This window comes from Microbacterium sp. (assembly GCF_047607465.1).
Lineage (GTDB): Bacteria > Actinomycetota > Actinomycetes > Actinomycetales > Microbacteriaceae > Microbacterium.
The window spans coordinates 56,927-111,142 of record NZ_JASGCY010000061.1 but is presented as its reverse complement, the minus strand read 5'-3'; the positions used below and the strand labels follow the sequence as shown (position 1 = coordinate 111,142).

The window sequence follows — 54,216 nt, the reverse complement described above, 5'->3', positions numbered from 1 at the left end:
TCGTTGCCGGCGCCGTCCGCCCGGGTGCCCGCCCGGCGGGTGTCCGCCCACCCCCCCCCGCGGAGCCCCACGGCTCACGGCTCATTGCGCCCGCATGAACGCCTCGGCCGCGCGCACCTGCTCGGCGGAGGGACGGATGCCGGTGTACAGCACGAACTGCTCGAGCGCCTGCCGGGTGGCGACCTCGGCCCCGGTGATGACCGTCTTCCCGGCCGCCCGGCCAGCCTTGACGAGGGGCGTCTCGGCAGGCAGGGCCACGACGTCGAAGACGACGGATGCCGCAGCGATCTGCCCGGCGTCGAAGGGGAGCGCGTGCTCGTCGGGTCCCTGCGCCATGCCGATGGGGGTGACGTTGACGATGACGTCAGCGGTGAGGCCACCCGGCTCCGCCACCCAGGTGAAGCCGTAGAGCCCGGCGAGCTCTCGTCCGCGCTGCTCGTTGCGGGCGGCGATCGTCACAGCGGTGAAGCCCGCGTCGCGGAACGCCGCCGCCGTGGCCTTGGCCATGCCGCCCGACCCCCGAAGCAGCACGGTGGCGGCGGGGTCGAGCCCGTTCTTCTCGATCAGCTGCGCGATCGCCGAGTAGTCGGTGTTGTACGCGGTGAGCACGCCGTCGTCGTTGACGATCGTGTTGACCGAGTCGATGGCGGTCGCCGAGGCGTCCATGCGATCGACGAGCGCGATGACGTCCTCCTTGTAGGGCATTGAGATCGCGCACCCGCGGATGCGGAGGCCGCGCACGCCGGCGATGGCCTGGCCGAGGTCTGCGGGCGCGAAGGCCTTGTAGATCCAGTTGAGATCGAGCTGCTCGTAGAGGTGGTTGTGGAATCGGGTGCCATTGTTGCTCGGTCGTGCCGACAGCGAGATGCACAGCGTCATGTCCTTGTTCAGCAGGGTCATGGCACCAGGTTAACGGCGAGGCGGGCGGCCGGGCGTCGGAGAACCTTCCCGACATTTTTCGGAAATGTCCCCCAAATGGGGGACAAGGAGCTCCTCGACCGGCTATGCTGGTACCTGACGCACCCTCCGGTCGTCTTCGGCCCTCATCGCTCCCCCCGCGGTGAGGGCCACACCATTTTCCGGGGTGCCTGTATGACGCCGAATGACCGATCATGCAACATTTCTGTTACGGGCTGATCTCCGCTCTTCCCCTCCGTCCCTGCTCCACTAGCGTTAGCCATGTCGGTGCATCCTGCGTCGGCTTCTTTTCCAGCAGAACAGGCAGTACATGAGCACCCAGGGCACGGTCAAGTGGTTCAACTCGGAGAAGGGCTTCGGCTTCATCTCCCCTGACGACGGCGGCGCTGACGTCTTCGCGCACTACTCCGCCATCCAGTCATCCGGCTACCGCTCGCTCGACGAGAACCAGCGCGTCGAGTTCGATGTGGCACAGGGCCCCAAGGGCCTGCAGGCCGAGAACATCCGCCCGCTCTGAGAGCGGACTGACCAGAACTCCCTGTCGGGGAGGGCGCTCAGCGCCCCCTGGCAGGGAGTTCTGTGCGTCAGCGCAGCAGCAGCGCGCGCAACTCGTCGGCGGATGCCGCGCGGAATGCGGCGTCGTCGCCCTCGTGCGCGTCGCTGAAGCCCCATCCGACGAAGATCACGGGGACCCCGTTGGCGTTGCCGCCTTCGACGTCGTGGTGCCGGTCGCCCACGAGCACCGGGCGCGAGGTGTCGACGCCGTGCTCGCGGAGCCTGCGCAGCGCCTCGGCGACGATGTCGGTCTTCGATGCGAGGGTCGACTCGTCAGGGGTCGCGCCGACGGTCGTGGCGAAGTACGGTCTGAGCCGGAAGTGGTCGACGAGGGCGTCGACCTGGTTCTCGGGCTTCGAGCTCGCCGTCGCCTGGGGGATGCCGGCTTCGTGCAGATCGCGGATGATCTCTGGCACGCCGGGGTAGGTGCGCACATCCCTCGTGTAGCCGTCGGCCTTGCCAAGGGTGCGGTAGAAGGCGACCGCGTCTGCGGACTCCTCGGGGGTCATGCCTGCCTGCACCTGGAAGGACTCGAACATCGGCGGGCCGATCCAGTGCACCAGATCGTCGCGCGTCGGGGCGGGGTGGCCGAAGTGGGTGAGGGCGATGGTCAGGCGACGCAGGATGCCGACGGAGGCATCGACGATCGTGCCGTCGACGTCCCAGAGAACGCAGGTGTAGGGCGAAGAAGGCATGCCTCCAGCCTATGGGCTGTGGGTCGCGCCGATTTTGCCACGATCGTGTATCAGTCCTGTCGAACACTGGCCCGCACGGCATACCATCCGCTAGGGTCGGGCACAGTTGACGCAGAGGGGATCTCCTCGCGCGTTGCGCGCCCTGTCCTGGGCCGACCTTCCTACCCGAGGAAGAGGGGGGACACGTCAGAGGCGTCGATTCAGAAAGGTACACCTCGTATGTCCATGCACCCAGGGCGCCCTGTGTTGCGCGCCGCTGCTGTCGCTGCCACAGCCGTTCTCCTCGCGCTGTCGGGAGCTGCGGTTGCCGCTGCCGCCCCGTCCAACACCATCGACGCAAACGAGCCGCGCTCGCTCACGATCCACAAGCACGAGCAGTCGAGCACGAACCCCGCCGGTTCAGCCGGCGACGGTGGCGAAGTGACTATTCCGGCTGGTAACCCGCCCATTGCTGGCGTTGTGTTCGAGATCAGCCGCATCGCGTCGACGGGCGGTACACCGCTCGATCTCGCCACGAACGCCGGGTGGACGACGCTGCAGAGCCTGAGCAGCGGCTTCACGCCCACCAGCTCGGCTAACAACTACGGCCTCGGCGCCGGCGTGACCTTCGACACCACCCGCTCGGGCACGACCGATGCCAACGGTGAGATCGTCTTCTCGTCGACCGACGCGGCAGGGCTGCCGGTCGGTGCATACCTGGTACGCGAGGTGTCGGGTCCCGCCGGCATCAGCCCGGCTGTGCCGTTCATCGTCACAGTGCCGATCACGGATGCCGCAACGAGCGACGTGTGGAAGTACGACGTGCACGTCTACCCCAAGAACTCGGTCGTCGAGCAGCCGACGAAGGCCGTTGTCGATGCGGACACGCACGCCGTCGGTGAGGACGTCACCTGGACGGTCACGACGGACATCCCGGATGCCGTCGGAACCGACCCGACCATCAACCCGATCGTCGGCTACCACGTCGTCGATGTGTTCGACCCCCGTCTGACGTTCGTTCCGGCGCAGACCGTCGTCTCGACCGTGTGCCCAGCGGCTATCGCCACCGATCCGGACGTCGTCACACCGATCGCTGCGGGACTGTACACCGTGGCTCAGGCGGCGGTTGCCGCTGGCAACCAGGTGACGGTCGACTTCACCGCTGCTGGAGATGACTTCCTCGAGCAGAACCGCGCATGCCAGCTGACCTTCGCCTTCGTTACGACGGTGAACACCACGGCCACCGACCTCGACGCGAATGCGAACGCAGGCATCATCTCGAACACCGCGACGCTCTTCACGGGCGACGCAGCAGTCGGTTTCGAGACCAATGCGGTCGAGGTGCGTTTCGGTACCTACCGGATCAACAAGCTCGACGAAAGCGGCGACCCGCTCGCCGGCGCGCAGTTCAGTGTGTTCCTCACCGAGGCCGACGCGCGCGCAGGCACGAACCCGGTTGAGGTTGACGGAGAGACCGTGTTCACGAGCGACGCGACCGGTGTCGTGAGCATCACCGGTCTGCGTTACAGCGGCTTCGTCAATGGCGCATCCGTCACGGAGCCTGCTGCGGGCGACGCTGCGAACGGCTTCCAGCGCTACTGGATCGCCGAGGTCGTCGCCCCCGACGGCTATGAGCTGCTCGCGGCGCCGCAGTCGTTCCTCGTCGACAGCCAGGATGGCGGCACAGGCACGGACATCACGAACGTGGTCAAGAACGCCGGCTTCGTGTTGCCGTTCACCGGTGGCACCGGGAGCATCGTGCTCGTCGTCATCGGTTCGCTTCTTGTGGTCGGTGGGGTAATTGCTCTCATCGTGCGCGCTCGCCGCGCACAGGCCAAGGCCTGAGCTGACGTCGCTGGGATACCGCCGTCAGGGCGGTGTCCCAGCGACGAGCCCGGGAGGGAGAACCGCGTGCGCAGCACGATGAAGCGCCGGTTCACAGCAGCCACGATCGGTGCTGTGGCCGGCTTTGTCGCGCTCACACTCGCGTCCGCTCCCTTGGCCGCTTCGGCAGCAACGGCCGCTCTGCCAGCGCCAGCGCCGGTTCATGTGCAGGACGCCGCGCCGTTTGGTGCGATGAAAGCCATCGCCGGCCCTCGCATCAAGACGCTCGCCGTAGCAACGTCGGGCTCCGGCCGCTATCTCAGCTCGATCGACTGGGTCGACTGGGGCACCGACGCAGACCAGACCCTCTCCAGCGGAGCGACCTCCGTCTCGACCCAGATGATCGACGGAATGGCGCTGGTTCGCACCTGCACACTGACGAGCCCCGTGAGTCTGAAGACATACCGTCCTGGTACGTGGCGCGGCGATGGTCTTCCTGAGCTGTATGGACCGGCCGCTTCGCGGCTCATCGGATTGCGTACTTCAGGCACGGTCACCTCTGCCGACGCCAGTGGAACGGTGACGTGCAGTGTCACGTTTAACGGTACGGCGGTCGCGATGCAGGGCCTCGTCGTTGCTGACGCTGAAGAGCTGTCGTCGGACGATTGGTATCAGGTCAGTGGGAAGACGGCTGCAGGCGTTGTGACACCGATGCGTCTGATCGACCGGTACAACGATCCCGATTGTGTCGCCCCTTACGACTGGGCGTACGTGCCATCGACCGGGACGGTGCGTGTGAGCCTGGAGGGGACGGGGGTGTGCAATACCGTGAGCTTGACGACCAAGGGAGAGAGCGCTGTCCTGCTCGCCCAGGGGGCGAGCTCCGTCACCTTCTCCATGGAGAACGGCAATCTGAACGCTCTCGCCGTTGGGGTGTTGTTGAACATCGACTTCGGCGACGCGCCGGCGAGCTACGGCCAGGCAGGGGCTATCTTCACCCCGACCTGGAGCGGAGGCACCTTCAGCAGTCTCGTCGGCGCGGTCGTGCGCAACACAGCAGTGGCGACTCAAACCGCTCCCACGCTCAGGCTTGGTTCGCGCGTGGACGCCGACGGAAACCCTGTGCACAACGCGACCGCGACCGCAGACGACACCACGGTGAACGGGGCGACCGGAACGCCAAGCGATGAAGACGCCGTGACGATCAGCGGGGTCAAGACGGTTGCGCGCGGCTCGACCTTCTCGCAGGCGGTGACGTGCACGGGAACAGGTGCGGTGTCGGGGTGGATCGATTGGAACGCGAATGGGGTCTTCGATAACACAGCGGAGCGTGCTACAGGCACGTGCACGAACGGGGCGGGAGTCACACTGACCTGGGGAGTCCCCTGGGATGCTCCGGATGCTCTGCCGACGTTCATGCGATTGCGTATCGCCTCCACTGCGGCACAGATCACGTCGCCGACTGGTCTGTCAACAACGGGCGAGGTCGAAGATCACGCGATCACTTTCACCGTCACCGGTCGGCCACCACTGCAGGTGTGCTCCACCGACGATGCGTCAGCGAACGCGGGACAATGGCGTTTCGGCAGCGGCGCTGGCATCGACTTCTCCGGCGCAACCGCGACCGCTGTCGTCGGGCTTCCGTCACCGACACCGAGCTCGGCGCTCGGCGCCTTCACGGTCAATGACGAGAATGGCGAACTGGTGTTCTGGGTGAGCGGACAGGGCGGTAACGTCTACAACCGCACAGGCGGTGTGATCACCTCCGTCGGCACCGGCGCCGCCGGCACGCAGCACGTCGCGGCGCTGCCAGCAGGCCGTGACACGGGGCTTTTCTATATCATCAGCAGCAATAGCTCGGGGCTTCGCTGGACCCTCATCGACGTGATGGCGAATGGCGGCACAGGCGCCGTCGTCAGCGGACCCACCTCTTTCGGAACGACCGCCGGCGGTGCCATCTATACCGTCCCAAACCACGACGGCACCGGGTGGTGGGCGGTCGTCCCCGACGCGTCAGGCGACGTCATCCGCTCCTATCGATTCACGGCGAGCACATCGGGTCCGCAGCAGACCGCCACTTCGCTCTCCGGAACCGGATCGGGGTTGAGCTCGGTGCAATACAGTGCGATCACCTTCAGCTCCGATCTGACTCAGGCGGCGACGATCCAGAGCTTCGGCACCGCCAATCAGGTGCGCCTGCTGAGTTTCGATGCCCAGAACGGCACATTCGCTCTCATCGGATCTCCTGTGTCGTACACCGGCTTCCGCGGATACAGTGTCGCGTTCTCGCCCAGCGGGGACTATCTGTACACGACGGAGATCCAGGGCACTTCCACCACCGGCATGTTGCGCCGGTATCCGGTGACAGACACCGGTCTCGGCACCGTTCAGAATTACGGCACACTGAGTGCATCTTCCGGTGCGATCCAGCGTGGCCCCGACGGGCGCATGTACATCGCCCGCAACGGGCAGACCACGATGCACGTCGTGACGACCCCAGACGCTGCGACGATAGCGGGAATCGGATTCGTCTCGGACGGATTCACGCTGGCTTCTGGAACGACCAGCGGGTGGATGCCGCCGCTCACTCTCACCGACTGCATCACGCTCCCCAAGGCCGAGTTGCAGATCACCAAGGCGAGCAGCGCGGATGCCGTTGCGTTCGGATCCGCCGTCGGCTACACCATCACCGTGACCAATACTGGCACCGCGACCGATTCAGCGGTGAAGGTGCTCGATGACCTTGCCGACGTGCTTGACGATGCGAGCTTTGTGACCACGCCGCCGCCGACGGCGGTCTTCAGCGGCGTTGCCGGTGCGACAACTCCAGCCGCCCCGGTGTTCAACGCCGCCGCGAAGACACTGTCGTGGAACGGGGCCCTGCGGGCTGGCGAGACCGTCACGATCAGCTACGCAGTCACCACCGTCAGCGCGCCGACCACCGGCGTGCACACCGGAAGCAATCGTCTCGAGAACACCGTGTGCCTGCGGGATGCCGCAGGCGCCATCAAGCTGGATGCCGCCGGAGCACAGCTGTGCGCTGAGACGCTGACGCGCCTTCCGGGGTGGTGGGATCTTGCGAAAACGGCATACGCCGTCACCGGTGCCGCTGCAGACGGTACCGGAGGCACCGCCGCCAGCACGCCGCTGACCACAGGAGCGACCGTCATGCCGGGCACCGTCATCGAGTACCGGGTGACGACGCAGGTGCGTGCCGGCTCGGTGGTGCGCCCTGTGGTTACCGACGATCTTTCCGGTGTGCTCGGGGAGGCCGCCCCGGTCGGCAACGTCACGGTGCACTATGCGTTGCCCGGAGGGGCGACCACCCCCGATGAGAACCTCGGCACTCTTTCGGCTGTGCTCGTTGGCGACATGCTGAACGTCACGCATCCCGCTGACCCGGCCAACCCGCTCAGTGTCAGCGGCATCCCCTCCGGCACGACGATCACACTCGCGTACCGTGTTCGCGTTGACGACACGCATTCCGTCGAACTGCGCAATGAAGTCACCGGCATCGCTGTTGACGAAGACGGCGACCCGTTGCCGCCGCAGACCTGCGCCGGAGACGATGACGAACCTGCTGCGCAGTGTTCAACCACCCAGTTCGTCGCAGCCGTGCTGCTCCTGCACAAGGTCGGCGACGGAGTCGGCGGTGCGCAGCCTCTTGACGGGTCGGCGTTCGCTGTGCACCAGGATGCCGGTGGTGTGCCAGCATCCGTCGCTGATCCGGCGCTGCCGGTGACGCCGACTGGCGCGGTCGGTGCTTTCACCATCGTCGGCCTTGTGGCCGGGCAGACGTATTGGCTGTTCGAGACGGTGGCTCCGGAGGGGCACGAGCTGCTCGCTGAGCCGGTGGCATTCCAGGTCGACGCGACTGGGCATGTGATCTTGGCGGATGCTGCGGCCAACCCGCAGGTCGAAACCGAGTTCGATGACGTGGAACGCGTTGCAACCGTCTGGGTCCGCGACGCGAAGAGCATCCCGCTGCCCATGGCCGGAGGCAGCGGCGATGTGCCCTACCGCTTGGCTGCGGCCGCCCTCGTCGTGTGTGCGCTGTTCGGTGCTGCGGCGATCGCCTGCGCTCGCCGCAGGGCTGCGGTGAGCGGCGGGCCGAGCGGCCGGTGCTGAGCCGTGCCCGTCAGAGTGCGCAAGGAGCGGACCACCTCGGCACGGCCGAGCGCGTGGCCCAACATCGTCGTCGGCGCGATCGCCGCAGCCGGATTGGTTGTCGGGAGCTACCCGACGATCGCGCAGTGGTTCTCGCAGCTGGAGAGATCGGAGGTGATCACCGGCTATGTGGCTGAGACCCGCGCTATTGACGGCGAGCACCGCCAACGCATTCTCGAGGAAGCGCACGCCTATAACGACGCGATCCCGGAGATCCTGCTCACTGACCCGTACACGCTGAAGGATGCTTCGGAGGGCAAAGGCGGCGCGTGGGAGCTGTATCAGCAGCAGTTGCGCGCACCGCGCGGCGAGGTCATGGCCCGAATCACCATTCCTGACATCGACGTCGATCTGCCGATCCTGCACGGCACCGACGATCTGACCCTGTCGCGAGGAGTCGGCCACCTGTTCGGGTCTTCACTGCCGGTCGGCGGTGAAGGCACGCACAGCGTGCTCACCGCGCATACCGCATTCGTCGACGCGATGATGTTCGACCGGCTCACCGAGGTGCAGGTCGGGGACGTTTTCTTCATCGACGTCTTCGATGAACGACTCGCGTACCAGGTCGATCAGACCCAGGCTGTGCTGCCGGAGGAGATCGACGACCTCCAGCTCGTGCCTGGCGAAGACTATGTGACGCTCATCACCTGCACGCCTCCAGCGGTCAACACGCACCGGTTGCTCGTGCGTGGCGCACGCATTCCACTGAGCGAGGCCGATCACGGCAGCGACACGATCACCAGCGGAATCTCCCACCCCGGGTTCCCGTGGTGGGCGGTGTGGGTTGGCGCTGGGCTGCTGCTGATCAGCGGCGGGGTTGTTTGGGCATCCCGCCCTGAGTTGTTGGCTCGTCGGGTGCCTCGTCGGGTGCGTCAGAAAAGGCGCGGAACTCCCGACTCGACGCCTTTCATATCCTCGTAGTCGAGCACGAGGCAGCGGATGCCGCGGTCCTCGGCGAGCACGCGAGCCTGCGGTTTGATCTCCTGCGCGGCGAAGACACCCTGCACCGGGGCGAGGTGCGGGTCTCGGCCGAGCAGTTCGAGGTAGCGGGTGAGCTGCTCGACGCCGTCGATGTCGCCGCGGCGCTTGACCTCGACGGCGATCGCGACGCCGTCGGCATCGCGCACCATCAGGTCGACCGGGCCGATCGCCGTGGGGTACTCGCGTCGAACCAGGGTCGCACCCTCGCTGATCAGGCCGACCTGCTCGGCGAGCAGGCGCTGCAGGTCGGCCTCGACGCCGTCTTTCTGCAACCCGGGGTCGACGCCCAGATCGTGGTTCGAGTCGTGGATGATCTCGTAGATCTGCACGCGCAGGGCGTCGCCGGTCTTCTTGTGCGTGACGCGCCACACCTCGACGACGCCAGCGCTCGCCTCCTCATCGCCGGGTTCCTCCGGCGCGAACGAGCAGGGCGGGCTCATCCAGTTCAGCGGCTTGTAGCTGCCGCCGTCGGAGTGCACGAGCAGGCTGCCGTCGCCCTTGTGCACGAGCAGGCGCGTGGCGAGGGGGAGATGGGCATTCAGTCGACCTGTGTAGTCGACCGAGCAGCGGGCGATGACGAGACGCACCCGATGAGCCTACTTTGTCGCGGACGCCATCTCGTCCTCGCGCAGGGGACGAGCCGATCCCGAGAAGAGCCCAGACAGGGCGGCGAGCACAACGAGAATGTACATCGTGTTCAGCAGGCCGATGTGCGCGCTGACGAACCCGAGGACCGGAGGGCCGCTGAGGAAGGCGATGTATCCGATGGTCGCGGCGGCGCTGACGCGGGCCGCAGCCTTTGCCGGGTCGTCGGCCGCCGCTGACATTCCCAGCGGGAACCCGAGGGAGGCCCCGATCCCCCAGAGGGCGGCGCCGGCGAAGATGAGGGGCGTATTCGGGGCGAGGATGAACAGCAGGATGCCGGCGGCAGTGGTGAGGGCGAGGATCCGTAGCACGATGACGCGTCCGAACCGGTCGACCAGCGGCCCGCCGAACAGGCGCACCACCGTCATAGCGACGGAGAAGGTCGCCAGGGCTGCAGCTCCCGTCGCCGGCCCCGCGCCGTGGTCCTCGGACACGCCGAGGGCCAGCCAGTCGTTGGCGCCGCCCTCGGCGAAGGACATGCCGAGCATGACGATGCCCAGCGCGTAGGTGCGGGGCTCCCGCCAGGCCTCGAGCGCCGTGTGCATGCGCTCGCGCCAGTGCGGCTTCTCGGCCGGCGCCGGGTCGAATGCCGACGCGCGCACGGGCACGTTGAGGAAGCAGACGACGGCGAGAGCGGCGAGCACGGCGGCGGCCACGAGCGCGTGCAGCGACACGTCAGCGCCCAGGTGCGCGGCCAGGGCGCCTGCGGCGGCGCCGAGCACGGTGCCGAAGCTGAAGAACGCGTGGAAGACGGGAAGGATCGTCTTGCCCATCTGCTGCTCGACGGCGGTGGCCTCGACGTTCATCATGACGTCGAGCGAGCCGTTGCCGAAACCGAAGAGCACGAGGCCGAGGATCACGAGCGGGAACGACTCGAGCAGGTTCGTGCCGAGGCCGATCAGCGCGAGGCCGATGGCGAAGGTGAGCATCGTGGCCAGCATCCCGATGCGCGCACCGGTGCGCGCCATCACCGCGGGGCTGGTCGAGATGCCCAGGATCGAGGCGATCCCCATGCTCAGCAGGAGCAGTCCCATCTGCGCGTTGTCGATGCCCAGCGCGACCTTGATGTCTGGTACGCGCGATGCCCAGGTGGCGATGGCGAGGCCGCTCGCGAGGAAGATCGCGAAGATCGCGGCGCGCCAGCGCACGAACTGGGAGCGGGTGAGGGCGGTGTCCATGCGTCCTAGCCTATCGAATCGATTCGATCGGCGAGAAGGCCGGGCGGCTATCCTCGGAGTATGACCAGCGCCGACTCACCACGCCGAGCGACGATCGCCGATGTCGCCCGTGCCGCAGGAGTGGCCACCTCGACAGCATCCGTCGTCTTCAGCGGCAGGGCCAAGGCCTCGGCCGCCACACGCGCGAAGGTGCTCGCCGCAGCCGCCGAGCTCGGCTATGCAGGCCCCGATCCCCGGGCGGCGTCCCTGCGTCGCGGACGCAGCGGCATCGTCGCCGTCGTCCTGGAGGGGCACCTGCGCACGGCCTTCCTCGACCCGGTGACCACCGCCACCATGGACGGGCTCACCGACGGTCTCGCCGACCTCAGTGCCGGCATCCTCCTCATGCGCGACGAGCCGGGGGCGAGCGACCGCTCGGCCCTCGTGAACGCGCCCGTCGACGCCGTCGTGCTGATCGGATCCTCTGGACGCACGCGCGAGTCGCTCGAGATCCTCCGCAGCCGAGGCCTGCCGATCGTTGTCATCGAAGGCGACGCGGGGGAGGGGATTCCGCGCATCACCCTCGACAATGCCGCAGCCGCCGCCGATGTCGCCCGCTATGTGCATGGGCTCGGCCATCGCGACGTCGCCATCGTGACCCTGCCGCTCGACCCCGCGCGCGAGCGGCTGCCCGTCACTGCGGAGCGGCTCGCGAACGCGACCGTCGACGTCACCGTCGACCGCCTCGAAGGCGTGCGCACGGTCTACCCCGACGCACCAGCGATCTCGGCCGCGGGGAGCCTCATCGATGAGGGGCTGATCGCCGGGCGGACGCTGCTCGCCGATCCGGCCACGCGCCCGACCGCCGTGCTCGCCCAGAGCGATCTGCTCGCCGTCGGGGTGATCCGTGCGGCCGAGGAGCTCAGACTGCGCGTTCCCGAAGATCTCTCGGTGGCCGGCTTCGACGGCATCGCCGTCGACGGCCTCGACGGTGCCGTGCTCACCACGAGCGTGCAGCCCGCCGTCGAGAAGGGGCGCGCCGCCGGCGAGCAGGTGGCACGGATGCTGCGGGGAGAGCCCGGTCTCAGCCAGCACCTGACCTGCGCCTTCCGCGCCGGGACGACCACGGCGTGAGCGGTCAGCGCGCGAGGATCGTGTAGCGGCCGCAGGTCGCGATGGTCGTCGGCTGCTCGGGCAGGTCCCATGGCACGGTCTGCGCGTCCTCGATGAGGAACGAGGGCGTTGGACCCGTGAAGTCCGTGCGGTTCACCAGCCAGGCGTAGTCGTCCAGGCGATGATCGACCTGCACGAGCTGCGCCGGGTCGTCGAGATGGGCCTTCGGCAGCCGCACCGTCCAGAACTGGCCGGCGCCGGTGCGCCCTGAGGCGTTCACCCAGTCGACGACGCAGTCGAGGTCGGCGTCGGGCCGATGGGCAGCATCCGACAGGCGCGGGCTGCCGAAGGCGCAGGCGACGGCGATCGCCGCGGCCGCGATCCAGACGAGCGGTTTCGGCGCCCGGACGGGTCGGGGAGCCGCGACGAGCGCGAGCAGGGGGGCGAGCACGACCGGCTGCAGGTAGCGCGCGGCATGCGTGCCGAGGGCGACGGCGCCGACGGTCACGAGCAGGGGCACGATCCACGACGCCGCGGCCAGGAAGCGCTCGCCGTCGCTGTCGGCGCGGAGGGTGCGCACGACGCCGACGGCGAGGAGGCCGAGCACCGTGGCCGCAGCGATGAGCCCGGGCGGGTCGGACAGCCGCGCTGCGAGCAGCTCGTCGTAGTAGCCGAGCGACTGGATCCACCGCTCGGGCTGCGCGTAGCCCGCGCCGCTGTTCGTTATCCATGCCGAAAGGGGAATACGTGCGAGGAACCCCAGTGCGGTGCCGCCGGCGAGGACGGCGGCGGCAGCGAGCATCCGTCCTCGCCGTCGCGTGCGGAGCAGGAGCACCGCGAGCACCACGACCACGGGCGCCGTCGTCCACGCGGCGAACAACGGGTTCGACATGGTCGCGACGAGGGCGATGGGCGCGACCGCTGCGAGGGTCCACGCGCTCGCGCCGTCGAGACCGCGGCGGATGAGCCCGCAGACCGCGATCATCGAGATGACGGTCGATGAATAGTAGGTCGTCGTCAGCAGGAGCGAGGCGAGCTCCAGGGCATCACGCGATGCGGAGGTCTCGGTCACCGCGAGCAGGCCGAACGCCGCGAGGGCGGTGAGGGTCCAGGAGACCGGGGCGGCGTGCGGGCTGCGCCGACCGGCTGTGAGCCGCAGCGCCCCGTAGAGCGCGATGACGTTCAGGACGGCGTTCACGGCGAGGAGGCCGTTCACGTCGAACGGGAGGGTGACCGAGAGAAGGGCGTACAGTGCGGTCTCGGGCACGAACAGCACGCTCGACATCGCCCAGTCGAGACGTTCGCCGGAGAGGATCGAGCGCGAGAGCATCGCCACCACCAGCGAATCGCCATCGCGGAACAGCAGCTCGGAGCGCGCCGAGGCGGCCACCTGGGCGGACACCGCGACGGCGAGGCCGGCGGCTCCGAGCCAGCCCAGCAGTTCACGTCCACCAGCGCGTCGCATCCATCCACTGTCGCACGACGGTCGCAATCCTCCCGGTAAGCTTGTGAGGTACTCGCCCGCCAGCGCCGCAAGGCTGCCGAGCCCCGAGGGAGCCGTGATCATGCTGATCCTCCTCGGTGCGTTCCTCCTCTTCTCCGTGGCGATGCCGGTGCTCGTGCGCTGGATGGGCGCTCGCGCGTTCTACATCGCGGCGCTCGTTCCCGCAGCGGCCTTCGTTCATGCGCTCGTGCTGACGCCGCGCGTCCTCGACGCCGACCCTGCGCCCTTCGAGACCTACACGTGGCTGCCGCAGCTCGGGCTGAACCTCTCCATGCACATGGACGTGCTCGGGTGGGTGCTCACCCTCATCGTCACCGGCGTCGGCGCGCTCGTGCTCTTCTACTGCCGCTGGTACTTCCATGACGACGCGGCTGGTCTCGGGCAGTTCGCCGGCATCCTCCTCGGTTTCGCCGGGGCGATGTACGGCCTCGTGCTCACCGACGACCTCGTCATGCTCGTCATGTTCTGGGAAGTCACGAGCATCCTCTCCTACCTGCTCATCGGGCACTACCGCCGCCGCGCCGCCAGCCGTCGTTCCGCGCTGCAGGCGCTGCTGGTGACCACCCTCGGCGGGCTCGTGATGTTCGTCGGCGTCGTGCTGCTCGTCGTCGACGCCGGCACCTCCAGCATCCGCGAGATCATCGCACTGGGGCCGACGGGCCCCGTCGTCGACGCGGCCATCGTGATGCTGCTGGTCGGCGCGATCAGCAAGTCGGCGCTGTTCCCCTCCCACTTCTGGCTGCCTGGCGCGATGGCGGCTCCCACCCCGGTGAGCGCCTACCTGCACGCCGCCGCCATGGTGAAGGCCGGCATCTACCTCATCGCGCGCTTCGCGCCGATCTTCGCCTTCAGCGGCCCCTGGCGGCCGATCCTCATCACCCTCGGCGTCTTCACGATGCTGCTCGGCGGTGTCCAGGCGCTGCGCGAGACCGACCTCAAGCGCATCCTCGCTTTCGGCACCGTGAGCCAGCTCGGCTTCTTCGCTGTGGTCGTCGGCTACGGCACCCAGGCGACGGCGCTGGCGGGCCTGGCGCTCGTGATCGGGCACGCGCTGTTCAAGTCTGCGCTCTTCCTCATCGTCGGCATCATCGACCGCCAGCTGTCCACGCGAGACATCACAGAGCTCTCCGGCGTCGGCAGGCAGGCGCCGGTCTTGGCGACCACCGCGTTCATCGCGGTCGCATCGATGGCCGGCATCGCACCGACCATCGGCTTCGTCGCGAAGGAGTCCGCGCTCACTGCTCTCCTCGACGATGCGCTCGCCGGGTCAGCCTGGGGCCTCGTCGCGCTGATCGGCGTCGTCCTCGGATCCATGCTGACCGCGGCATATGGCACGCGCCTGCTCTGGGGGGCGTTCTTCACCAAGCGCGATGAAGAGGGGCAGCGGATGCCGGACACGGTCTGGCCCGACCCTCCGGTCGGCTTCCTCGGCGCGCCCATCGTCCTGGCCGGTCTCACCATCGCGGCGGGCATCGGCGCACCGGCTCTCGATCACGCCCTGCGCCCATACGCCGTCACCGCTGAGGCGATGCTCTCGCGCGAGTCGGCGGGGCCGGGGCACCTCGCGCTGTGGCACGGCTTCGAGCCCGCCCTGGGCATCTCGATCGCGTCGATCCTGCTCGGCATCGGCATCTTCCTGCTCACCCGTCGCACCGGGTGGGATCACAAGCCGCGCCTGCTGCCGTTCACCGCAGCGGATGCCTACTACTCGGTCATGCGCGCCATCGACCGCGTCTCGGTGCTCAGCGCGACGCTCACCCAGCGCGGTTCGCTGCCGGTGTACGTCGGCACGATCTTCATCGTGTTCGTCGTCGCCGAGATCACGGCGCTGCTGGCGAGCGACGTCGACCGGTTGCAACTGTCGGTCTGGCACACGCCGGCGCAGATCGCCGTCGCGCCGCTGATGGCGGTCGCCGCGGTCTTCGCGGTGCGCGCGCAGAAGCGCTACACCGGGGTGGTCCTCGTCTCGGTGACGGGCCTCGGCATGGTGGTGCTGTTCGCCACCAGCGGCGCCCCCGACCTCGCGCTCACGCAGATCCTCGTCGAGACCGTCACGATGGTCACCTTCGCGCTCGTGCTGCGACGGCTGCCCGCGCGGATGGGCGAACACAACGCCTCGGTCGGCCGCGTCCCGCGCGCCCTCCTCGGCATCGGGGTCGGCGTGACGATGGCGCTGGTGGCGATCGTCGCCACCCAGTCGCGGGTCGCCGCCCCCATCTCCGAGGCGTTCCCGAAGCTCGCGTACGAGCTCGGACACGGCAAGAACGTCGTCAACGTCGCCCTCGTCGACCTCCGCGGCTGGGACACCATGGGCGAGTTGTCGGTGCTTGTGCTCGCCGCGACCGGCGTGGCCTCGCTCGTCTTCGTCACCCATCGCGCCGATTTCCTCGCCGCCACCCGGACGCTGCCGAAGGCGGTGCGTCGCTCGGTACGCGTGCGTCCGCTCGTGGAGACGACCGAGGGCATCCGCTTCGAGACCGCCGAGAACCGGTCGAGCCCGCGCGCCTGGCTCGTCGGCGGCACGAACATGAAGCCGGAGAACCGTTCGATCCTGCTCGAGGTGATCGTGCGCATCCTCTTCCACACGATCATCGTCGTGTCGATCTTCCTGCTCTTCTCCGGCCATAACCTGCCAGGCGGCGGCTTCGCCGGAGGGCTCGTCGCCGGCATGGCCCTCGTCATGCGCTACATCGCAGGTGGACGCTGGGAGCTGGGCGCGGCGGCCCCAACGGATGCCGGGCGCCTCTTGGGATCGGGCCTCGTGCTCGCCGTCGGCAGCGCCCTGGTGCCGCTGCTGTTCGGCCAGGCCGCGCTGACGAGCACGTTCTGGGAGTGGGAGTGGCCAGGGTTCGGCCACATGGAGGTCGTCACCTCCACGATCTTCGACATCGGCGTGTACCTCGTCGTCATCGGGCTCGTGCTCGATGTGCTGCGCAGCCTCGGCGCCGAGGTCGACAAGCAGGCCGCTGCGGTGCGCCAGGCGCAGGGCACGAGATCACGGGGAGGGGCGAACGACTGATGGACGTGTCGCTGACTCTCATCGTCATCATGGCCGTGCTCTTCGCGTGCGGCGTCTACGCCATGCTCGAGCGCAGTCTCACCCGGGTGCTCATCGGCTTCCTGCTGCTCGGCAACGCCGGGAACCTCCTGCTGCTCATCGTCATGGGCGTGCCAGGCAGCGCGCCGTTCTTCGGTGCGGATGGCGAGCTGAGCGACCCGCTGCCGCAGGCGCTCACCCTCACCGCGATCGTGATCACCTTCGCCGTCTCGGCGTTCCTGCTTGCCCTCATCTACCGCTCCTGGCAGCTGGGCCAGGCCGACACCGTCGAGGACGACGAAGACGACATCGCGATCCGCGGACGCACGGATGCCGAAGAAGACGTCATGGGAGACGATGAGGGCGACTACGCCGACGCCGACGCCACCACCGACTTCGTCGGAGTGCAGACCGCGCCGATCAGGGTGCTGCACATGAAGGATCATTCCGCGATCGACGACAGGGCTCCGGTGGACAGGCCCGTCGGGCCGTCGGGGGGCGCAGGTCTTTCGGGACGCGCGGGCCCGTCGGCGGGCTCAGCGACCCAGGGCGGTCCGGCATCCGATTCCGAGGGGAGTGACGCATGAGCGCACTCGTACCCCTGCTGGTCGGGCTGCCGCTGCTCGGAGCCGCCGTCACCCTGATCTTCGGACGAAACGCCCGCGTGCAGATCGTGGTCACGGTGGTGACGCTCGTCGCGGTCTCGATGATCGCGGTCGTGCTGCTCGTCGTGGTCGACGGCGGCAGCCCGCTCGCGGTCTCGGTGGGCGGCTGGCCGGTGCCGTTCGGCATCGTGCTCTACGTCGACCGGCTCGCCGCCCTCCTCGTGCTGATCTCGAGCATCGTGCTGCTCGCGGTGCTCCTCTTCTCGATCGGCCAGGGCGTCGCCGACGGCGCCGAGGAGACCCCCATCTCGATCTTCAACCCGTCGTACCTGATCCTCGCGGCTGGCATCTTCAACGCCTTCATCGCCGGCGACCTCTTCAACCTCTACGTCGGCTTCGAGATCCTGCTCGTCGCCTCGTACGTGCTCATCACGCTCGGCAGCACCGAGTCCCGCATCCGCACCGGCGCGGTCTACATCGTCGTCGCGCTCGTGTCGTCGATCCTCTTCCTCGCCGCCATCGCGATGATCTACGGCGCCGTCGGGACCGTGAACATGGCGCAGATCGGTGAGCGGATGAGCGAGCTGCCGCAGGAGACGCAGCTGGTTCTGCACCTCATGCTCGTCATCGCCTTCGGCATCAAGGCCGCGATCTTCCCTGTCTCGTTCTGGTTGCCCGACTCCTACCCGACGGCACCGGCGCCGGTCACCGCCGTGTTCGCCGGATTGCTGACCAAGGTGGGCGTCTACGCGCTCGTGCGCTCCGAGACGCAGCTGTTCCCCGAGAACGACATCAACCTGCTGCTGCTGATCATCGCGCTCGCGACGATGATCGTCGGCATCCTCGGCGCCGTCGCGCAGGCCGAGATGAAGCGCATCCTCTCGTTCACGCTCGTCAGTCACGTCGGGTACATGATCTTCGGTCTGGCGATCGGCACCTCCGCGGCGATCGGGGCGACGGTGTACTACATCGTCCACCACATCATCGTGCAGACGACGCTGTTCCTCGCCGTGGGGCTCATCGAGCGCAAGGCGGGCAGCACGTCGATCCTGCGGGTGAAGGGACTGATGAAGGTCGCGCCGTTGATCGCGGTGCTCTACTTCCTCCCGGCGATCAACCTCGGGGGCCTGCCTCCGTTCTCCGGCTTCATCGGCAAGTTCGCGCTGTTCGAGGCCGCAGCATCCGTCGGCACCCCTGTGATGATCGTGCTGATCTTCGGCGGCATCGTCACCTCGCTGCTCACGCTGTACGCGCTGATGCGTGCGTGGAACCTCGCCTTCTGGCGTGAGGAGGAGGACTCGGTCGAGACCGAGGGGCGCATCTCGTACCTCAACGAGGCGCCGGCGGCCGATGAGCAGCAGGAGAGCCGGCGCATCCCTGCCATCATGACGGCGGCGACGTCAGGCATGGTCGTGGTGACGATCGCCCTGACCGTCTTCGCCGGGCCCCTCTACGCACTGTGCGACCGCATCGGGTCGGCCCTGTTCGAGCCGGTGACGCTCGTGCAGCTCGAGGACGAGGTCGGCGGATGACACCGGATAGCACCAAGCACATCTGGCGGGATATCGGCGTCCAACTGCCCTTCCTCGCTTGGCTCGTCGTGCTGTGGATGCTGTTGTGGGCCCAGTTCACGCTGCTGTCCTTCGTCACCGGCCTCATCGTCGCGATCTTCGTGACGCGCGTGTTCCGCCTGCCCACCGTCGAGCTCTCGGGGCGGGTGAACCTCTGGTACGCGCTCGTGCTCGGGGTGGAGTTCCTCTTCGCCGTGCTGCAGGGCGCGGTCCTGGTGGCGGTGCAGGTGTTCGACTTCCGGCGTCAGCCGGGCGCGGCCATCGTCGCGGTGCCGTTGCGCTACGCCGATGATCTGGTGATGACGCACGTCGCCGTTGCCTCGTCGCTGATCCCCGGGTCCCTCGTCGTGGAGGCGGACCGCGACCGGCGGATCCTCTACCTGCATGCGATCGGCGTGCGGACGATGGACGACGTCGAGAAGACGCGCGCGGGCGTGCTGCGGTGGGAGGAGCGCATCGTGAGGGCGCTCGGCGATCCGGCGCAGTACCGTGCGCTCAAGGCGGACACCCATCGTGTCGCCGCGCGGTCGCGGAGCGAGGAGCGGAGCGGCCAGGCGAAGGGCGCTCAGCGACCACGGGGGAGGAATCGATGAGCATCCTGCTCGGTGTCATCCTGACCGTCTTCGGCGTCGCCGCCGTGCTCACGGTGATCCGCATCGTGCGGGGGCCGTCGATCCTCGACCGCGCCGTGGCCAGCGACGTGCTGCTCACCGAGGTCATGTGCGTGCTCGGCGCCGAGATGGCGATCAACGGGCACACGCGGAACATCCCGGTGCTGCTGATCATCGCCGCTGTCGGCGTGTTCGGCTCGATCGCGGTGGCGCGTTTCGTCGCACGAAGGGACAACACGACACCATGAACCTCTTCGGTCTCGAAGTCCCCGACGCCGTCATCGACGTGACGGTGCTCGTGCTGATCCTGCTCGGCGCGCTGCTGTGCCTGTCGGCGGCGGTGGGGCTGCTGCACTTCCACGACGTGCCGTCGCGGCTGCACGCGGCGACGAAGCCCCAGGTGCTGGGGCTGCTGCTGATCTGCATCGCGATCGCGCTGTCGCAGCGTTCGGTCGGAGGCATCCTGCTCGGTCTGGTGCTCGTGGCCCCCATCGTCCTCATGCAGTTCGCGACCGCGCCGCTGTCGGCGCACATGGTGGGCAGGCAGGCGTACCGCAACGGCTCGGTCGATCAGCGCGAGCTCGTCGTCGACGAGCTCGCGGACTCGAAGCAGACGCCGCCCGGCGCGGGCTGAGCCGGGCTGGTTCTTGCTGAGCCGGGCTGGTTCTTGCTGAGCCGATGGGCTCTGATCAGACGCGGGCCGCGAACCGCTGGATCAGCGCCGCGGCGAGGGCGGCGTCGCTGATCAGGGTGCCGTGACCGTGGTCGGGGATCACGGCGAGCTCGGCGTCTCCGACGGCTTTGACGATCTTGCGACACCACTTGTCCGGCGCCATCGGATCGCGCTCCCCGCGCAGCACCAGCACGGGGCACTCGATGCGCGGATATGTCTTCTCCGGCTCGTGCACGATCGTCGCGCGCATCTTGCGGATCAGATGCGGTCCGCCGCGCAGGTACTCGCGCGCGCCGCGCCACAGCACCGTCGGACTCTCGCCGATGAGGTCGCGCAGCAGGTACGAGGCCTGCACCGCGAGGTTGCGTGCGGTGCTGTCGACAGTGGGCCCTGCGAGCACGGCGCCGGAGACCAGAGAAGGATGCCGGGCGGCGAGCTCGGCCGCGATCTGACTGCCCATCGAGTGACCGATGACGATGACGGGTCCCTCGTGGGCATGTCGCAGATACGCGGCGATGAGGTCGGCATGACGCTCCATCGTGAGGGTGCGCTCGGGTTCCGGGGCTTCGCCGAACCCGGGCAGGTCGACGGCGATCACCCGTCCGTCGAGGCGGCGCACGAGATCGATGTAGACGCTGCGGCCCATGCCGATGCCGTGCAGCAGCAAGAAGGTCGTGCCAGTGCCGAAGGTCTCGGCGACGAGGGTCGCGCCGCCGTGCTCGAACTCGACGACCGATGCCGGGTCGTCGGGCGGAGCAAGAAGACGTGTGGGCACCCATCCACGCTAGCGCCTCACGGCACGGCATCTGATCCGCGGCGTGGCCGGTATCGGTTCCGGTTCCGGTGTCGGTGCCGGAACGGACTCGCGGGGTTCCACGCGTTCGTTCTCCGGTCGCGATTCATGCCGGTATCGGTCCGGATCGGGCGCTCCGGTCGCAGTTGGTGCCGGTATGCGTGGCCGGGAGCGGCACGGACTGCGACCGGAACAGCAAGGGCGGATGCCGGAGCGGCGCAGATCGCGACCGGAGAGTCGAACGGGTCGGCATGGGTCTGGAGGGCTTCGCGTGGGCTGTGTCACACCCCAGCGGTCGCGGGGTGCGCTGGTTGCGTTCGGGAGGTGGTGGGTTCCGGTCGCGATTGGTGCCGGTATCGGTCCGGATCGGATGTTCCGGTCGCAGTTGGTGCCGGTATGCGTGGCCGGGAGCGGCACGGATTGCGACCGGAACGGGAAGGACGGATGCTAGAGCGGCACGGATCGCGACTGGAGCGGCGCGGAGCGGCGCCGAGCGGCGCCGAGCGGATGCCGGAGCGGCGCAGATCGCGGCGGGAGGCCGGCCACCGGCATCCGCTGTCCGACGTCCGTGCGAGGATGATTCGGTGCCCGAACCGCAGCCGATCACCGAGAAGCGCGGTCTGCGGGGGCGGATCGCCTCGGGTCTGAGCGACCCGGTGCTGCGCGCGCTCGTCACGGCCACTGCCGTGTCTCGCATCGGGCGGGGCGTGTTCCTGACCATCACGGTGCTGTTCTTCACGCGCATCATCGGGCTGAGTGCCGCGCAGGCGGCCATCGTCCTCGCGGTGTCGAGCGGCTTTGGGGTCGTGGCCTCGTTCCTCGGCGGATGGCTCGCCGACCGTTGGAGCGCGCGCCGACTCACCTTCGCCTTCGAGGCGCTCGGAGGCATGCTGCTCGCGGCATACGCCTTCGCCGGAGACTTCGTTTCCGCCCTCGTCCTCGCGAGCCTGTCCGGCTTCTTCGACTCGATCGGGCACTCGGCCCGCGCGGCGATCATCGCCCGCGGTTTCGTCGCCGAGCGCCGCGTGCACGCGCGTGCCGTTCTGCGCACGGTGACCAACGTCTCCATCGCGGTCGGTTCCGGTGTCGCCGCCATCGCCCTGGCGCTGGGAACCCCCGAGGCGTACCGTGCGGTGATCCTTGCCGCCGGGCTCTTCTGCGCACTCGGATCGCTGCCGCTGCTGCGGCTGACATCGGCGGTCGACGCCCCTGCGCGCGCGAACGGACCCGTGCGCACCGCAACGGGCTCCATCGACACCGAGGCCGTCGCTGCCCGAAGCGATTGGCGCCGCCGTTCGCCGTGGCGCGATCGCCGGTACCTGCTGCTCTGCGTGCTCTCGGCGGTGTTCGGCATGCAGTTCGGCGTCGCCGAGCTCGGCGTGCCGCTGTGGATCACGACCCAGACGAACGCCCCGACCGTGATGGTCTCGGTCGTGCTGATCACCAACACGGTGCTCGTCGTGCTGTTCCAGGTGCGGGCGTCGCGCGGCACGCACGACGTGCGCACGGCGGGACGCGTGACCATGATCGCGGGGTGGCTGATGGCGGCGGCGTGCCTGGTCTACGCGCTCGCGGCGGGTCTTCCCGCATGGGCGGCGATCGTGATGCTCCTCGTCGCGATGATCGCTCACACCTTCGCCGAGATCCTCTCGCAGGCGGGCGCGTGGGGGCTCAGTTTCGAACTCGCCGATCCGGTGCGCGCAGGCGCGTACCAGGGTGTCTTCGGCATGGGATTCTCACTCGGCGCGCTCGCCTCGCCCCTCGTCGTGAACGCGACGGCGATTGCGCACGGCCTCGCCGGCTGGGGGATGCTGGCGCTGATCTTCCTGACCGCTGCCGCCGGCATCTGGCTCATCGCACGGCGGGCCGCCCGGGCATCCGCCCGACCCGCGTCCGCCTGACCGGACACCCGTCCGATCGGGCATGCTTTCCGACCGGCCCCTCTGCCTGACCGGCCCTCCATCTGCGCCCCCGCCCACCGCCGGCGACCTCCCTGCCGCGCTCAGGGCCTCAGCACCAGCACATCGACGGCCGCGGCATCCACCGCCTCCGTCGAGAAGGGCCAGGCGCGTTGCACGCCACTTGCCCAGTCGGCGGCCTGGTCGGTGTAGTGCGCGTGGAAGGCGTGGCCCGAGGCGCCGGTGAGGTGGATCCACGTCGAGGCGTCGAAGTCGGCGAGGTCGACGACCATCCGCATCGAGGGCACCGTGGTCGTCTCGTACGAGGCGCCGATCCGCCATCCCGTCGCGTTCACGACCGATGCGCCGCCGCTCACCGGGTAGGGGCCGCGGTTGAACAACCACTCGATCGGGGCGATGCCGGAGGATCCGAACGTCGAGCTCGTCAGGCTGAGGGCGTGCAGCGAGCCCCAGTTCCAGGCGTGCGGGTTCGTGCCCTGGAGCGCTGCGAGCTCGTCGTACGCCTCTTCGGCCGAGGCCGCGAGCATCTCGTCGCGACCGGCGACGCCGATCGACGCGTTCGTCCACAGGGGATCGGACGGGTCATCGAGAAGGGTGCCGACGACGGTGAAGAGCCGCCCCTGGCCGGTGATCGGCAGCGGCTGCTCGCGTTCGGCGAAGAGGTTCTGCACGAGGTTCGACCACAGCACGTTCGCATAGGCGGCGGCCGCCGACGAGGCCGTGTTCTGCGCGTCCCAGTCTTCCAGCAGCGCCACCGCGTCCTGCGCGCCCTGCCCCGACACCTCGATGTCGCGGAGAGCGGATGCCAGCTTCTTCCCGATCCACATCTCATCGTCCATCTGGATCTCGCGCATGTCCTGCGCGGTGAGCGCACCCGTCGCCGCGCGCCGCTCGAGCAGATGCGCGATGCGCCCGGCGCGGTAGCCGTAGTCCCAGTCGTCCGTGAGGAAGTAGTCGTAGTCGTCGGTGACGATCGCGTTGTTCGCCGTGACGATGTAGCCCGACGCGGGGTTGTAGGAGACGGGCAATTCCTCGAACGGAATGTATCCGGTCCAGTCGTAGGCGCTGTCCCAGCCCGGCTGCGGCATCGAGCCGTCGCCGGCGCCGCGGATGGGGAGTCGGCCAGGTGTCTGGTAGCCGATGTTGCCCTCGACGTCGGCGTAGACGAGGTTCTGCGCCGGGACGTCGAACAGCGACGCCGCGTAGCGCAGGTCGTCGAAGCTCTTCGCCGTGGCGAGTGCGAAGATCGCGGCTGACGCGGTGCCGGGGTCCAGTGCCGTCCAGCGCAGGCTCACCGCGTACTCGACGGGTGGCGCCGCGGCATCCGATGCCGCTCCGCCGGCGACGAGAGCCGGATCAGGGTCTTCGGCGAGGGCGGTGAAGTCATCGGTGAGGCCCGAGATGATCGGACCGTGCACTGTCGAGCGGATGGTGAGCTCGACGTCGTCGCCACCGGCGACCTCGAGCGTCTCGGTGGTCTCATCGAGCGGCACCAGGGCACCGTCGCGCCAGTACGCGTCGCCTTCGAGCTTCTCGATGTAGAGGTCGGTCACATCGGTGGTGAGGTTGGTGAATCCCCACGCGACCTGGGCGTTGTGTCCGATGACGATGCCGGGGAGTCCGGAGAACGAGAACCCGCCGACGTCGAACGGGCACGCCTCGCCCACGGTCGAGCACTTCAGCTGCACCTGGTACCAGACGGAGGGGAGCGCGGCCCCGAGGTGAGGGTCGTTCGCGAGCAGGGGGAGGCCGCTCTCGGTGAGCGAGCCCGACACCACCCAGGAGTTCGAGCCGATCCCCTCGCCGACGTCGCCCACGAGCATGCTCGCCGCCGCGACCACGTCGGATGCCGTCTCCCACTCGATCGTCGTGCTCGCCAGCTGGGTCTCAGCGTCATCGTCGACCGTGAACACCGCCGCCTCGGCATCCGTCTTCACGGCCGGAACGGAAGAGATCTTCGGCACGATCACCGGGTTCTCCTCGAACGGGTATCCGGGGTAGAGCTGGTCGAGCGCCGCGGTCACCTCGTCGGCCGTCAGGCCGGATGAGGCGAGGTCGGCGGCGAGGAGCGCCCGCTCGGACTCGTCCTCGACGTTGGTGCGCAGGTCCCAGGCCATCGCCTTGAGCCAGGCCACGGAGTCGGCCGGGGTCCACGGCTCGGGTGCGTAGTCGGCGTTCTGTATGCCGAGAATCGCATATTCGAGCGAGATGTCGGCGCCGGAGTGCGAGTCGAGGTAGGCGTTGACTCCATCGGCGTACGACTCGTAGTACTCGCGGGTGGTCTCGTCCATCGCGGCGACCTCGGCCTCGGCGACCTTGCGCCAGCCGAGCGTGCGCAGGAATGCGTCGGTCGCGACCTGCGATTCGCCGAACAGCTCGGCGACCCGGCCCGCCGTGACGTGCCGGCGGAAGTCCATCTCGAAGAAGCGGTCCTGCGCGTGGACGAAGCCCTCGGCGAAGAAGAGGTCGTGGGCGGAATCGGCCGTGATGGTCGGCACTCCCTGCTCGTCGCGCTGCACGGTGACTTCCGCGGTCAGGCCCTCGAGCGTCAGCTCGCCGGACGTCTGCGGGAACGACCGCTGGATCGTCCAGGTGAGCGCCAGCGCCGCGATGACCGCGACGACGACGATCGCCGAGAGCACGAGGAAGAGGATCCGCCCTATGCGCACGGCGATCGGCGGGCGCGAAGGCACGGTGACGGCGGTCGAATCGGTTGTCATCGTCGATAACTCTTTCGGGTTGCATGCGGGGACTCAGTCCCCTTGAGCCCCGAACCGCGTCTCAGAACGCGTCCTGGAATCATATCCTCGATGCCGGATGCCGTGCCCCCGGCATCCGCTCATCCGATGAGGCTCGGCTGCAGGTCGTGGAGCGTGCGCCGATGCGTCATGCGCGTGACGCCGATCGCGGCGAGCAGCAGCGCGCCGACGAGCCACAGGGCGAGGACCGCCAGATCCCAACCGGCTCGCGCCAGATCGCCGCCGTACATGAGCTGCCGCATCGCATCGACCACGTACCCGAGGGGCAGGACGTGGTGCAGCGCCGCGAGGGGGGCGGGCAGCGTCTGCCAGGGGAACGTGCCGCCGGCGGTCACCAGTTGCAGCACCATGAGCACGAGGCCGAGGAACTGCCCGACCGAGCCGAGCCACACGTTGAGCGCGAGGATGATCGCGGCGAACGTCGCCGAGGCGACGACGAGTACTCCCAGCGTGCCGAGCGGATGGTTGAACGTGAAGCCGAGGGCGATCGCGAGCACGCCCATGAGTCCGAGCATCTGCACCCCGCCGAGCATGGCCGGGGTCAGCCAGCCGGCCAGCGTGATGCGCAGCGGGGAGTGCAGCGCCGTCACCGCGCGGCGCGAGACGGGCTTGACGATGAGGAACAGCGCGTAGATCCCGATCCAGGCGGAGAGCGCGGCGAAGAACGGCGCGAGGCCGGCACCGTAGTCCTCGGCTGAGGCGAGCTTGTCGCTGGAGACCTTCACCGGGTCGGCGATCGTGTCGGCCTGCAGGATGCGCAGGTCGGGCGTCGACGCCGGGATCTGGTCGACCCCGGAGGAGAGGCCGTCGCGGAGGGTTCCGATGCCGTCGCGGAGGGCGGCGAGGCCGTCGCGCAGCTGACCCGCGCCGGTGTTCGCGGCTGCGGCGCCGCCGGCGAGGGTCTCGGCGCCGCCGGCGAGCTGGGCGGCTCCGGAGGCGACGGATGCCGCGCCGGCGGCGAGCTGGTCGACCTTGCCGACCGCGGTCTGGACCTGGCCGTTCGCGTCGTGCACCTTGGCGCCGAGCGGGTCGAGCTTCGCCAGCACCTGATCGATCTGGTCCTGCGCGAGCCCCTGTTCGGCGAGGAGCGCGCTGATGTCGCTGCGCACCTGGGGCAGGGCATCCGCGGCCTGCTGCGCCGCCGCCCCCGCGCGATCGGCGACGTCGGCGAGGGCGCGGTTGCCGTCGCTGACCTGCTGCGCGCCGCTGGCCAGGGCGGCGGCTCCGGAGGCGAGCTGCGCCGAGCCGTCGGCGAGCTGGGCGGTGCCGTTCGCGAGGTCGGAGCTTCCGGATGCTGCGCCGGAGGCCCCGTCGTGCAACTGCGTCGCGCCGTCGGTCGCCGTGATGAGGCTGTCGCGCACATCGCTGAGCCCGGTGAGGAGCCGCTCCGCGGCCTCGCTGCCGACCATCTCGGCGACGGAGCTGCGGATCTTCTCGACGGCCTGGGTGCCCATGGAGGAGGCGAGGTAGTTGTTCGCGTCGTTCGTGTCGAGCTCGATGCGGGCACGGCGCGGATCATCGGAGGCGACCGAGGTGAGCGCCTCCGAGAAATCGGCGGGGATCGTCACCATGAAGTCGACGTCGCCATCGTGCAGCGCCTGCGCCCCCTCCTCCGCGGACATGCGCTGCCAGTCGAAGGCGTTGCCCTCGATGAGGTTCTCGGCGACGTCCTCGCCGTAGTTGACGGTCTCGGTGGCCGGGTCTGCGGCTGCATCGGTCGAAGAGCTCTGCGCCCCGCGGTCGTTGACGACGAGCGCGACGGGCACCTCGGGGAACTTCGAGTACGGATCCTGGTTGGCCCAGAGGTACAGGCCGCCGTAGAGGATCGGCACGCACACGAGGGCGACGAGGGCGAGGATGCTCATCCGGCTCGAGGTGAGGCGGCGCAGCTCGGCCGAGATCATGGCGGGGACCTTCATCGCAGCTCTCCGTTCCCGGTGGGTCCTGTCGTCTCTTCGTCGTCCGTCGTCTTTTCGTCGTCCGGTGTCTCCGGTTCCGCTTCGGGGGCGGTGTCCGTTTCGGCGGCGTCTTCCGCCTCGGGGGTCGACACGTCGGATCGGGGGATCGTTTCGGGATCGCGTTCGACATCTGGGGCGTCGGGCTTCAGTGCGTCGGCCTTCAGGGTGTCGGCCTTCAAGGTGTCGGCGCCCTGGGTGTCGGGGGTGGCGGTGTCTGGTGTGGCGGTGCCGAGGGCACCGGTGCTCGTGGCCGGGTTCCCGGCATTCGTTTCGTCGTTCCCGGCCACTTCGGAGGCGGGCCGAACGGATGCTGTGTCAGTGCCCAGAGCGTCGGGTGCGGCGGCGGTGCCGCCGGTGTCGTCGGCGGTGTCAGTGTCAGCGTCCGTGTCGGTGCCCAGAGCGTCGGCTGCGGTGTCGTCGCCGTCGTCGTCGCCGTCGGTGTGGTCGCCGTCGAGCACGAGCGGCTCGATGGGGCCGGAGGCGTTCACGGCGCCCAGCTCGTGCATCCGCTCCAGGGCGACGGCTGCGGCCCCGCCGACGACGACGAGCATCGCGTATCCGCGCTCGGCGAACTCGCCCGCGATGCGCCACCACGAGTCGGGACTGCCGCCGTGCCGGTCGGGCGAGACCAGCACGATGCCCTCGACGCCCTCGCGCAGCACCGCGAGCTCGCAGAGGATCCGCACGCGCACCTCGGGGGCGATGTCGCCGATCGCGACGCCCGCGAGCTCTTCGTAGCCGAGTCCGGACAGCCAGCGCCTGGCGTGCAGCGGGGTGGCCCGCACCCCGGCGAACATGAGCTCTTCGCCGACGACGCCCGCGAGCGCGATCCCGGCGTGCGGATCGCTGACGTCCGGCGCATCGACGAGCGCGACCCGGCGGCGCAGCATCCGATCGTTCTTGTTCCCGTCGATCGTCACGCGTCCGGAATCGGGGCGCATGCGTCCGCTGGCGATGAGGCCGAGCACGGTCGGACGCTGTTCGGTCTCGGCGATCGCGAAGCGCACGGCGCCGGTGTGGAACTCGAGGCTCACGGTCGGCAGGGCGCGCCCCTTGTCGACCTCGTGCAGCGCGACCCTCACGCCTCGGCTCCGAACTCGGGGTGCGCGGCGAGGAGCTCGTCGGTCTCGCGCCAGGAGAGGCCCGCGATGCTCAGCAACGCGCGCACGGCGACGTTCGCGGCCTCGGCGCTCGCAGCATCCGTGCGCGAGATCACGGTGCGCGCCATCTCCTCGATGAGCCGCGCCAGGGTGGGGGCGGTGAGATCGGTGCGGAAACTGCCGTCTTCCTGCCCTCGGCGGGCGAGGTCCGCGACGGTGCGGCGCAGCGGCGCAAGCGCTTCGGCGGTGTGCTCCACGTGCGCTTCGTCGAGGGCGAGGGCTGCGGCCACCTGCACGTGCGCGGCCTCGCGCCACAGCAGCGCGGCGAGGCGGGCGAGCGCGAGGCGGCAGTCGTCGTCGGCGACCGAGGCGGCGATGGCGTTGAAGCGCTGGGCTCCGCTGGAGATGAGCTCGCGGATCAGGGCGTCGCGGTCATCGAAGTGGCCGTAGAGCGTGCGGCGGGAGAGCCCGGCGCTGCGGGCGATGACATCGACCGAGGCGTAGGGGTCGTTCGCGAGGGTGGAACGGGCGGCGGAGAGGATGCCGGCGCGGTTCTCGACGGCGTCGCGGCGGGGTGCACGAGTGGTCATGTGCACCATCGTACTTATAGTGCACATGCTTGTGCAAGATAGTTCGGGGAGTTCACAGCATCCGCCGCGCCCATGCCTCGCATCCCGGGCAAATGCGTGTTGACGGGAGGAGGCGCAGGCCGCACAATGTGTACTGTTATAGCGATCAGTTGTTCTTCTTAACGGAACATGCATTGGCGCCGATGAACAGCATCACCTGACAACGACGTGAGGAGTCATGTTGACACAACCCACCGAGACCGCCATGGCGAAGCGGCCGTTCGCCCTGCTGGTGGCGATATTCCTCGTGATGGAACTCACTCCGATCTTCGAGACGACCATGATCGCCACGGGCCTGCCCACGCTCATGAACGCCTTCCAGATCGACATCACGGCGGCGTCCTGGCTGATCACGATCTTCACCCTCGTGGGAGCGGGAACTGCCGCGATCGCCGGACGCCTCGGCGACATCTACGGCCGCAAGCGGATCATCATCATCCTGATGGCGCTGTCCACCCTCGGCTCGCTCGTCAGCCTGATCAGTGGCAACTTCGTCGGCGTGCTCATCGGGCGCGGCCTGCAGGGCACCTGCGCGGGGATCTTCCCGCTGCTCATCGGCCTGGCGCGTGAGGCCGCGGAACCGCGGCGGGTCTCGCTGCTGGCGAGCCTCACCTCGGGCGTCAGCGTCATCGGCGGATCCCTCGGGGCGCTGTTCGCCGGCGTCCTGATCGACACCGCGGGGTGGCACTCGATGTTCGTCGCGTCGGCGATCCTCGCGGTGATCGCCATCGGCGGCGCCGCGCTGCTGCCGCGTTCGATCATGACCGCACGGGAGGCCGCGTCGGGCCGGCTCGATATCCTCGGCGCGGTGCTCCTGGCGCCCGCGGTCACGGCACTGCTGTTCGGCTTCATGACGTCGCGATCGGTCGGGCTCAGCCCGCTCGTGATCGGGATCCTCGCGATCGGGCTCGTGCTGCTGGTGTTCTGGATCTTCTGGGAGCTGCGCGTCGAGAACCCCATGTTCAACCTGCGTCTGTTCCGCAACTCGTCGCTCGTGTTCGCCTTCGTCGCGACCGCCTTCGTTGCGATGGGCATCATGGCCGGGCCGTCTCTGCTCGCCCCGTTGCTGCAGCAGAGCCCGGTTTCTGCGCCCGTCGGCCTCGGGCTCACGCCGACGCAGGCGGGCCTGTACGGTCTCATCTCCGGTGCCGTCTCGTTCATCCTGTCGCCGTTCGCGGGCCGGGTGGCGGGACGCCTGGGGGCGAAGGTCGTGCTGCTGATCGGTATCGGACTGGGCGCCGTCGGCTACGTCGGGTTCTTCGCGGTGCACGACCTGCTGATCTCGGTCGTCGCGCTCGTCGTGTCGGGCGTCGGCACGGCGCTGGTCGTCGTGGCCGTGCCGCTGGTCATCGTCGAGATCGTGCCGCCGCAGGAGACGAGCGAGGCGGTGGCTCTGGTCTACGTGACGGGGCGCACGGTGTTCAACTCGATCGGTGTCGCAATCGTCGCCGTTCTGCTTGCCTCCAGCACGGTGCCCGACTCGACCCTGCCCACGATCGATGCCTGGATCGCGGGACTGTCGTTCGTGATCCTTACGGGAGTCGCCGGGTTCGTGGCGGCTCTCGCGATCCGCCGGACGAAGCCGCTCGACGAGCGCGTCGCCACGACGGCGGTGTAGACCGGCCGGGGCGGGCGGATGCCGTCCGCCCCCCGGCGGGTACGGATGCACGACCCGGGTACGGATGCACGACGGGATCACCGGATCGGTCGTGCAGGTGTGTCGGGGTCGTGCAGGTGTACCCGAAACCGGGGGCCGGGACGAAACCGGTGGCCGGGGGCCGGGCCGGGACCGGGGGCGGGAATCCGTCGTCAGTCGGTGCCGGAGTCGAAGGCCGCGCCCTCGGACGCCTCGTCCACGGCATCCGCCAGCGTCTCATCGACCGCCTCGACGGAACCCGTGATCTGGCTGGCCTCGCCGGCGGTGACGCGGCCGACGAGCTCACCCGTCGCCCCGCCGACCAGGCCGAGGCCCGCGTACTGCTCGAGGCGGGCGCGCGAGTCGGCGATGTCGAGGTTGCGCATCGTGAGCTGTCCGATGCGGTCGACCGGTCCGAAGGCCGCATCGCCCACGCGCTCCATCGACAGCTTCTCGGGGCTGTAGGAGAGGTTGGGGGAGACGGTGTCGAGGATCGTCCAGTCATCGCCGCGGCGCAGGCGGATCGTGACGGTGCCCGAGATCGTGGAGCCGACCCAGCGCTGGATGGACTCGCGCAGCATGAGCGACTGCGGCTCGAGCCAGCGGCCCTCGTACATGAGCCGGCCGAGGCGACGGCCCTGCTCGTGGTAGGTCGCGAGGGTGTCCTCGTTCAGGATGCCGTTGACGAGACGCTCGTAGGCGATGAACAGCAGCGCCATGGCCGGGGCCTCGTAGATGCCGCGCGACTTCGCCTCGATGATGCGGTTCTCGATCTGGTCGCTCATGCCAAGGCCGTGGCGTCCGCCGATCGCGTTGGCCTCCTGCACGAGGGCCACCGGGTCGGTGTACGAGGTGCCGTTGAGGGCCACGGGGCGACCGGCCTCGAAGGTCACCGAGACATCCTCCGTCTCGATCGCGACGGACGGATCCCAGAACTTCACACCCATGATCGGGTCGACGGTCTCGAGCGAGATATCGAGGTGCTCGAGGGTCTTCGCCTCATGCGTGGCGCCCCAGATGTTCGCGTCGGTCGAGTACGCCTTCTCGGCGGAGTCGCGATAGGGGAAGCCGTGGGCGAGGAGCCATTCGCTCATCTCCTTGCGGCCGCCGAGCTCGGTGACGAAGTCGGCGTCGAGCCACGGCTTGTAGATGCGAAGGCGCGGGTTGGCGAGCAGCCCGTAGCGGTAGAACCGTTCGATGTCGTTGCCCTTGTAGGTCGAGCCGTCGCCCCAGATGTCGACGCCGTCCTCCTTCATGGCGCGCACGAGCATGGTGCCGGTGACAGCGCGGCCGAGAGGGGTGGTATTGAAGTAGGTTTTGCCGCCGGAGCGGATGTGGAAGGCCCCGCAGCTCAGGGCCACGAAGCCCTCCTCGACCAGCGCGGTCTTGCAGTCGATCAGGCGCGAGGCCTCGGCGCCGTACTCGAGCGCGCGGCCGGGGATCGACTCGATGTCGTCTTCGTCGTACTGCCCGAGGTCTCCCGTGTAGGTGAAGGGCACCGCGCCCTTGTCGCGCATCCACGCGACGGCGACGGAGGTGTCGAGTCCTCCGGAGAAGGCGATGCCGACGCGCTCGCCGACGGGCAGTGACTGGAGAACCTTGGACATGCTTCCCAGTCTATCGGCGGGGTGTCGGCTGTTTCCGGCGGGGCGGGGACGGATGCCGTGGCCAGGAGGCGGATGCGGTATTGGTAACGATCGAGTCTGAATGTTTCCAATGAGCCGTATTTATTGTATGTTACGAAAAGTGTCCGGGTGAGTGCCCAGAGGGAGTGTCCGGGTGGGGGATCCGGGATCAAAGGGGACAGTTTTGATGAACAACAAAGACGAGCGGCGTCCTGCTGGCGGCGCAAAGATGCGCCGTGTTTCCACTCTGGTGGTGGGGGCCCTGGTGGCTTCCCTGCTCACTGCAGTCGGGGCGGTCGCAACCGCTCCGACTGCCCAGGCGCGCTTCGCCACCGGCGGATCGGGAACCTACACAGGCGCGATCGACTGGTTCGAATGGGGCGACGCGGCCACGCAGATCACTGCGTCAACGCTGACCGAGACGAACACGCGAATGATCGACGGCAAGGCCCTGTCGGTCACCTGCACGGTCAGCAACATCGTGGGCACGCGGAACAATGCGGCAGGCGATGTCCTCGAGAACCCGCTGATGACGTACAAGTCCGGCACTTGGCGCGGTGACGCCTTCGACGACCTCTACAACATCGGCGGAACCGGTACCGCGAACCAGATGGTCGCAGGTCTCGCGAACTACTATCGCGCCACTCCCGGCTCGACGGTCAAGTTCGATTTCAGCTGCTCGGCAACCTTTGACGGCGCCCCGCTCACACTGCCCGGTCTCGTCATCGCCGATGCTGAGTCGAGCACCTACTACGGCGTCAACGACACGGAGTATGTGCAGGCCACGCCGACAGCGCCGAACGCGAACTGGTTCATTGCAGAGCGTTACCGGTCGGCTGGTTGCACTACGTCGACGATCGCAAAGCGGTCGAGCGATAACACGCTGCGTTTGGAGCCCGACGGCGTCGAGTGCACCGACGCGGCTGTTGGCAATACCGCCTGGAACGGACCCAGCGCTGTCGCCGTGATGGAGAACACCGCAAGCGCTGCAATCGAGCTTCGCGGGCGTGGGCGCAGCGCGATCGCGCTCGGTGTCGTGTTCCCGGTGGACTACGGCGACGCACCGGCGAGCTACGGCGAGGCCGGCAGCCTCTTCGTGCCGACTCCGGTGGGCGGCGAAGTTCCGGTCGGCAACACGAACGTGTCCGATGCGGCCTTCACGCCCACGGTGCCTGGTCCGCCTCCGCACCGGCTCGGGGGGTACGTCGACGGCGACGGTGACGTCTATACGGCCTCGGCCGATGCTGCGCTCGACGACACCACGAGGGTCGACGACGAGACCTCGATCACGGTCACGACCGTGAAGGCCACTCCTGGACAGACCTATCGCATCGATGATGTGTCGTGTTCGGCCGGCTATGTGACCGCCTGGCTCGACTGGGATCGCAATGGAACGTTCGATAGCGATGACGCGAGCGGCACAGTGCAGTGCACCGGCGGTCAAGTGGACCTGGTCTGGACCGTTCCGATGGACGCTGTGGACTCGCGAGGCACTACCAAGACGTTCCTGCGAGTCCGTATCGCGGAGGACCAGGCGCAGGCGTCGACTCCGACCGGCCTGTCGCTCTCGGGCGAGGTCGAGGACTACGCCGTGAACGTCGAGCTGCCCAAGCTCAAGATCACCAAGGAATCGGATGCCACGGCCGCTTCGCGCGTCGGAGACCCCGTCACCTACACCGTGACCGCCACGAACATCGGTGAGACCGACTTCACGACCGGCTACCCGGCCGTGATCGTCGACGACCTGACCGATGTGCTCGATGACGCCACGTACAACGGGAATGCCGCCGCGAACCGCACAGGCACCCTGAGCGGTCCGAACCCGCTGGCGTGGACTGGTGCGCTCGCCGCGGGCGACACGGTCACGCTCACCTACTCCGTCACGCTCAAGGCGGGCGGAAACGGCACGGTGCACAATGTCGCGTGGGTGCCGTCCACTCCCGACAGTCGAGTGACGCCGACGTGCGACCCGACGGTGAACGACGTCGCCTGGGGGCCGGTCGACGCGGTGACGGGCGAGCCCTGCGCCGAGACCGAGTTGCTCCTGCCGAAGCTCACCATCAGGAAGGGCGCCGACACCACCGCGCTGCCGGCAGCCGGCGGTGAGGTGCAGTACACGATCCAGGTGACCAACCCCGGCCCCGGCGACTACACCGCAGCGCGGCTCGCGACCTTCACCGATGACCTCAGCGACGTGATCGACGATGGCTCCGTGGTTGCAGGCAGCATCACGGCATCCGCCGGAACCGCGACGCTCTCTGGCAGCACGATCAGCTGGTCGGGCCCGCTCGCCGCTGGTGCGACGGCCACCGTGACCTACCGGGTGACCTACAACGCCGGGGGCACCAATGAGCTCTTCAACCGCGCGTGCGTTCCGGCATCCGAAGTCGCCCCTGGCGGCCTGCAGTGCGACACCGTGCGCATTCCAGGGGCCGAGCTCGAGCAGTGGAAGCAGGTGACGTCATCCGACACGCCCGCCGTTGCCGGCAGCACCCTCACCTACACGCTGTACTTCAAGAACAACGGTCAGGCGGCAGCGACCATCGACGCGGTCGACGACCTCACGCACGTGCTCGATGACGCGGTGATCGCCTCCGGGCCCGTCGCGTCCACCGGGCTCGCGGCGACCGTGAACGGCAACCGCATCGCCGTCACCGGCAGTGTCGCCCCGGGGACGACCGGCACGGTCACCTTCACGGTGACGGTCAAAGCGGATGGAGAGCGCGGCGACAGCATCGCGTCGAACTTCCTGCTCGGACCGAACGACCCGCCGCCGCCGTCCAACCTCTGCGACCCGGCCGACGATGACCGCCCGGACTGCACCACGACGCCGATCGGGGGTGTGACCTACGAGAAGTCTGTGTCGGCGTCGTCCGACCCGATCGTGGCCGGAACCGTGCTGACCTACCAGATCACGGTGCGCAATGTCGGTGGCGCCACCGCATCCGTCTCTCGTGAAGACGTGCTGACCGGCGTGCTCGACGATGCCGATGTCAGCACCCAGCCCTCGTCCGATGTGAGCTCGGTGACGGTGACCGACATCGTCGATGAGCGCTTCACGATCGGTGGCGAGATCGCGACGGGCGCCACGGCGACGATCACCTACCAGGTGGTCGTGAAGCCGGAGTCGGAGCGCGGTGACAACGTGGCGCAGAACTTCCTCGTCCCCCCGGGGGCAACGCCTCCGACCTCCTGCCCCGCAGGAGACACGCAGTGCACCGTCACCCCGCTGTCGAACATCGCGGTGACGAAGTCCTCCGACCCGGTGTCGGGGACGGTGGTGAGTGCTGGTCAGGTTGTGTCGTACACGTTGACGTTCGCGAACACGGGTGTGGGCGCGGGTGCTGTTGATTACACCGATGACCTGTCGGGTGTTCTCGACGACGCGGCGATCACCACGGCGCCGGCGGCGAGCGATGCTGCGCTGTCGGCGAGCGATGGCACGGATGGTGAGCTTCGGGTCACGGGTACGTTGCAGGGTGGTCAGACGGTCACGGTGACCTACGCGGTGACGGTTGGCGAAGACGGTGAGCGTGGCGACAACGTCCTCGACAACGTCGTGTTCCCGACGGGCACGGTCGACCCGGAGTGCGGTGACCCTGAGGTGTCGTGCACGGAGCATCCGATCGGTGAGCTGGAGGCGTGGAAGAGCGTCGACCCGGCATCCGGTAGCACGGTGCGGGCGGGTCAGGTGCTGACCTACACGCTGCACTTCGAGAACACGGGTGCCGGTGCGGTGTCGGTGGATCGTGAGGATGTGCTGACCCGGGTGCTCGATGACGCGGCTGTGACCTCCGACCCTGCGTCGGCGGATGGTCTGACCGTCTCGGCGATCGCTGATGGGCGTTTCCGCATCACCGGGTCGCTCGAGCCGGGCGCGACGGCGACGGTCACCTACCAGGTGACGGTGAACGCCGATGGTGAGCGGGGTGATGACCTGTTGGCGAACTTCCTGGTCCCGACCGGTGGTGAGCCCGCTGAGAACTGTGTTCCCGCCGACCCGGAGCGTGCGGACTGCACCACGAACCCGGTATCGGTCGTGTCCGTGACGAAGTCCTCCGACCCGGTGTCGGGCACGAAGGTCAACCAGGGCGAGAAGGTCACCTACACCCTCGCGTTCGTGAACCACTCGACCGCTCCGGGTGCCGCGCCCGTGGCGATCTCGTACACGGACCACCTGGTCGATGTGCTCGACGACGCGACGCTCGTCGAAGGTTCCGTGACGGCGGGCGAAGGGCTCACCGCGCAGATCGTCGGCGACACCCTGGTCATCGAGGGCGAGATCGCGAGCGGCATGGCCGTTGCGGTGACGTATGCCGTGGTGGTCAAGGCCTACGACCGTCAGGGCGACCACGAGCTCAACAACGTGGTGGCGAGGACCGGCGAGGAGCCGATCTGCGTGCCGGATTCGCCGCTGTGCACAAGGCACCCGCTGGTCCCGCCGGTGGCACTCCCGACCACGGGTGCGGAGGTGCCTTACGGTCCGGTCGCGCTGGGTGTGCTGCTGTTCGGCATCGGCTTCGCGCTGCTGTGGTCAAGGCGCCGTCGGCTGGTCGAGACCGAGTGATCGAGATCGGCTGAGGCAATCGGATGGCGGGGCTCCCGGGGTATCTTCCCTGGAGCCCCGCCATGGGCCTTCTCGGGAGACTCGATGCGCGGCGCTGGTGTCGAGGAGGAACTCAGCGCTGGTCGGCGAGGCGAAGTTCGCGAATGTCGTCAGGGGCATCCGCCCTCCGAGCCACCCCCACCTACGCCGACGCCCCAGCTGGGCCGCGACGCCCCTGCTGATTTACGTCGCTGAACAGGGGCGTCGCAGCCCAGCGGGGGCGTCGGCGGGCGGGGAGTCCTTCGTCTCGCTTCGCGGTTCCTGAGCGAGGAGCGAAGCGACGAGACGAAGGGCGCTCAGGAACCGTGGAGAGGCGGCCCCGCCACTCAGTAGAACCCCGGGTACTCCTCGAGCCTCTTCTCGAACTCCTCGCGGTCGGCCTCGCTGAGCACGGCACTCGCGATCACGACGAACTGCAGACCCTCGACCGGTTCGCCGGTGCGCGCGGACTGCGCCTCGCGGGTGCGGGTGAAGCTGCCGTCGTCGTCGTTCGACAGGTCGTAGATGTCGGCGTAGAACCGCATCGGCTCGGGGTAGTTGTCGGAGTACGCCTCCCAGGTGTGCTGGGTGCGCACGTCGTCGCTGCCGTACATCTTCGCGATGATCGTCGGGTCGATGCCCGACTGCAAGGGGTCGTTGAAGGCGTACAGACCGTACATGCCGTGCTCGTTGACGATGTCTCCGATGAGGTCCATCACGGCGACCTTGCGGTCGTAGTCCTGGATCGGCTCGGTCGTCGCCCAGCCCGCCGAGGCGTACTCGACGAGCATCGACTCGCCTCCGTAGCCGTTGCGCTCCGGACGCAGCGTCTCATCGCCGACGGGCACCCACTCGTAGCCGAACTCGGCGGTCAACCGGGCACGGATGTCGGCGAAGAGCGCATCGGATGCCGCCCTGATCTCCTCCACGGACTGCTGGTCGAGGGCGTTCTGCGGGTTCTCGTCCTTGATACCCGGATAAGCCTCCTCATGCTTCTGCTCGTCGCTCTTCACCCCGTCATACGATCCGCGCGCCGAGGTGACCAGCGCGCCGAGCGCGCCGACGGTGGCCACGTTGAACAGCAGCGTGATGACCAGGGCGATAGCGCCCAGCATCCGTCCTCGTGCGGTGCACAGCGCTGCGACGACGAGTCCGGCGACGAGGAGCTGCAGGGCGAACAGCGTGAGGCCGTAGAGGAGGTCGGCGCCGCCGGCGAGCATGACGATGAGCAGGACCGAGGCGAACACGATCGCCACGATGAGCGCGATGCGCGCGAAGACCGACGACGGCTTCTTCTCGACCGGAGCGGGGGCTGCGGCCAGGGGCAGTGGCCCGCCCGGCGCGAACACCGGGCCCTGCTGCCGCTTCGCCCCCCGGTAGCCGCCGGGCGGGGGCACGGGAGGCGCGCCCTCGGCGCCGGCGAGGTAGCGCTGACGCTGCTTCTCGTGATCCATCACCATGGCTTGTCCGTTCCGGAGCCGCCGGGCTCGTCGCCCTGGCCCTGCTGGTCGCGCTCCTCCTGGCCCTGCTCGAGCTTCTCCTTCAGCTCGTCGAGCTTGTCCTCGGAGGGGGTGGGATCGTGCTGCTGCTGCTCCTCCTCGGGCTGCTGGGGCTGCTGCTGCTCCTGTTCCTGCTGCTTCTGCTTGAGGCGGTCCTCGGTGTCCTCCTTCGTCTGCTGCATGTCGCGATCGGGGTCGGAGGACTGCTCCTGCGCCTCGTCGCTGCTGCACTCCTCCGGCGTCTCGGCCGACACCGTGAGGGCCTCGGAGTAGAAAACCGCCGCGGCCTCGCCGTCGCCGTCCTCGCGGGCGGCATCCCCCTGGCGCTCGATGACGAGGGCGAGGTTGATGCGCACGGTGCACTGCTCGAGCCCGGTCGCGAGCGCGAGCGACTCCTCGAGCTTCGCGCGTGCGGCCGGCAGCTCCTCGGCGCCGGCGAGGGCGGTGCCGATGTCGAACGGCGCCTTGAACGCCTCGAACCAGTTCGCGAACTCGAGCCCGCGGGCGGCGGTCTCGGAGCCGGCGTAGTCGTCGACGACGTAGGCGCTGATCGACTGGTGCGCGAGCGCGTACATGCTCACGATCTTGCCGACGAAGAACAGCGCGAACAGCGTCAGCGGCAGCGTGCCGATGGCGATCCATCGGCGGATGCTGCGCCGTCGGCGGTTCGCCGCGAGAAGAGCGGATGCCGCAGCCTGCGTCTCGGTCACGATTCGCCTCCTTCGTGCCGCTCAGGAACCGGGGAGGGCTCAGGCACCGGCGCCTTCAGCGCCCGCAGTCGTGCGACGAGCATCGTCGCGCGGGCGAGTTCCACCGCGAGCAGCACCGCGACGAGCAGCGCGAACACCCAGTACAGCTCGATGACGTTGCCGACCTCGCCCGACTCGCTCAGCGTCGTGGTCGTCGTCGGAGCCGCCGGCAGCTCCGGCGCGGCATCCGCTTCTCGATGCTGGTACGGCACTCCCAGCTGCTCGGCGATCGTCTGCAGGTTCGCCTCGTCGATCGTCGAGAGCGCGTTCTGTCCCTGGTACTGGATGTACTCCCCCGAACCTGACGAAGGGTCGACGCCCCCGGTGGTGAGCTTCATCGGCCCGCCCTCGGCGGTGCCGTAGCCGAACACGGCGCCGCCGTCGGTGAAGGCCGCGCTCGATGCGAACGATTCGGGCGTGCCGCCGTCGGTCTGCTCGCCGTCACCGAAGTAGAAGACCATGCGCGAGCGCTCCGACGACGCCTTCGCGGCGTTCGTGAGTGTGTCGTCGAGCATCCGTGCGGCGATGCCGACCGAGCTGCCGCGAGACCGGCTGGTCACCTCGGGGCGCAGCACCTCGAGCGACGAGATCAGCGCCGTGGTGTCGGTGGTCAACGGCATCCGCAGCTCCGCCGATGCGGCGAAGACGATGAGGGCGAACCGCGCGCCGGGGTACTCGTCGACGATCGCCTGCACGTCGTCTCGGACGCCGTCGAGGCGGGGCTTCGCGCCGTCCCAGTCCTCGGCGACGATGCTCGCGGTGGTGTCGACGACGAGCACGATGTCGGTGTCGGTCGCGAGGCTCTGCGTCGTGCCCCCGGGAACTCCAGGGCGCAGCAGCATGGCGAAGCAGGCGACGATCATCACCAGGCGCAGGACCCAGGTCAGCACCGGAGGATCGCCCACCCGGCGGCGCACCATCGCGATCACGGCCACCGCCGCCACCGGCGCGAACAGCAGCAGGAGCAGGAAGACGTTGAGCACGGGCTGGAAGATCACAGCTTCACCCTCCAGGACAGCACGACGAAGCCGAGGACCGCGGCCATCATCACGACGATCCACAGGTTCGGGCTGTCGGTCCACACGACCTGCGCCTGCCCCTTGAGCTCGGTGGCGTCCTGCTTCTGCACCTCGGTGACGATGTCGCCGACGGTCGTCGTGTCGCGCAGCGCGTAGGACTGGCCCCCAGTGCTGACGGCGGCGTCGGTGAGCTCGGCGCTGATCTCGGTGTCGATGCCCTGCACCGGGTTGATCGCGAACACGCGCACCCCGTTCGCCTCGGCGTAGGCGGCGGCCTCGGCGACCGTGACGATCGAGGCGCCGTTGACCTCGTTGTCGGTGGCGAGGATCACCGAGCGGCTCCGGTCGTCGTCGGGGTGGTCGAAGGCCATGGCGCACGCCGCGAGGCCGTCGCCGATGAGCGAGGCCCCGTCTCCGTTGAGCGTGCCCACCCAGTGCTCTGGGACCTCTTCGATGTAGTCGAAGCTCTCGCGGATCTGCTCCAGGTGCTCGCGGATGAACTCGTAGTCGTCGGTGAGGGGGAAGATCTGCACCGGCGAGCTGTTGAAGATGGTGAGCCCGATGCGCTCGCCCTTGAAGCCTTCGAGCAGGTCCTCGAACACGCTGAGCACTTCGACGTCGACCTCGCTCATCGAACCGGACACATCGAGGCACAGCATGATGTCGCGGCTGGTGTTGACGGGCTGGATCGTCTGCGACGACATCGGACGGGCGGCGACGACGCCGGTGGCGAGGACGGCGACGGCGCCGAGAGCGAGGATGCCGGTGAGCCCGAGCGCGCGGCGGCGCAGCGCCGAGCGGAACGTCGGCAGCGCGCGCAGCCTCTCCGCGCGGGCGATGCGGGCGCGTTCGCCCGGCGCTGCGCGCGTGCCACCGCGCAGCCCCAGGAGGAGCCCGACGACCACCGCGGCGACGAGCAGTCCGACGGCGGCGAGGATCAGCCATCCGTTCGCTAGTGCCATGTGCGCACCACCGTCCGCGCAGCCTCGGCGCCGGCGATCGGATCGATCGAGGGGCCTGGACGGAAGATGCCCGGGTAGAAGTGCCTGCCCATCGCGTCGATGAGGGCCGGGTGCACGCCGCGCTCGACGAGGTCGCCGAGGGCGAGCACCGGCGCCTCGAGGCCGCTGTACTCGTTGACGAAGGTGCGCACGACGCGGCTGTACTCGAGGTTCGCGTTGCGGGCCGAGAGGCGTCGTGCGCGGTAGTCGTCCTCGATCTGTTGGATGCGCTCGAGGTACTCGACACGCAGCTGCGAGAGCACGTCCATCGTCAGCACCTGCGGCCAGGGCGCTGTCTGGTCGATCTCGCTGACGGCGTGACGGGGACGCGTGAAGAAGATCAGGAGCCACGCCGCGAGCACGAGCACGATCAGGATGCCGAAGGCGAGCAGCATCCACCACCCCGAGTACTGGAACGGGGGGTACAGTTCGTCAGAGCCGGTCATGCGACCTCCGGTTCAGCAGCTGCAGCAGCTGCGAGACGGCATCGTCCTGACCGTCGAGCACCGCGTGGCTGATCTCCAGGCGCCGGAGGATCTCGGCGAGCTGCGCGGCCTCGGCCCGGGTCTGCGCCGTGAGCTCGCGCACGATCTCGGGGTCGCCCTGCACGAAGTCCGGCACGTCCCACAGGGTGTCGACGTCGGTGCGGGTTGCGCTCGCCGCATGCTCGAGCACCACGTCGGCGTCGCGCACGGTGAGCCACAGCACGTCGTGCTGCACGCGCAGCCGGCGCAGCATCCGTTCCGTCTCGTCGGTGATCGGCGCCTCGTCGGTGACGATCACGACGATCATGCGGCGGGAGATGTTGCGGGTGAGGTACGACAGCAGGGCGTCGCGATCGCTCGGCGCGCGGCTGGTGTCGATCGCGCGGTCGATCGTGCGCAGGGCGTGCTCGAGGGCCCCCTCGCTGCGGCCGGGGGCGAGACGGCGGATGCCGGCGGCGTCGCCGTACACGGTGGTGAAGTCGTCGCCGTGGCGCAGGCTCAGGAATCCGAGCGCGCCGGCGGCGAGGATCGCGAGCTCCTTCTTCGACCGCTCATCGTGGGCGAGCGCCGACATCGACCGCCCCGTGTCCACGGCGAAGAGGATCGTGTGCATGCGCTGCGCGCGGTGGCGCTTGACCAGCGGGGTGCCCTGCCTGGCGGTCGCCCGCCAGTCGATGTCGCGCACCTGATCGCCGTACTCGTACTTGCGCAGGTCTTCGAAGTCGAGGCTTCGCCCGTGCAGCAGCGACGCGTAGGCGCCGTCGAGCGCGTGCAGCGACTTCCGCGACGAGTGGATGAAGAGCTTGCTCTTCACCTGCGTGATCAGGCTGGGCATAGAGGCGTGGGTCCGGGCTCGTCGTGAGGGTCAGGGGGTCGGCACCGCGGCGAAGATCTGGTCGATGATCTCCTCGCTGCGGATGCCCTCGGCATCCGCTTCGAAGGTGAGCAGCACGCGGTGACGCAGCACGAGGTGCCGCAGCGACCGGATGTCCTCCGGGAGCACGTGGGTGCGTCCGTTCAGGAGCGCGAGCGCGCGCGACGCTTGCAGGAAGGCGATGCTCGCGCGGGGGCTCGCACCGTACTTGATGTAGCGGGCGCGCTCCTCGCCGATGTACGGCGCGGGGTTGCGGGTGACGTAGGCGATCGAGACGATGTAGTTGCGGATCGCAGGGTCGACGTAGATGCGGCTCGCGATCTCCTGCAGCATCCGCACGTCGTCGAGGGTGACCGCGCTCTCGATGTGACGGTCGGGGTCGAGCACGCCGGAGTCGATGCGTCCGAGGATCTCGAACTCCTCGGCAGGGCTCGGGTACTCGACGATCTCCTTGAGGAGGAACCGGTCCATCTGCGCCTCTGGCAGCTCGTAGGTGCCCTCCTGCTCGATGGGGTTCTGCGTCGCGATCACGAGGAAGGGCTTGGGCAGGTGGTGGATCTCGCCGCCGATCGTGGTCTGGTGCTCCTGCATCGCCTCGAGCATGGCGCTCTGCGTCTTGGCGCTGGAGCGGTTGATCTCGTCGAGCAGCACGAAGTTCGCGTGCACCGGGCCGAGCACCGTGCGGAACGATCCGGTCGCCGCGTCGTAGATCTGGTTGCCGGTGATATCGCTCGGGAGCAGATCGGGGGTGCACTGGATGCGCTTGAAGGAGGCCCTGACCGTGTCGGACAGCGTGCTGGCGGCCGTGGTCTTCGCGAGCCCCGGCACGCTCTCGAGCAGGATGTGGCCGCCGGCGATCAGCGAGATGAGCAGGCTCATGCGCAGGCGGTCCTGGCCGACCATCTTCGCCGAGTACGCCTCGGCGATGGTGTTCAGCACCCGGCCGGCGCGGGCGAGCTCGTCGGCCGACGGGGCTTGGGCCCCTGCGCCTGTAGACGGGGCCCGGGTCCCTGCGGCTGCCGGCGGGGCCGGGGGCGGGGGAGGCGGCGTCGATCCCGCGGGGGCGCCGGGCGTGTGCGGCTCGTTCATCTGGTGTCTCCTCCTCGACGCAGGGGGGACAGCATCCGATGATCCCCCGCACCAGGTTATCCGCATGATCCTGACAGGGAATCCTGAAGGTTCGGGGCGTAGGATCTTGCCCGCGTCACGAGGGGACCGGGACGCACCCAGGAATGAAAGCGGTATCGACCATGACTGATTCCGACATCTCGCTCGATGAACGATTGAGCCCTGTCAGCGCCGACGGTGCCGCGCTGTCGAGCCAGATCTTCGACATCGTCGGCCACGCCATCGTCGACGGCACCCTCGAACCCGGCGAGCGGGTCAACGACAAGGAACTCGCCGCAGCCCTCGGCATCTCGCGCACGCCGGTGCGTGAGGCGTTGCAGCGACTCACCTGGGTGGGCCTCGTCGAGGTCGCTCCCAGCCGTTACACCCGGGTCACCGACATCACCGACGACCAGGTGCTCAGCACGCTCGAGCACATGGGTATGCAGGCGGGCGTCGCGCTGCACCTGGCGATGCGCCGGATGGATGCTGCCCAGCTCGTCGAGGCGGTCTCGCTGCTCGACCGGCTCATCGCAGCATCCGATGGTGATGATCAGGAGGGGCTCGTCGTCGAGTCGCTCGCGTTCGTGGAGTACCTCGTCGCCCGCACCCGCAACCCGATCTTCAGGGCCATGATGCACGAGACGAGCCTGCTCGTGGCGCGCAATCTGAAGCACGCGCAGTCCGACGGTTCCGCGATGTCGAACCGCAGCGACCTGCTGCGCGCGACGCGCGACGCCATGATGCTCGGCGATGCGGATGCTGCCGAGAAGGCGTTCCGCGGACTCTACGACGTCGGCCTCGCCGTCGCCGCCTGACGCTCGCGCCTCTCTTGCGCCTCTCTTGCGCCGCGCTCGCCGTGCTCGCCGTGCCGTGGTCAAAAGCGCCTCCCGTTTCGGCGAGGGGGATGCGTTCTTGACCACCGCGGATGCCGGGCACGGGCCGCGGGGCTATGCCGCCAGGGCCCCGATCGGCACCACATGGATGCCGTCTGCACGGGTGTACCCGTACTGCCCTCCGGTGACGATCAGCAGGGCACGCGGCGGAGGGGTGCGTGAGGTGTCGATGTTCGCGGTGAAGCGCTGGAGCGAGGCGGCCGCTTCATCTTCGCGAGATGCGGCGAGTTTGATCTCCACACCGATCCAGTCGCCTCCTGGCAGCTCGACGATCGCGTCGACCTCGCGGCCCGCGCTGTCGCGATAGTGCTGAACGACTCCGCCCAGGGGGGCGGCATAGGTGCGCAGGTCGCGGATCACCAGGGATTCGAAGGCCTGCCCGAAGAAGTCAAGGTCGTCGAGGAGGTGGTCCGGATCGGCGCCGACCGCAGCGACGGCGAGAGAGGGATCGGTGAAGTGCCGCTTCGGGGCTTTGCGTACTTTGTCCCTTGAGCGCAGGTGCGGTCCCCAGGACGGCTGATCCTCGATGACGAAGACCCGGGTCAGCGCATCCAGGTAGTTCTGCACGGTGGCGTCGGTCGGTTGCTCGCCCCCCGCAGAGGAGTCGCGCGCGAGGGAGGCGACCGATGCCTCGGTGCCGACGTTGCGCGCAAGCGCCCGGATGACGCGCAGCACACGTTGCGGATCACGTCGGCTCTCCCCCTCGAGGCGGGGGAGGTCGATCCTCGCCGTGTCGTCGAGATGGGACCGCAGGCGTTCGGAGGCGAGCCTCGGGGAGAGGCTCTGGAGTCCTGGCCATCCCCCTCGGGCGGTGAGTTCCGCGAGTTCGGGGATCGTGATCGGAGAGGCGCCGGAGACGGAGTCGGTCGGAGCACGGACGACGGCCGCGAGGCTGATCTCGGCAGAGGAATGGCCGGATTCACCCAGCGCCATCGGGCGCATCCTCAGGCGCAGCATCCGCCCGGCGCCCGAGTGGCGCGTCGCGTCGTCGGCAGGCAGAGCGGATCCGGCGAGGAGGAAGCGGCCGTCTTCATCGCGGTCGACTGCTGCGCGCACCTGATTCCAGACGGACGGCGCGAGCTGCCACTCGTCGATGAACCGAGGTCGGGCTCCGACGAGCAGCCGGGCCGGGTCGAGCTCGGCAAGACGGACGGCTGTCGGATCGAGGTCGAGCTGGATGCTGCTCGCCGCGTGCTGACGTCCGGTCGCCGACTTTCCGCAGGCTCTCGCCCCTTCGAGGACGATGGCTCCTGGGTGGGCCAGCGCCTCGGCGATCTGCGTGTCCACGACGCGGGGAAGGTAGGCGGCCATGCGCCGATCCTAGATATCAGAGAGGAAAAAGTGGACATTTCAGAGAGGAAAAAGTGGAAATCTGAGAGAGGAAAAAGTTGAAAGCTGAGAGGATGCTGCCGAGAGGGCGTTCCGCGGACTCTACGACGTCGTCATCGCCGTCGCCGCCTGACTCTCGCGCCTCTTTCGCGCCGCGCGGTGGTCGAAAATGCCTCTCGGACGGGCGGTGGGCATGCGTTTCTGACCACCGCGGATGCCGGGAGCCGGGCGGAGGGGGCGGGCCAGAGGTCGCTGCAGGGGCAGTGGCTCCGCAGCCTCACGCGCCGATGACGTCGACGAACCCCTCGAGCCCGACGAAGTCGCCGGTGTTCCGTGTGATGACCGTTGCTCCGTTCGCCGCGGCAGTAGCGGCGATCATGAGATCGACCACGCGCCCGCGCACGTCACGTCCGTTCGCGAGCACGAGCCCGCAGATCGTTTCATACGCTGCCGCAGCGGCGTCGTCGAAGGGCAGTCCTGCCCCGAACATCTCACGGAGGCGAAGCACCCGCGACTCGCGACGCGCGCGCTCAACAGCGGTACGGCTCTTTCGCACACCGTAGCCGAGCTCGGCCCAGGAAAGTGAGGCGACCGCGACGTCGTAGCCTCGGTGGGTGAGCGCCTCGGCCACAAGGAGGTTTGTATCGAGCACAGCCCTCATCAGGCGCCCTGCCACGGATCGCCTGCGTCCTCCGCGGTTCGCGCTGCCTGAATGTCGTGCGCCCAGGAGTCGTCTGCACCCAACTCGCTCAAGAGCTCGTTCACCTGCTCGGCGGGAACCCATCGCTTCTGCGTGATCGCTGCGACTTCCGCGATCGGCTCACCATGGTCGGTGATCGTATACCGCGCGCCGGCCTTGACCTCGCGGAGCATGCGGGTCGGATTCTGCCGCAACTCGCCGACGGTGATGCTTCCGCTCATCGGCAGGCCTCCCTTCTGCGTAGACAATTATCTACTCACGCAATTCTCTACCCAGAGCTCGGTCTCGTCAACGGGGCGACGTCCTACCGTCCTTGACGACCGGCTGGATTGCCGCAACGCTGCCATGCGCCACTTGATCGCCCCCATCGGCCCCGCCCGACCCCTCCGATAGACTTGTCCCCGCCCGTTCAGGGCCAGCTCATCGGCCGGTGCAAGCCCGGCGAAAGCAAGGGGGAGACCCATGCCAGGAATCGTGATCGTCGGCGTCCAGTGGGGCGATGAGGGCAAGGGCAAGGCGACCGACCTGCTCGGCGAGCGCACCGACTGGGTCGTGAAGTTCAACGGCGGCAACAACGCCGGGCACACCGTCGTCGTCGGCGACGAGAAGTACGCCCTGCACCTGCTTCCCTCCGGCATCCTCTCCCCAGGCGTCACCCCGGTCATCGGCAACGGCGTGGTCATCGACCTCGAGGTGCTGTTCCACGAGCTCGAAGCGCTCAGCGCGCGCGGCATCGACATCTCGCGGCTGAAGGTGAGCGCCAGCGCGCACATCATCACCCAGTACCACCGCACGCTCGACAAAGTCACCGAGCGCTTCCTCGGCAAGCGCAACATCGGCACCACCGGCCGCGGCATCGGCCCGGCCTACGCCGACAAGATCAACCGCGTCGGCATCCGCGTGCAGGATCTCTTCGACGAGAACATCCTTCGTCAGAAGGTCGAAGGCGCCCTCGACCAGAAGAACCACCTGCTCGTCAAGGTCTTCAACCGCCGCGCCGTCACCATCGACGAGATCGTCGACGAGCTCCTCTCCTACGCCGAGCGGCTGCGACCGATGGTCGCCGACACCGGGCACCTCATCGCTGAAGCCCTCCGCCGCGGCGAGGTCGTCGTCTTCGAGGGCGGCCAGGCGACCATGCTCGACATCGATCACGGCACCTACCCGTTCGTGACCTCATCGACCGCGACGGCCGCGGGCGCGGCATCCGGCTCCGGCGTCGGCCCCGGATCGCTCGACCGCATCGTCGGCATCGTCAAGGCCTACACGACCCGCGTCGGCTCCGGCCCCTTCCCCACCGAGCTGTTCGACGAACAGGGCGAATGGCTGCGCAAGCAGGGTTTCGAGTTCGGCACGACCACCGGCCGGCCCCGTCGCGTCGGCTGGTACGACGCCCCCATCACCCGCTATGCGACGCGCATCAACGGCATCACCGACCTCGTGCTCACCAAGCTCGACATCCTCACCGGGCTCGAGCAGATTCCGGTCTGCGTCGCCTACGATGTCGACGGCCGGCGCTTCGCCGAGGTGCCGGTCAACCAGACCGACTTCCACCACGCGACGCCGATCCTCGAGTACTACCCCGGCTGGAGCGAGGACATCTCGAAGGCCCGCACCTTCGAGGAGCTGCCGCAGGCCGCTCAGGATTACGTACTCGCGCTCGAGAGCATGAGCAACACGCGCATCTCGGTGATCGGCGTGGGGCCGGAGCGCGACCAGGTCATCGTCCGTCACGATCTGCTCGACTGACGCATGACGACGTTCTGGCTGGGCGGATACGGACCCGCCATGGATGGCACCGCCACCGGGATCGGCCTCCTCGCCGGTGACGAGGGGGCGCCGACCGCCCTGTCGTACCGGGGCGCGGTGACCGAGACGGCTTCGCCGTCGTGGCTGGCGCAGCATCCGACCCTCGATGTCGTCTACGCGGCGCTGGAGGCGGATGCCGCCGTGCAGGCCTTCGCCCGCACCGGCGAGCACGCGCTGGTGCCCCTGGGCGCCCCGGTCGCGGTCGGCGACGCGGTCTGCCACCTCGCGGTCTCGCCGCGCGGCGGCTTCCTCATCGCCAGCTGCTACGGCGACGGCCGGGTCGTGCGCATCGGCATCGATGGCGAAGGACGCCTGGTCCCGGCGAAGGCGGATGCCGCGGCGGCGCTGCGCGCGGCGTTGTTCGCCGACGACGACGGTTCCTCGGCGTCCGGAACGGCGGGGACGGATGCCGGTCGAGGCGCGGGAGACGGGGCCCCGGCGACGGATCCGTACGCGGCGGACGGCGACGACCGCGTCTCGCATGCGCACTCCGCGGTGTTCCTGCCCGACGGACGCCTCGCCACGACCGACCTCGGGTTCGATCTCGTGCGGATCTGGCGCGCCTCGGCATCCGGCGGCCTCGTACGCGACCACGAGATCGCGCTGCCCCAGGGCACTGGGCCCCGGCACATGGTGATGCATCCGAGCGGGCACCTGCACGTCGTCACCGAGTACTCGTGCGAGGTGTTCACCCTCGCGCCCGGTCCCGACGGCACCTGGGCGGTGGTCTCATCGGTGCTTTCGAGCCCCATCGCCGAGGTCGGCGCCGACTTCCCGGCCGAGCTCGCCCGCTCCCGCGACGGGCAGTTCCTCTACACGGCGCTGCGGGGCAGCAACACCATCGCGACCCTCCGCGTGCGCGGCACCGGCGAGAGCCTGGAGCCGGTCGCGCTCGCCGAATCCGGCGTGGACTGGCCGCGCCACCACCTCGTGCACGAGGGCAAGCTGCTCGTCGCCGGACAGCGCTCCGACACGATCGCCCTGCTGGACCTCGACGAGCGCACCGGTGTCGCCCTCGGCATCCGTCATCAGGCGCCGGTGCCCACGCCGACGCATTTCCTTCCCGTTCGCTGAACCGGCTGCTCGTCGCTCGAGCGCTCACGAGAGCGGTCGTACAAGGGACCGTAGAGTATGACCATGACCGACGCCGTGGATCCGCAAGCCGAACTGCTCCGACTGCGCGCGAGCATCGACAACATCGATGCCGCGCTGATCTTCATGCTCGCCGAGCGATTCCGGGCGACGCAGCAGGTGGGTCATCTCAAAGCCGAGCATGCCATGCCGGCATCCGATCCTGGTCGTGAAGAGCAGCAGGTCGCCCGACTGCGGTCGCTGGCCGAGGCGGCGCATCTCGACCCCGAGTTCGCCGAGAAGTGGTTCAACTTCGTGGTGGCCGAGGTGATCCGGCATCACACCGAGGCGGCCGAGGGGCGTTGAGAGCCCTCAGGGCGGATGACGGCGTCGCGCCGTCCTGCTGAAGACCTCCGCCGGAAAGCGGGTGCGGCGGCCCCAGTCCGCCGCACCCGCCCCTGGCGGGGGTGCCTGGTTGCAACCACGGCACCCCCTGGGCAGAAGATGACCCGTCGTGATTCCTGCACTCCCCAGTGCACAGAAGCCCCCTTTCGACTGCGCCTCCCGTGCTCCGCCTTCTCGAAGCCCTTTCGCATCGGCATCTTCTGACGATCAAGAGCAGGTTCCCGCCGGTCTGATACATCGAGTGGAGAAAAAGATTCAGAATCCGGATCCGTGGCACTGGAACGGGGCGCGCAGCCCGGTGGAGACGGATGCCGCGGCCAGCGCCGCGGCCGGATCCTCGCCCCGCGCGAGCCCGGTGTGCAGCGCCGCGAGCAGCTCGGCGGCGACAGCATCCGCTACGACGACGGGCGCGGCGATGACGCAACGCGTCCCGGCGTGCAACCACACCCGGGTCATGCCGAGCGCCTCCTCTCCCCAGCGCACCGAGGAGCGGCCGAGCTCGCACGCCGAGAGCACGACGGTGTCTGGTGTGCGCTCGATGAGGTCGACGTCGTAGCCGAACAGCGTGCCGTCGGCGAGCTCGAGGCCGGAGAAGAGCGGGTTGTCGGCGGCATGGCGTCCGTGGGCTGCGATGTGCAGCACCTCGCTGCGCGCGGCGAGGGCGGTCACGGCATCCACCCGCGCGTCGTCGCCGGTGAGCACTGTGGCCTCTTCCCACGCGGCGGACGCCCGCTGCACCTCGTCGAGCGCGCGCGGCACCCGCGGCCCCGCCGCGAACCCGCTCCCCCCTCTCCCCGCCCCGCCCGCCGCGCTCCCCCCGCCCTCTTCCGCCGACGCCCCATCTGCGCCGCGATGCCCCACCTGAGCGACGTCGCCCAGGTGGGGCGCGGACGCCCAGGTGGGGCGTCGGCCGGGGTGAGGAGGGGAAGGAGGGGAAGGGGGGCGGTCGGCGGACCAGCGCGAGACCGAGGTCGCGAGGGTGAAGGGGGTGGCATGCATCCCCGGCAGCATCGCCCAGGGGATGCCGGAGAGGATGCCGGGCACCGTGAGCACGAGTCGTGAAACCGGGCCTGCGGCGGCGCGCGCAGGGGCGAGGAGCTCCGCGTCGAGCCGGGCCAGGCGTTCGTCGAGCGCGCGCTCCACGAACGCCGCCATCGGCCCGCCGCGGGTGAGGGCGGCGACATCGAGATCGGCACGCAGCCCGTCGAGCGCCTCCTGCACGCGCCGCCAGGCGAGCGGAACGATCCGCGCATCGGATGCCGTGGCCACGACGCACTGCAGCTCCGCGCCGGTGTACACGTACGAGAGCACGGCGGTCTCGCGGTCGAGCAGCGACTGCGCCTCGGCGAGCCCGAGCCGGGTGAGCGCCCGCCCGGTCGTCGTCGTCGACCACTGCCGCTCCCGCACCCGATCGCGCAGAGCGCGCACCCTGGCGTCGCCCGTCCAATCGGAGCCGGCGAGATCGGCGCGCAGCATCCGCAGCGCCGCGAGGTCGGCGGCGAGGTCCGCATCGTGGGGAGGGCGCACCGGGGTGACCTGCTGACTGAGGTGCCGCGCCCGCTCCGACCACTCGAACAGCACCTCCGGACGTCGCGAGCGCGCCGCCGCGGCGAGCCCGGTGAAGACGAGATCGGATGCCTGCATGCTCACCGAGGACTGCAGGTCGAGCGCCCCGAACGACTCCTGACCGTTCGCCAGCAGGTCGAGTCCAGCGGCGGCGATGCGCCGGGCCTCCGCGTCGCGCCCTCGGGAGGCCGAGCGCGCCGCCCGCACCTCGTGGTCGCGCACGCGCAACGGCACCGGGGCATCGGCCCCGATGCGCGGTCGCGGACCGTGACCGGCCTGTCGTGCGGTCAGGCGCAGCGCTGCCGCCTCGGTGCGGAATCCGCCCTGGATCAGGGCATCGGATGCTGCCGCGAACTCCTGCGCAGAAGGCGGCCTGCCCGCGCGCACCGCCGCCTCGAGCCGCACCGCCTCGGCCCTCGCCGCCCAGCCGGTGCTGCGCAGTGCCGTGAACCGGCGCACCGCTGTGCGCGCCGTGCGCACGGCCGCAGGAGCGTCATGGCGCAGCAGCGAACGGGCGAGGTGGAACTCGGCCTCCCCGCGCGCCTGCCGCATGCGCTGCGCGCCGAAGCGCGCGGCGACCTCGCCGAGCAGCGCCTCGGCCTCGGTGGTGAGCCCGGCGTCCCGGAGCACCTCGGCGCGGTCGAGATCGCTGATCGCGGTGGCGAGTTCGCTCGTCTCTGCGAAGACCGGCCGCGACTGCGTCATCAGCCGCAGCGCCGTGACGAGGTCTCCGCCCAGCAGCGCCGCGTAGCCGAGATTGTGGCGGGCCTCGGCGTTCGAGACCCAGTCTCCTGCGGCCTCATAGGTCAGCGCCGCCTGTTCCAGGTCGGCCATGCCCTCGTCGAGCTCGTGCCGCTGCATCCGCACCATGGCGCGGTTCATCAGGCAGTGCGCGAACTCCACCGAATCGCCCGGCATGGCATCGATCGCGCGGGTCAGCATGGCGTCGGCCTCGTCGAGCCGCCCGGAATGCATGAGCAGCACGCCCAGCTGCCCGCACAGCACGGCGACGGTCTCTGGGGCGAGCCCCGGTCGGGCGAGCGCCTCGCGCGACAGCGCCTCGGCGGCGGCGGGCTCCCCGGTCTGCGCGAGCACATAGGCCGATGTGCCGTCGATGCGCGCGCGCAGGTCGGGGTCGTCGGTGCGGGCGGACGCCGCGGCGAGGTCCCGTCGGGCCTGCGCGTACCGCCGGGTGTTGGCCGCTTCGAGCCCGCGGCGGTGCAGTTCACCGGCGGAGAGGGGCATTGTCCCAGCATGCCGTGGTGCGCCGGGTCAGGGGAAGGGCACGCGGGGGGTGAGGCGGATGCCGGGCGCGGTGCTCGAACGCCCAGCCGCCCGGCTTCCGATCACACCCGCGGCGTCGGCAGCGCCTCCAGAACCTTGGCGACAGCATCCCGCGCCGTCTCCGCACTCGCTCCGGCAAGCGGTACCGAGCCCAACTGCGCGGCGATGCGTCCGGCGACGTACGGCGCTGAGAACGAGGTGCCGCTCCACACCGCGAACCCGCCGCGGTAGTCGTCGGGGTCGAGGGTCTCACGCCGCAACCCGTCGAAATCGGCACGGCTCGCGGCCTGCTGGCCGCCCGTGAATCCCGGTGACGTGCTGACGACCGCAGCCCCGGGCGCGTATACCTGCACCCACGGGCCGACGTTCGAGAACAGGGCGATCGACTGCCCCGAGGGGTTCAGCGCTCCTACCGAGACGTGCGGCGCCGCGCGATCGGGACGGATGCCGTTGTCGGCGCCCGGCCATGGCCACAGCGACGCGGGGAAGGACGGACGGTCGATCGCGTCGTTGCCCGCCGAGCAGACGACGACGCAGCCCAACCGCCGCGCCTCGGCGAGCAGCTGGAACAGGGTCGTGCTGAACAGCCCGTCGGTGGGCGTCTCGTGGTAGTAGCCGAGCGAGAGGTTGATGACGTCGATCGGATGCCCGGTGCGCGGGTCCTCGCGATGCCGACGCAGCAGCTCGACGACCTGCGCCACGGTCACGAGGAACGTGCTCTCGTCGATGACGCCGAGCGAGCCCGCCATGCGGATCGACAGGATGTCGGCATCCGGTGCCGCCTGGCGGATCAGCCCCGCGATGAACGTGCCGTGCCCGGCGACGGCGTCGATCTCGCCGTCGAGCTGCCCGTACAGGTCGGGGTAGAGCTCGGGGTCGGCGTCGTCGGTGAGACCCACCGGCACGCCGTCGAGCTCGGCGCCCCGTGTGACGATGTCGTCGGGCAGCCAGTCGTGCACGCCGCATCCGGTATCGAGCACCGCGATGACCGGGCGCCGTCCGCTTTTCGGTGCCGGCCCGCGCGCGGGTGCCGCCCCCACCCAGCCGACCGGCTGGCGCGCGCCGCGCCCTGGTTCGAGGTAGTCGTCGCTGCCGCCCCCGCCGCGCACCGGGTTCGTCTTGCTGAACGGGTTCGTCTTGCTGAAGGGGTTCGTCTTGCTGAACGGATTGAGCCCGACGGGGTCGATCGCGAGCACGTGCTCCAGGCTCGTCCGCGGCATCGTGCTGCGCGTCGCGCGCCGGGCGCGCTGCAGCACCCGCCAGGCATCCGGCGCCACCGGCGACTCGCCCCGCTGCGGCTCCTCCGGCGTCGTCAGCCGGGCGCGCAGGAACCCGGGCACGCCGGGGATCAGCTCTCCGTCGGCGCCGAGCCCTCGGCCAGCG

The 54,216-nt window shown here is 69.1% G+C and carries 41 protein-coding genes (1 of these 41 running past the window's edge); 18 read left to right on the top strand and 23 right to left on the bottom strand.

From position 1 onward, the window contains the following. Positions 1-81: 81 nt before the first annotated feature. On the bottom strand, positions 82-900 hold the full coding sequence (locus tag QM568_RS08885; protein ID WP_415137933.1) for a shikimate 5-dehydrogenase: 819 nt from the start codon (positions 898-900) through the stop codon (positions 82-84). Positions 901-1,228: 328 nt separating this feature from the next. On the opposite strand from QM568_RS08885, the gene QM568_RS08880 reads away from it, so the two are divergent. Then, positions 1,229-1,435 (top strand): cold-shock protein, encoded by a 207-nt coding sequence (locus QM568_RS08880; RefSeq protein WP_136034351.1) that lies wholly within the window; start codon positions 1,229-1,231, stop codon positions 1,433-1,435. Positions 1,436-1,502: 67 nt separating this feature from the next. Here the strand turns inward: QM568_RS08880 and QM568_RS08875 are convergent, their stop codons facing one another. After that, positions 1,503-2,168 (bottom strand): HAD hydrolase-like protein, encoded by a 666-nt coding sequence (locus QM568_RS08875; RefSeq protein WP_415137930.1) that lies wholly within the window; start codon positions 2,166-2,168, stop codon positions 1,503-1,505. Positions 2,169-2,387: 219 nt separating this feature from the next. On the opposite strand from QM568_RS08875, the gene QM568_RS08870 reads away from it, so the two are divergent. From QM568_RS08870 to QM568_RS08860, 3 genes are all read left to right on the top strand, one after another. Further along, positions 2,388-3,992, top strand: a complete 1,605-nt coding sequence (locus tag QM568_RS08870; RefSeq protein ID WP_415137928.1) for a SpaH/EbpB family LPXTG-anchored major pilin — start codon at positions 2,388-2,390, stop codon at positions 3,990-3,992. A 66-nt stretch (positions 3,993-4,058) separates the two neighbouring features. Further along, a complete protein-coding gene (locus QM568_RS08865) occupies positions 4,059-8,099 on the top strand; it encodes a CshA/CshB family fibrillar adhesin-related protein (protein WP_415137926.1) in 4,041 nt (1,346 codons plus the stop codon). Positions 8,100-8,114: 15 nt separating this feature from the next. Then, positions 8,115-9,059, top strand: a complete 945-nt coding sequence (locus QM568_RS08860) for a class C sortase (protein WP_415137924.1) — start codon at positions 8,115-8,117, stop codon at positions 9,057-9,059. Here the strand turns inward: QM568_RS08860 and nucS are convergent. Together nucS and QM568_RS08850 are read right to left on the bottom strand one after the other, a co-directional pair. Further along, positions 9,011-9,706, bottom strand: coding sequence for an endonuclease NucS (gene nucS, locus QM568_RS08855; protein WP_415137922.1), 696 nt, complete (start codon positions 9,704-9,706; stop codon positions 9,011-9,013). The genes QM568_RS08860 and nucS overlap by 49 nt on opposite strands. A 9-nt stretch (positions 9,707-9,715) precedes the next feature. Next, on the bottom strand, positions 9,716-10,942 hold the full coding sequence (locus tag QM568_RS08850; RefSeq protein WP_415137920.1) for an MFS transporter: 1,227 nt from the start codon (positions 10,940-10,942) through the stop codon (positions 9,716-9,718). Between the two features lie 60 nt (positions 10,943-11,002). On the opposite strand from QM568_RS08850, the gene QM568_RS08845 reads away from it, so the two are divergent. Further along, positions 11,003-12,055 (top strand): LacI family DNA-binding transcriptional regulator, encoded by a 1,053-nt coding sequence (locus QM568_RS08845; RefSeq protein ID WP_415137918.1) that lies wholly within the window; start codon positions 11,003-11,005, stop codon positions 12,053-12,055. Positions 12,056-12,059: 4 nt separating this feature from the next. On the opposite strand, the gene QM568_RS08840 is transcribed toward QM568_RS08845, so the two are convergent. Next, entirely contained in the window at positions 12,060-13,601 is a 1,542-nt protein-coding gene (locus tag QM568_RS08840) for a hypothetical protein (RefSeq protein WP_415137916.1), read from the bottom strand. On the opposite strand from QM568_RS08840, the gene QM568_RS08835 reads away from it, so the two are divergent. The 6 genes from QM568_RS08835 to mnhG are packed head-to-tail and all read left to right on the top strand — an operon-like array spanning position 13,600 to position 19,996. Then, positions 13,600-16,557 (top strand): Na+/H+ antiporter subunit A, encoded by a 2,958-nt coding sequence (locus QM568_RS08835; RefSeq protein ID WP_415137914.1) that lies wholly within the window; start codon positions 13,600-13,602, stop codon positions 16,555-16,557. The two genes, QM568_RS08840 and QM568_RS08835, sit on opposite strands and share 2 nt — an antisense overlap. After that, positions 16,557-17,162, top strand: a complete 606-nt coding sequence (locus QM568_RS08830; RefSeq protein ID WP_415137912.1) for a Na(+)/H(+) antiporter subunit C — start codon at positions 16,557-16,559, stop codon at positions 17,160-17,162. The genes QM568_RS08835 and QM568_RS08830 overlap by 1 nt, the downstream gene beginning before the upstream one ends. Continuing rightward, positions 17,159-18,712 (top strand): Na+/H+ antiporter subunit D, encoded by a 1,554-nt coding sequence (locus tag QM568_RS08825; RefSeq protein ID WP_415137910.1) that lies wholly within the window; start codon positions 17,159-17,161, stop codon positions 18,710-18,712. Before QM568_RS08830 ends, QM568_RS08825 begins: the two co-directional genes overlap by 4 nt. Continuing rightward, entirely contained in the window at positions 18,709-19,344 is a 636-nt protein-coding gene (locus tag QM568_RS08820) for a Na+/H+ antiporter subunit E (RefSeq protein WP_415137908.1), read from the top strand. The genes QM568_RS08825 and QM568_RS08820 overlap by 4 nt, the downstream gene beginning before the upstream one ends. Then, positions 19,341-19,610: a monovalent cation/H+ antiporter complex subunit F gene (locus QM568_RS08815; protein WP_415137906.1), complete on the top strand. Its 270-nt coding sequence runs from the start codon at positions 19,341-19,343 to the stop codon at positions 19,608-19,610. Before QM568_RS08820 ends, QM568_RS08815 begins: the two co-directional genes overlap by 4 nt. After that, positions 19,607-19,996: a monovalent cation/H(+) antiporter subunit G gene (gene mnhG, locus QM568_RS08810; RefSeq protein WP_415137904.1), complete on the top strand. Its 390-nt coding sequence runs from the start codon at positions 19,607-19,609 to the stop codon at positions 19,994-19,996. Before QM568_RS08815 ends, mnhG begins: the two co-directional genes overlap by 4 nt. Positions 19,997-20,051: 55 nt before the next feature. On the opposite strand, the gene QM568_RS08805 is transcribed toward mnhG, so the two are convergent. Then, positions 20,052-20,810 (bottom strand): alpha/beta fold hydrolase, encoded by a 759-nt coding sequence (locus QM568_RS08805; protein WP_415137902.1) that lies wholly within the window; start codon positions 20,808-20,810, stop codon positions 20,052-20,054. 602 nt (positions 20,811-21,412) lie between these two features. Between QM568_RS08805 and QM568_RS08800 the strand changes: the two genes are divergently transcribed. Further along, positions 21,413-22,729 (top strand): MFS transporter, encoded by a 1,317-nt coding sequence (locus QM568_RS08800; protein ID WP_415137900.1) that lies wholly within the window; start codon positions 21,413-21,415, stop codon positions 22,727-22,729. A 101-nt stretch (positions 22,730-22,830) separates the two neighbouring features. On the opposite strand, the gene QM568_RS08795 is transcribed toward QM568_RS08800, so the two are convergent. From QM568_RS08795 to QM568_RS08780, 4 genes are all read right to left on the bottom strand, one after another. After that, on the bottom strand, positions 22,831-25,467 hold the full coding sequence (locus QM568_RS08795) for a penicillin acylase family protein (protein ID WP_415137898.1): 2,637 nt from the start codon (positions 25,465-25,467) through the stop codon (positions 22,831-22,833). A gap of 119 nt (positions 25,468-25,586) precedes the next feature. After that, positions 25,587-27,425 (bottom strand): YhgE/Pip family protein, encoded by a 1,839-nt coding sequence (locus QM568_RS08790; RefSeq protein ID WP_415137896.1) that lies wholly within the window; start codon positions 27,423-27,425, stop codon positions 25,587-25,589. Continuing rightward, the gene (locus QM568_RS08785) at positions 27,422-28,546 is read right to left on the bottom strand and encodes a hypothetical protein (protein WP_415137894.1); all 1,125 of its coding nucleotides are present in this window, start codon (positions 28,544-28,546) and stop codon (positions 27,422-27,424) included. The genes QM568_RS08790 and QM568_RS08785 overlap by 4 nt, the downstream gene beginning before the upstream one ends. Then, positions 28,543-29,154, bottom strand: a complete 612-nt coding sequence (locus QM568_RS08780; RefSeq protein ID WP_415137892.1) for a TetR/AcrR family transcriptional regulator — start codon at positions 29,152-29,154, stop codon at positions 28,543-28,545. The genes QM568_RS08785 and QM568_RS08780 overlap by 4 nt, the downstream gene beginning before the upstream one ends. Positions 29,155-29,371: 217 nt before the next feature. On the opposite strand from QM568_RS08780, the gene QM568_RS08775 reads away from it, so the two are divergent. Continuing rightward, entirely contained in the window at positions 29,372-30,811 is a 1,440-nt protein-coding gene (locus QM568_RS08775; RefSeq protein ID WP_415137890.1) for an MFS transporter, read from the top strand. A 191-nt stretch (positions 30,812-31,002) separates the two neighbouring features. On the opposite strand, the gene argG is transcribed toward QM568_RS08775, so the two are convergent. Then, entirely contained in the window at positions 31,003-32,436 is a 1,434-nt protein-coding gene (gene argG / locus QM568_RS08770) for an argininosuccinate synthase (RefSeq protein WP_415137888.1), read from the bottom strand. A gap of 283 nt (positions 32,437-32,719) precedes the next feature. On the opposite strand from argG, the gene QM568_RS08765 reads away from it, so the two are divergent. Continuing rightward, positions 32,720-37,021, top strand: coding sequence for a CshA/CshB family fibrillar adhesin-related protein (locus QM568_RS08765; protein ID WP_415137886.1), 4,302 nt, complete (start codon positions 32,720-32,722; stop codon positions 37,019-37,021). 365 nt (positions 37,022-37,386) lie between these two features. Here QM568_RS08765 and QM568_RS08760 read toward each other — a convergent pair whose 3' ends face one another. Genes QM568_RS08760 through QM568_RS08730 form a run of 7 tightly spaced genes read right to left on the bottom strand, consistent with a single transcriptional unit; the run spans position 37,387 to position 43,755 of the window. Further along, positions 37,387-38,493, bottom strand: coding sequence for a hypothetical protein (locus QM568_RS08760; protein WP_415137884.1), 1,107 nt, complete (start codon positions 38,491-38,493; stop codon positions 37,387-37,389). After that, positions 38,493-39,248, bottom strand: coding sequence for a hypothetical protein (locus tag QM568_RS08755; protein ID WP_415137882.1), 756 nt, complete (start codon positions 39,246-39,248; stop codon positions 38,493-38,495). Before QM568_RS08755 ends, QM568_RS08760 begins: the two co-directional genes overlap by 1 nt. Continuing rightward, the gene (locus tag QM568_RS08750) at positions 39,245-40,285 is read right to left on the bottom strand and encodes a VWA domain-containing protein (protein WP_415137880.1); all 1,041 of its coding nucleotides are present in this window, start codon (positions 40,283-40,285) and stop codon (positions 39,245-39,247) included. The genes QM568_RS08755 and QM568_RS08750 overlap by 4 nt, the downstream gene beginning before the upstream one ends. Beyond that, positions 40,282-41,268: a vWA domain-containing protein gene (locus tag QM568_RS08745; RefSeq protein WP_415137878.1), complete on the bottom strand. Its 987-nt coding sequence runs from the start codon at positions 41,266-41,268 to the stop codon at positions 40,282-40,284. Before QM568_RS08745 ends, QM568_RS08750 begins: the two co-directional genes overlap by 4 nt. After that, a complete protein-coding gene (locus tag QM568_RS08740) occupies positions 41,259-41,753 on the bottom strand; it encodes a hypothetical protein (RefSeq protein ID WP_415137876.1) in 495 nt (164 codons plus the stop codon). The genes QM568_RS08745 and QM568_RS08740 overlap by 10 nt, the downstream gene beginning before the upstream one ends. Beyond that, positions 41,740-42,627, bottom strand: a complete 888-nt coding sequence (locus tag QM568_RS08735) for a DUF58 domain-containing protein (protein ID WP_415137874.1) — start codon at positions 42,625-42,627, stop codon at positions 41,740-41,742. The genes QM568_RS08740 and QM568_RS08735 overlap by 14 nt, the downstream gene beginning before the upstream one ends. Before the next feature lie 30 nt (positions 42,628-42,657). Further along, on the bottom strand, positions 42,658-43,755 hold the full coding sequence (locus tag QM568_RS08730) for an AAA family ATPase (RefSeq protein WP_415137872.1): 1,098 nt from the start codon (positions 43,753-43,755) through the stop codon (positions 42,658-42,660). Between the two features lie 161 nt (positions 43,756-43,916). On the opposite strand from QM568_RS08730, the gene QM568_RS08725 reads away from it, so the two are divergent. Further along, entirely contained in the window at positions 43,917-44,591 is a 675-nt protein-coding gene (locus tag QM568_RS08725; protein WP_415137870.1) for a GntR family transcriptional regulator, read from the top strand. A 132-nt stretch (positions 44,592-44,723) separates the two neighbouring features. Here QM568_RS08725 and QM568_RS08720 read toward each other — a convergent pair whose 3' ends face one another. The 3 genes from QM568_RS08720 to QM568_RS08710 form a co-directional block, all read right to left on the bottom strand. Then, positions 44,724-45,980, bottom strand: a complete 1,257-nt coding sequence (locus QM568_RS08720) for an ATP-binding protein (protein ID WP_415137868.1) — start codon at positions 45,978-45,980, stop codon at positions 44,724-44,726. Positions 45,981-46,275: 295 nt separating this feature from the next. Beyond that, positions 46,276-46,650 carry a PIN domain-containing protein gene (locus QM568_RS08715; RefSeq protein WP_415137866.1) on the bottom strand — a complete coding sequence of 125 codons (375 nt, stop codon included), beginning with the start codon at positions 46,648-46,650 and terminating at the stop codon, positions 46,276-46,278. An 8-nt stretch (positions 46,651-46,658) separates the two neighbouring features. Next, positions 46,659-46,919 carry a type II toxin-antitoxin system Phd/YefM family antitoxin gene (locus QM568_RS08710; RefSeq protein WP_415137864.1) on the bottom strand — a complete coding sequence of 87 codons (261 nt, stop codon included), beginning with the start codon at positions 46,917-46,919 and terminating at the stop codon, positions 46,659-46,661. 241 nt (positions 46,920-47,160) lie between these two features. On the opposite strand from QM568_RS08710, the gene QM568_RS08705 reads away from it, so the two are divergent. The 3 genes from QM568_RS08705 to QM568_RS08695 all read left to right on the top strand — a co-directional run bounded on the left by QM568_RS08705 (position 47,161) and on the right by QM568_RS08695 (position 49,944). Further along, positions 47,161-48,447, top strand: a complete 1,287-nt coding sequence (locus tag QM568_RS08705; protein ID WP_415137862.1) for an adenylosuccinate synthase — start codon at positions 47,161-47,163, stop codon at positions 48,445-48,447. A gap of 3 nt (positions 48,448-48,450) precedes the next feature. Continuing rightward, positions 48,451-49,581, top strand: coding sequence for a lactonase family protein (locus tag QM568_RS08700; RefSeq protein WP_415137859.1), 1,131 nt, complete (start codon positions 48,451-48,453; stop codon positions 49,579-49,581). A 63-nt stretch (positions 49,582-49,644) separates the two neighbouring features. Next, positions 49,645-49,944, top strand: a complete 300-nt coding sequence (locus tag QM568_RS08695; protein WP_415137857.1) for a chorismate mutase — start codon at positions 49,645-49,647, stop codon at positions 49,942-49,944. A gap of 294 nt (positions 49,945-50,238) precedes the next feature. On the opposite strand, the gene QM568_RS08690 is transcribed toward QM568_RS08695, so the two are convergent. Both QM568_RS08690 and QM568_RS08685 read right to left on the bottom strand, forming a co-directional pair. After that, positions 50,239-52,794, bottom strand: coding sequence for a CHAT domain-containing protein (locus QM568_RS08690; RefSeq protein ID WP_415137855.1), 2,556 nt, complete (start codon positions 52,792-52,794; stop codon positions 50,239-50,241). A 101-nt stretch (positions 52,795-52,895) separates the two neighbouring features. Further along, positions 52,896-54,216, bottom strand: partial view of a S8/S53 family peptidase gene (locus QM568_RS08685; RefSeq protein ID WP_415137853.1) — the 3' portion only. 239 nt of this gene lie beyond the right edge of the window; 1,321 of the gene's 1,560 nt are visible here — the last part of the coding sequence; its start codon lies beyond the right edge, outside the window — the gene reads right to left on this strand; its stop codon occupies positions 52,896-52,898.

Coding starts and splice junctions, on each gene's coding strand:
- QM568_RS08850 (WP_415137920.1), bottom strand. CDS start 10,942: ATGGACACCGCCCTCACCCGCTCCCAGTTCGTGCGCTGGCGCGCCGCG.
- QM568_RS08830 (WP_415137912.1), top strand. CDS start 16,557: ATGGACGTGTCGCTGACTCTCATCGTCATCATGGCCGTGCTCTTCGCG.
- QM568_RS08735 (WP_415137874.1), bottom strand. CDS start 42,627: ATGCCCAGCCTGATCACGCAGGTGAAGAGCAAGCTCTTCATCCACTCG.
- QM568_RS08775 (WP_415137890.1), top strand. CDS start 29,372: ATGTTGACACAACCCACCGAGACCGCCATGGCGAAGCGGCCGTTCGCC.
- QM568_RS08840 (WP_415137916.1), bottom strand. CDS start 13,601: ATGATCACGGCTCCCTCGGGGCTCGGCAGCCTTGCGGCGCTGGCGGGC.
- QM568_RS08780 (WP_415137892.1), bottom strand. CDS start 29,154: ATGACCACTCGTGCACCCCGCCGCGACGCCGTCGAGAACCGCGCCGGC.
- QM568_RS08820 (WP_415137908.1), top strand. CDS start 18,709: ATGACACCGGATAGCACCAAGCACATCTGGCGGGATATCGGCGTCCAA.
- QM568_RS08695 (WP_415137857.1), top strand. CDS start 49,645: ATGACCGACGCCGTGGATCCGCAAGCCGAACTGCTCCGACTGCGCGCG.
- QM568_RS08690 (WP_415137855.1), bottom strand. CDS start 52,794: ATGCCCCTCTCCGCCGGTGAACTGCACCGCCGCGGGCTCGAAGCGGCC.
- QM568_RS08740 (WP_415137876.1), bottom strand. CDS start 41,753: ATGACCGGCTCTGACGAACTGTACCCCCCGTTCCAGTACTCGGGGTGG.
- QM568_RS08795 (WP_415137898.1), bottom strand. CDS start 25,467: ATGACAACCGATTCGACCGCCGTCACCGTGCCTTCGCGCCCGCCGATC.
- QM568_RS08720 (WP_415137868.1), bottom strand. CDS start 45,980: ATGGCCGCCTACCTTCCCCGCGTCGTGGACACGCAGATCGCCGAGGCG.
- QM568_RS08880 (WP_136034351.1), top strand. CDS start 1,229: ATGAGCACCCAGGGCACGGTCAAGTGGTTCAACTCGGAGAAGGGCTTC.
- argG (WP_415137888.1), bottom strand. CDS start 32,436: ATGTCCAAGGTTCTCCAGTCACTGCCCGTCGGCGAGCGCGTCGGCATC.
- QM568_RS08700 (WP_415137859.1), top strand. CDS start 48,451: ATGACGACGTTCTGGCTGGGCGGATACGGACCCGCCATGGATGGCACC.
- QM568_RS08845 (WP_415137918.1), top strand. CDS start 11,003: ATGACCAGCGCCGACTCACCACGCCGAGCGACGATCGCCGATGTCGCC.
- mnhG (WP_415137904.1), top strand. CDS start 19,607: ATGAACCTCTTCGGTCTCGAAGTCCCCGACGCCGTCATCGACGTGACG.
- QM568_RS08760 (WP_415137884.1), bottom strand. CDS start 38,493: ATGGATCACGAGAAGCAGCGTCAGCGCTACCTCGCCGGCGCCGAGGGC.
- QM568_RS08870 (WP_415137928.1), top strand. CDS start 2,388: ATGTCCATGCACCCAGGGCGCCCTGTGTTGCGCGCCGCTGCTGTCGCT.
- QM568_RS08710 (WP_415137864.1), bottom strand. CDS start 46,919: ATGAGCGGAAGCATCACCGTCGGCGAGTTGCGGCAGAATCCGACCCGC.
- QM568_RS08705 (WP_415137862.1), top strand. CDS start 47,161: ATGCCAGGAATCGTGATCGTCGGCGTCCAGTGGGGCGATGAGGGCAAG.
- QM568_RS08825 (WP_415137910.1), top strand. CDS start 17,159: ATGAGCGCACTCGTACCCCTGCTGGTCGGGCTGCCGCTGCTCGGAGCC.
- QM568_RS08875 (WP_415137930.1), bottom strand. CDS start 2,168: ATGCCTTCTTCGCCCTACACCTGCGTTCTCTGGGACGTCGACGGCACG.
- QM568_RS08885 (WP_415137933.1), bottom strand. CDS start 900: ATGACCCTGCTGAACAAGGACATGACGCTGTGCATCTCGCTGTCGGCA.
- QM568_RS08725 (WP_415137870.1), top strand. CDS start 43,917: ATGACTGATTCCGACATCTCGCTCGATGAACGATTGAGCCCTGTCAGC.
- QM568_RS08745 (WP_415137878.1), bottom strand. CDS start 41,268: ATGGCACTAGCGAACGGATGGCTGATCCTCGCCGCCGTCGGACTGCTC.
- QM568_RS08835 (WP_415137914.1), top strand. CDS start 13,600: ATGCTGATCCTCCTCGGTGCGTTCCTCCTCTTCTCCGTGGCGATGCCG.
- QM568_RS08730 (WP_415137872.1), bottom strand. CDS start 43,755: ATGAACGAGCCGCACACGCCCGGCGCCCCCGCGGGATCGACGCCGCCT.
- QM568_RS08790 (WP_415137896.1), bottom strand. CDS start 27,425: ATGAAGGTCCCCGCCATGATCTCGGCCGAGCTGCGCCGCCTCACCTCG.
- QM568_RS08815 (WP_415137906.1), top strand. CDS start 19,341: ATGAGCATCCTGCTCGGTGTCATCCTGACCGTCTTCGGCGTCGCCGCC.